At 67.9% G+C, this 53,206-nt stretch carries 61 protein-coding genes and 2 riboswitches (1 of these 63 cut by a window edge); of the genes, 41 read left to right on the top strand and 20 right to left on the bottom strand.

Annotated elements, in window-relative coordinates:
* The 3 genes in view from flgB to ACTIEW_RS06255 are tightly spaced (at most 14 nt apart) and all read left to right on the top strand, a layout consistent with a single transcriptional unit that may run on beyond the window.
* On the top strand, positions 1–352 hold the 3' portion of the coding sequence (flgB, locus tag ACTIEW_RS06265; protein WP_439477049.1) for a flagellar basal body rod protein FlgB. The gene continues 56 nt to the left of window position 1, outside the view; 352 of the gene's 408 nt are visible here — the last part of the coding sequence; its start codon lies off the left edge, out of view; the stop codon is at positions 350–352.
* Positions 353–366: 14 nt separating this feature from the next.
* On the top strand, positions 367–786 hold the full coding sequence (gene flgC / locus ACTIEW_RS06260) for a flagellar basal body rod protein FlgC (RefSeq protein WP_439477048.1): 420 nt from the start codon (positions 367–369) through the stop codon (positions 784–786).
* A gap of 10 nt (positions 787–796) precedes the next feature.
* A complete protein-coding gene (locus ACTIEW_RS06255) occupies positions 797–1,096 on the top strand; it encodes a flagellar hook-basal body complex protein FliE (RefSeq protein WP_439477047.1) in 300 nt (99 codons plus the stop codon).
* A 21-nt stretch (positions 1,097–1,117) separates the two neighbouring features.
* On the opposite strand, the gene ACTIEW_RS06250 is transcribed toward ACTIEW_RS06255, so the two are convergent.
* The 3 genes from ACTIEW_RS06250 to ACTIEW_RS06240 all read right to left on the bottom strand — a co-directional run bounded on the left by ACTIEW_RS06250 (position 1,118) and on the right by ACTIEW_RS06240 (position 3,930).
* The gene (locus ACTIEW_RS06250) at positions 1,118–1,957 is read right to left on the bottom strand and encodes a prolyl hydroxylase family protein (protein WP_439477288.1); all 840 of its coding nucleotides are present in this window, start codon (positions 1,955–1,957) and stop codon (positions 1,118–1,120) included.
* A 62-nt stretch (positions 1,958–2,019) separates the two neighbouring features.
* Positions 2,020–3,171, bottom strand: coding sequence for an acyltransferase family protein (locus tag ACTIEW_RS06245; RefSeq protein ID WP_439477046.1), 1,152 nt, complete (start codon positions 3,169–3,171; stop codon positions 2,020–2,022).
* 57 nt (positions 3,172–3,228) lie between these two features.
* Positions 3,229–3,930 carry a hypothetical protein gene (locus ACTIEW_RS06240; protein WP_439477045.1) on the bottom strand — a complete coding sequence of 234 codons (702 nt, stop codon included), beginning with the start codon at positions 3,928–3,930 and terminating at the stop codon, positions 3,229–3,231.
* 207 nt (positions 3,931–4,137) lie between these two features.
* On the opposite strand from ACTIEW_RS06240, the gene ACTIEW_RS06235 reads away from it, so the two are divergent.
* The 5 genes from ACTIEW_RS06235 to ACTIEW_RS06215 are packed head-to-tail and all read left to right on the top strand — an operon-like array spanning position 4,138 to position 7,950.
* Positions 4,138–4,506: a GntR family transcriptional regulator gene (locus tag ACTIEW_RS06235; protein WP_439477044.1), complete on the top strand. Its 369-nt coding sequence runs from the start codon at positions 4,138–4,140 to the stop codon at positions 4,504–4,506.
* 4 nt (positions 4,507–4,510) lie between these two features.
* Positions 4,511–5,380, top strand: a complete 870-nt coding sequence (locus ACTIEW_RS06230; protein ID WP_439477043.1) for an ABC transporter ATP-binding protein — start codon at positions 4,511–4,513, stop codon at positions 5,378–5,380.
* The gene (locus ACTIEW_RS06225; protein WP_439477042.1) at positions 5,377–6,300 is read left to right on the top strand and encodes a hypothetical protein; all 924 of its coding nucleotides are present in this window, start codon (positions 5,377–5,379) and stop codon (positions 6,298–6,300) included. Before ACTIEW_RS06230 ends, ACTIEW_RS06225 begins: the two co-directional genes overlap by 4 nt.
* Before the next feature lie 28 nt (positions 6,301–6,328).
* Entirely contained in the window at positions 6,329–7,189 is an 861-nt protein-coding gene (locus ACTIEW_RS06220) for a DUF2306 domain-containing protein (RefSeq protein WP_439477041.1), read from the top strand.
* Positions 7,190–7,230: 41 nt separating this feature from the next.
* On the top strand, positions 7,231–7,950 hold the full coding sequence (locus ACTIEW_RS06215; RefSeq protein ID WP_439477040.1) for a hypothetical protein: 720 nt from the start codon (positions 7,231–7,233) through the stop codon (positions 7,948–7,950).
* Here the strand turns inward: ACTIEW_RS06215 and folE are convergent.
* Positions 7,947–8,522 (bottom strand): GTP cyclohydrolase I FolE, encoded by a 576-nt coding sequence (folE, locus tag ACTIEW_RS06210; protein ID WP_439477039.1) that lies wholly within the window; start codon positions 8,520–8,522, stop codon positions 7,947–7,949. The genes ACTIEW_RS06215 and folE overlap by 4 nt on opposite strands.
* A gap of 110 nt (positions 8,523–8,632) precedes the next feature.
* On the opposite strand from folE, the gene fliQ reads away from it, so the two are divergent.
* The 10 genes from fliQ (at position 8,633) to flhA (ending at position 19,004) form a co-directional block, all read left to right on the top strand.
* The gene (gene fliQ, locus ACTIEW_RS06205; RefSeq protein ID WP_439477038.1) at positions 8,633–8,896 is read left to right on the top strand and encodes a flagellar biosynthesis protein FliQ; all 264 of its coding nucleotides are present in this window, start codon (positions 8,633–8,635) and stop codon (positions 8,894–8,896) included.
* Between the two features lie 20 nt (positions 8,897–8,916).
* Positions 8,917–9,687, top strand: a complete 771-nt coding sequence (gene fliR / locus ACTIEW_RS06200; protein WP_439477037.1) for a flagellar biosynthetic protein FliR — start codon at positions 8,917–8,919, stop codon at positions 9,685–9,687.
* Complete coding sequence (gene flhB / locus ACTIEW_RS06195; protein ID WP_439477036.1) at positions 9,680–10,756, top strand: flagellar biosynthesis protein FlhB; 1,077 nt, start codon at positions 9,680–9,682, stop codon at positions 10,754–10,756. Before fliR ends, flhB begins: the two co-directional genes overlap by 8 nt.
* Positions 10,757–10,851: 95 nt before the next feature.
* Entirely contained in the window at positions 10,852–12,507 is a 1,656-nt protein-coding gene (fliF, locus tag ACTIEW_RS06190; RefSeq protein ID WP_439477035.1) for a flagellar basal-body MS-ring/collar protein FliF, read from the top strand.
* A gap of 11 nt (positions 12,508–12,518) precedes the next feature.
* Positions 12,519–13,541, top strand: a complete 1,023-nt coding sequence (gene fliG / locus ACTIEW_RS06185) for a flagellar motor switch protein FliG (protein WP_439477287.1) — start codon at positions 12,519–12,521, stop codon at positions 13,539–13,541.
* Position 13,542: 1 nt separating this feature from the next.
* Positions 13,543–14,214, top strand: coding sequence for a flagellar assembly protein FlbE (locus ACTIEW_RS06180; RefSeq protein WP_439477034.1), 672 nt, complete (start codon positions 13,543–13,545; stop codon positions 14,212–14,214).
* A 14-nt stretch (positions 14,215–14,228) separates the two neighbouring features.
* The gene (fliN, locus tag ACTIEW_RS06175) at positions 14,229–14,546 is read left to right on the top strand and encodes a flagellar motor switch protein FliN (protein WP_439477286.1); all 318 of its coding nucleotides are present in this window, start codon (positions 14,229–14,231) and stop codon (positions 14,544–14,546) included.
* A 41-nt stretch (positions 14,547–14,587) separates the two neighbouring features.
* Positions 14,588–15,982, top strand: a complete 1,395-nt coding sequence (gene flbD / locus ACTIEW_RS06170; RefSeq protein WP_439477033.1) for a sigma-54-dependent transcriptional regulator FlbD — start codon at positions 14,588–14,590, stop codon at positions 15,980–15,982.
* 2 nt (positions 15,983–15,984) lie between these two features.
* Positions 15,985–16,890 carry a class A beta-lactamase gene (gene bla, locus ACTIEW_RS06165; protein ID WP_439477032.1) on the top strand — a complete coding sequence of 302 codons (906 nt, stop codon included), beginning with the start codon at positions 15,985–15,987 and terminating at the stop codon, positions 16,888–16,890.
* Positions 16,891–16,910: 20 nt separating this feature from the next.
* Positions 16,911–19,004, top strand: coding sequence for a flagellar biosynthesis protein FlhA (gene flhA / locus ACTIEW_RS06160; RefSeq protein WP_439477285.1), 2,094 nt, complete (start codon positions 16,911–16,913; stop codon positions 19,002–19,004).
* Between the two features lie 32 nt (positions 19,005–19,036).
* On the opposite strand, the gene ACTIEW_RS06155 is transcribed toward flhA, so the two are convergent.
* On the bottom strand, positions 19,037–19,747 hold the full coding sequence (locus ACTIEW_RS06155) for a hypothetical protein (protein WP_439477031.1): 711 nt from the start codon (positions 19,745–19,747) through the stop codon (positions 19,037–19,039).
* 117 nt (positions 19,748–19,864) lie between these two features.
* On the opposite strand from ACTIEW_RS06155, the gene ACTIEW_RS06150 reads away from it, so the two are divergent.
* The 3 genes from ACTIEW_RS06150 (at position 19,865) to ACTIEW_RS06140 (ending at position 21,965) form a co-directional block, all read left to right on the top strand.
* Complete coding sequence (locus tag ACTIEW_RS06150) at positions 19,865–21,235, top strand: sensor histidine kinase (RefSeq protein WP_439477030.1); 1,371 nt, start codon at positions 19,865–19,867, stop codon at positions 21,233–21,235.
* Between the two features lie 2 nt (positions 21,236–21,237).
* Entirely contained in the window at positions 21,238–21,690 is a 453-nt protein-coding gene (locus ACTIEW_RS06145; RefSeq protein ID WP_439477029.1) for an NUDIX domain-containing protein, read from the top strand.
* A gap of 89 nt (positions 21,691–21,779) precedes the next feature.
* The gene (locus ACTIEW_RS06140) at positions 21,780–21,965 is read left to right on the top strand and encodes a CsbD family protein (protein WP_439477028.1); all 186 of its coding nucleotides are present in this window, start codon (positions 21,780–21,782) and stop codon (positions 21,963–21,965) included.
* A gap of 66 nt (positions 21,966–22,031) precedes the next feature.
* Here the strand turns inward: ACTIEW_RS06140 and ACTIEW_RS06135 are convergent, their stop codons facing one another.
* From ACTIEW_RS06135 to ACTIEW_RS06125, 3 genes are read right to left on the bottom strand one after another with little or no spacing between them, the layout of a single operon-like run.
* Positions 22,032–22,556 carry a hypothetical protein gene (locus ACTIEW_RS06135; protein ID WP_439477027.1) on the bottom strand — a complete coding sequence of 175 codons (525 nt, stop codon included), beginning with the start codon at positions 22,554–22,556 and terminating at the stop codon, positions 22,032–22,034.
* A gap of 34 nt (positions 22,557–22,590) precedes the next feature.
* The gene (locus ACTIEW_RS06130; protein WP_439477026.1) at positions 22,591–23,781 is read right to left on the bottom strand and encodes a vWA domain-containing protein; all 1,191 of its coding nucleotides are present in this window, start codon (positions 23,779–23,781) and stop codon (positions 22,591–22,593) included.
* Positions 23,782–23,801: 20 nt separating this feature from the next.
* Positions 23,802–24,329 carry a GNAT family N-acetyltransferase gene (locus ACTIEW_RS06125; protein ID WP_439477025.1) on the bottom strand — a complete coding sequence of 176 codons (528 nt, stop codon included), beginning with the start codon at positions 24,327–24,329 and terminating at the stop codon, positions 23,802–23,804.
* Between the two features lie 216 nt (positions 24,330–24,545).
* Between ACTIEW_RS06125 and ACTIEW_RS06120 the strand changes: the two genes are divergently transcribed.
* From ACTIEW_RS06120 to ACTIEW_RS06060, 13 genes are all read left to right on the top strand, one after another.
* A complete protein-coding gene (locus ACTIEW_RS06120) occupies positions 24,546–25,466 on the top strand; it encodes a histone deacetylase family protein (RefSeq protein WP_439477024.1) in 921 nt (306 codons plus the stop codon).
* 61 nt (positions 25,467–25,527) lie between these two features.
* Complete coding sequence (locus tag ACTIEW_RS06115) at positions 25,528–26,190, top strand: histidine phosphatase family protein (RefSeq protein ID WP_439477023.1); 663 nt, start codon at positions 25,528–25,530, stop codon at positions 26,188–26,190.
* Between the two features lie 16 nt (positions 26,191–26,206).
* Positions 26,207–26,824: a peptidylprolyl isomerase gene (locus ACTIEW_RS06110; protein WP_439477022.1), complete on the top strand. Its 618-nt coding sequence runs from the start codon at positions 26,207–26,209 to the stop codon at positions 26,822–26,824.
* 58 nt (positions 26,825–26,882) lie between these two features.
* Positions 26,883–27,131, top strand: coding sequence for an exodeoxyribonuclease VII small subunit (locus tag ACTIEW_RS06105; protein ID WP_439477021.1), 249 nt, complete (start codon positions 26,883–26,885; stop codon positions 27,129–27,131).
* Positions 27,131–27,481, top strand: coding sequence for a tRNA-binding protein (locus tag ACTIEW_RS06100; protein WP_439477020.1), 351 nt, complete (start codon positions 27,131–27,133; stop codon positions 27,479–27,481). Before ACTIEW_RS06105 ends, ACTIEW_RS06100 begins: the two co-directional genes overlap by 1 nt.
* 38 nt (positions 27,482–27,519) lie before the next feature.
* Positions 27,520–28,389, top strand: coding sequence for a polyprenyl synthetase family protein (locus tag ACTIEW_RS06095; RefSeq protein ID WP_439477284.1), 870 nt, complete (start codon positions 27,520–27,522; stop codon positions 28,387–28,389).
* A 68-nt stretch (positions 28,390–28,457) separates the two neighbouring features.
* Positions 28,458–30,365 carry a 1-deoxy-D-xylulose-5-phosphate synthase gene (dxs, locus tag ACTIEW_RS06090; protein ID WP_439477019.1) on the top strand — a complete coding sequence of 636 codons (1,908 nt, stop codon included), beginning with the start codon at positions 28,458–28,460 and terminating at the stop codon, positions 30,363–30,365.
* A 215-nt stretch (positions 30,366–30,580) separates the two neighbouring features.
* Positions 30,581–31,039 (top strand): hypothetical protein, encoded by a 459-nt coding sequence (locus ACTIEW_RS06085; RefSeq protein ID WP_439477018.1) that lies wholly within the window; start codon positions 30,581–30,583, stop codon positions 31,037–31,039.
* A gap of 1,056 nt (positions 31,040–32,095) precedes the next feature.
* Complete coding sequence (locus ACTIEW_RS06080) at positions 32,096–32,458, top strand: AtpZ/AtpI family protein (protein WP_292062580.1); 363 nt, start codon at positions 32,096–32,098, stop codon at positions 32,456–32,458.
* A gap of 7 nt (positions 32,459–32,465) precedes the next feature.
* Positions 32,466–33,257 (top strand): F0F1 ATP synthase subunit A, encoded by a 792-nt coding sequence (locus tag ACTIEW_RS06075; protein ID WP_439477017.1) that lies wholly within the window; start codon positions 32,466–32,468, stop codon positions 33,255–33,257.
* 45 nt (positions 33,258–33,302) lie between these two features.
* Positions 33,303–33,569: a F0F1 ATP synthase subunit C gene (locus ACTIEW_RS06070; protein ID WP_298098723.1), complete on the top strand. Its 267-nt coding sequence runs from the start codon at positions 33,303–33,305 to the stop codon at positions 33,567–33,569.
* A 95-nt stretch (positions 33,570–33,664) separates the two neighbouring features.
* A complete protein-coding gene (locus tag ACTIEW_RS06065; protein WP_439477016.1) occupies positions 33,665–34,252 on the top strand; it encodes a F0F1 ATP synthase subunit B family protein in 588 nt (195 codons plus the stop codon).
* Positions 34,252–34,764: a F0F1 ATP synthase subunit B gene (locus tag ACTIEW_RS06060; RefSeq protein ID WP_439477015.1), complete on the top strand. Its 513-nt coding sequence runs from the start codon at positions 34,252–34,254 to the stop codon at positions 34,762–34,764. Before ACTIEW_RS06065 ends, ACTIEW_RS06060 begins: the two co-directional genes overlap by 1 nt.
* Positions 34,765–34,827: 63 nt before the next feature.
* Here ACTIEW_RS06060 and ACTIEW_RS06055 read toward each other — a convergent pair whose 3' ends face one another.
* The 8 genes from ACTIEW_RS06055 to ACTIEW_RS06020 form a co-directional block, all read right to left on the bottom strand.
* Positions 34,828–35,322, bottom strand: a complete 495-nt coding sequence (locus ACTIEW_RS06055; protein ID WP_439477014.1) for a DUF6789 family protein — start codon at positions 35,320–35,322, stop codon at positions 34,828–34,830.
* A 104-nt stretch (positions 35,323–35,426) separates the two neighbouring features.
* Positions 35,427–36,998, bottom strand: a complete 1,572-nt coding sequence (gene gcvPB / locus ACTIEW_RS06050) for an aminomethyl-transferring glycine dehydrogenase subunit GcvPB (protein WP_439477013.1) — start codon at positions 36,996–36,998, stop codon at positions 35,427–35,429.
* 12 nt (positions 36,999–37,010) lie between these two features.
* Positions 37,011–38,354: an aminomethyl-transferring glycine dehydrogenase subunit GcvPA gene (gene gcvPA, locus ACTIEW_RS06045; protein WP_439477012.1), complete on the bottom strand. Its 1,344-nt coding sequence runs from the start codon at positions 38,352–38,354 to the stop codon at positions 37,011–37,013.
* Between the two features lie 27 nt (positions 38,355–38,381).
* On the bottom strand, positions 38,382–38,744 hold the full coding sequence (gene gcvH / locus ACTIEW_RS06040; protein ID WP_439477011.1) for a glycine cleavage system protein GcvH: 363 nt from the start codon (positions 38,742–38,744) through the stop codon (positions 38,382–38,384).
* 11 nt (positions 38,745–38,755) lie between these two features.
* Positions 38,756–39,871 carry a glycine cleavage system aminomethyltransferase GcvT gene (gene gcvT, locus ACTIEW_RS06035; protein WP_439477010.1) on the bottom strand — a complete coding sequence of 372 codons (1,116 nt, stop codon included), beginning with the start codon at positions 39,869–39,871 and terminating at the stop codon, positions 38,756–38,758.
* Between the two features lie 56 nt (positions 39,872–39,927).
* Positions 39,928–40,027, bottom strand: a riboswitch (glycine riboswitch).
* A gap of 4 nt (positions 40,028–40,031) precedes the next feature.
* Positions 40,032–40,129, bottom strand: a riboswitch (glycine riboswitch).
* Positions 40,130–40,158: 29 nt separating this feature from the next.
* Positions 40,159–41,172, bottom strand: coding sequence for an adenosine deaminase (locus tag ACTIEW_RS06030; RefSeq protein ID WP_439477009.1), 1,014 nt, complete (start codon positions 41,170–41,172; stop codon positions 40,159–40,161).
* Positions 41,173–41,204: 32 nt separating this feature from the next.
* Positions 41,205–43,007, bottom strand: coding sequence for an arginine--tRNA ligase (argS, locus tag ACTIEW_RS06025; RefSeq protein ID WP_439477008.1), 1,803 nt, complete (start codon positions 43,005–43,007; stop codon positions 41,205–41,207).
* Positions 43,008–43,706, bottom strand: a complete 699-nt coding sequence (locus ACTIEW_RS06020) for a Tat pathway signal sequence domain protein (RefSeq protein ID WP_439477007.1) — start codon at positions 43,704–43,706, stop codon at positions 43,008–43,010.
* Positions 43,707–43,855: 149 nt separating this feature from the next.
* On the opposite strand from ACTIEW_RS06020, the gene ispH reads away from it, so the two are divergent.
* The 5 genes from ispH (at position 43,856) to ACTIEW_RS05995 (ending at position 48,574) form a co-directional block, all read left to right on the top strand.
* Entirely contained in the window at positions 43,856–44,827 is a 972-nt protein-coding gene (gene ispH / locus ACTIEW_RS06015; protein ID WP_439477006.1) for a 4-hydroxy-3-methylbut-2-enyl diphosphate reductase, read from the top strand.
* Between the two features lie 71 nt (positions 44,828–44,898).
* The gene (locus tag ACTIEW_RS06010) at positions 44,899–45,819 is read left to right on the top strand and encodes a DUF4232 domain-containing protein (protein ID WP_439477005.1); all 921 of its coding nucleotides are present in this window, start codon (positions 44,899–44,901) and stop codon (positions 45,817–45,819) included.
* 46 nt (positions 45,820–45,865) lie between these two features.
* Complete coding sequence (locus ACTIEW_RS06005; protein ID WP_439477004.1) at positions 45,866–47,056, top strand: glycine C-acetyltransferase; 1,191 nt, start codon at positions 45,866–45,868, stop codon at positions 47,054–47,056.
* Positions 47,056–48,108 carry an L-threonine 3-dehydrogenase gene (gene tdh / locus ACTIEW_RS06000; protein ID WP_439477003.1) on the top strand — a complete coding sequence of 351 codons (1,053 nt, stop codon included), beginning with the start codon at positions 47,056–47,058 and terminating at the stop codon, positions 48,106–48,108. Before ACTIEW_RS06005 ends, tdh begins: the two co-directional genes overlap by 1 nt.
* Positions 48,109–48,121: 13 nt before the next feature.
* Positions 48,122–48,574 (top strand): opioid growth factor receptor-related protein, encoded by a 453-nt coding sequence (locus ACTIEW_RS05995; protein ID WP_439477002.1) that lies wholly within the window; start codon positions 48,122–48,124, stop codon positions 48,572–48,574.
* A 4-nt stretch (positions 48,575–48,578) separates the two neighbouring features.
* Here the strand turns inward: ACTIEW_RS05995 and ACTIEW_RS05990 are convergent, their stop codons facing one another.
* Both ACTIEW_RS05990 and ACTIEW_RS05985 read right to left on the bottom strand, forming a co-directional pair.
* On the bottom strand, positions 48,579–48,965 hold the full coding sequence (locus ACTIEW_RS05990) for a hypothetical protein (protein ID WP_439477001.1): 387 nt from the start codon (positions 48,963–48,965) through the stop codon (positions 48,579–48,581).
* Positions 48,966–49,075: 110 nt separating this feature from the next.
* On the bottom strand, positions 49,076–50,095 hold the full coding sequence (locus tag ACTIEW_RS05985) for a DNA topoisomerase IB (protein ID WP_439477000.1): 1,020 nt from the start codon (positions 50,093–50,095) through the stop codon (positions 49,076–49,078).
* A 124-nt stretch (positions 50,096–50,219) separates the two neighbouring features.
* Between ACTIEW_RS05985 and rlmJ the strand changes: the two genes are divergently transcribed.
* Positions 50,220–51,041 carry a 23S rRNA (adenine(2030)-N(6))-methyltransferase RlmJ gene (gene rlmJ / locus ACTIEW_RS05980; protein WP_439476999.1) on the top strand — a complete coding sequence of 274 codons (822 nt, stop codon included), beginning with the start codon at positions 50,220–50,222 and terminating at the stop codon, positions 51,039–51,041.
* A 4-nt stretch (positions 51,042–51,045) separates the two neighbouring features.
* On the opposite strand, the gene ACTIEW_RS05975 is transcribed toward rlmJ, so the two are convergent.
* On the bottom strand, positions 51,046–51,354 hold the full coding sequence (locus ACTIEW_RS05975) for an antibiotic biosynthesis monooxygenase family protein (RefSeq protein WP_439476998.1): 309 nt from the start codon (positions 51,352–51,354) through the stop codon (positions 51,046–51,048).
* A gap of 73 nt (positions 51,355–51,427) precedes the next feature.
* Between ACTIEW_RS05975 and ACTIEW_RS05970 the strand changes: the two genes are divergently transcribed.
* Positions 51,428–52,144, top strand: a complete 717-nt coding sequence (locus tag ACTIEW_RS05970) for a glutamine amidotransferase-related protein (protein WP_439476997.1) — start codon at positions 51,428–51,430, stop codon at positions 52,142–52,144.
* Here ACTIEW_RS05970 and hemF read toward each other — a convergent pair.
* Positions 52,110–52,964, bottom strand: a complete 855-nt coding sequence (hemF, locus tag ACTIEW_RS05965; protein WP_439477283.1) for an oxygen-dependent coproporphyrinogen oxidase — start codon at positions 52,962–52,964, stop codon at positions 52,110–52,112. The two genes, ACTIEW_RS05970 and hemF, sit on opposite strands and share 35 nt — an antisense overlap.
* Positions 52,965–53,206 lie beyond the last annotated feature (242 nt).

The following is a 53,206-nucleotide window of genomic DNA, read 5'->3' as shown; positions in this document are numbered from 1 at the left end:
GGACGAGCGCCAGCGCGTCATCGCCCAGAACGTCGCCAATACCGACACGCCCGGCTACGTCAGCCGCGACCTGAACCAGCCAACTGATTTCGCCCGTGCGCTCGCCGAGGGCGGCGGCGGGGTCCGCATGGTCCGCACCAGCGCCATGCATATCGCCCCGGCCGGCGCGACCGCCCGGTTCGAGAGTCGGGCCGCGCCCGATTCGGAGACCACGCTCGACGGCAATTCCGTCGTGGTCGAGGAACAGATGCTCAAGATGGCCGAGAGCCGCATGGCCTATGACGCGGCCATCGGCTTCTACCAGAAGTCCATGCAGATGCTGCGAATGGCCGCCCGCCCGCCCGGCCGATGATCGAGGAATAGCCGATGCCCGACCCGATCCCGCCCCGCAACTCGGCCATGGCCGTGGCCGCCAGCGCGCTGCAGGCGCAGCAGTCGCGCATGCGGATCATCGCCGAGAACATCGCCAACGCCCAGTCGACCTCGCCGGTCGCCGGCGGCCAGCCCTATCGCCGCCAGATCCCCGTCTTCCAGGCGCGCGAGATCAACGGCGCCACGGGCGTCGCCCTGGCCGAGGTCCGCGTCGATCAGGGCGACTTCCGCTCGGAATACGATCCCAGCCATCCGGCGGCCAACGGCGAGGGCTATGTGCTGCGGCCCAATGTCGACACCCTGGTCGAGGCCATGGACATGCGCGAGGCCCAGCGCGCCTACGAGGCCAACCTCAATGTCATCGAGACGGCGCGGGCCATGGACGCCCGCATCCTCGACCTGCTGAAGAAATAGGGACTGACCGATGAACCCCTTGGCCGCAGCGCGCGCCTATTCGGCGATCCAGGGCACGGAGATGCCGGCCTCGCCCGTCGGCGGCGCCCAGCCCTCGGGCTTCGCCGACATGCTGACCAGCGTCATGGGCGACATGACCGCCAGCTCGCGCGCCGCCGAAACCCAGATGGCGTCCGCCGTCCAGGGGCAGGGCAGTCTGATCGACGTCGTCACCGCCGTTTCCTCGGCCGAGGCCTCGCTGGAAACCGTCATGGCCGTGCGCGACCAGGTCATCTCCGCCTATCAGGAGATCATGCGGATGCCGATCTGACGCCTGTCAGACCCCGGACCTTCAGCCGATTGGCGCCCGCCCGCGCAGCCACTGCGACAGCACCCATTTCTCGCCGGTCGTCGGCGGCAGGCCCGCATGGCGTGTGCGCCGGTCAATGGATCCGTCAGGCAGGGTGTTGGCCCACAGCAGGGCGTCGCCCTTGCGGCCGCGATGCCTCAGGCTGCCGGCCTCGAACGCCGTCTCCCCGCCCTCGAAATCGTCATTGAGAAACACCAGACAGGTGGCGATCCGCTGCCCGCGCGCGGCGAGGTCGGCGGCGTAGCCGGGCAGGGCGGGGTCCAGCCAGTCGACGTGCCAGTCGAACGTCTGACCGACCGCATAGTGCAGCACCTGCGTCCATTCGAGGCCGGGAACGGGCAGGCCCGCCGCCCGCGCGATCCGCTCGCGCACCACGGCCAGAACCACATCCATTCGCTCCAGAGCGAACTGCGCCGCGGCGTTGGTCCGTACGCTTTCGCGCCGCCCCTCGCCCGTTTCGGGGTCATAGACCAGCGCCGGCTCGGCCATGCCTTCGGCCCGGTCCTTCAACCAGTCGCAGATCGTGCCCGCCAGGAAGCCCTCGATGGCGAGGATGGCCGGTCCCTGGCTCAGCATCCGGGGCGCGGGCGGGTTCAGCCAGGCGGCCATGTCGATTCCGGCGCCACCCGACAGCAGGGCCAGTTGCCTCCCTGCCGTGGCGTGTCCCAGCTCCGCCGCATGCGTCAACCGCTCCAGGGCCGCGCGCCAGTCCTGCGGCAGACCCAGCCCTATGGCGGTCAGCACGGCCAGCCGATGCGCGGCGTCCGCGTCGCCGGCGTCGGCCGCCACGGCGAGGGCGTGGGGATCGTGGGGGTCAGGCATGCTCACCCGGTTGTTCTAGCCCAATTCGTGCCCGGCGCGATCCGGTCCGACGTCGGTCAGCCTCAGCCTTCCAGCGACACGACCGGTTGGGCCACGACCATGGGATGCGACCTCGACCGGCCCTTGAGCCAGACGCGGATGCGGTCCTGGATCGGCGTGTCGATCAGCATATGGAAGAGGATGGCGAAGACGAAGGCCGCCATCACGCCCATCCCCCACAGCGCCCACTGGGCGGCGACGGGCAGGGCGTATTTGGCGATCAGGACATTGACCACGCCGAACCAGGCGATCCGCACCACCTCATTGGTGATGAACATCGAGAACGAGACCTGCGCCGCCTTCTCCACCCATTTCGAGGGCCGCGGCGTCGGCACGGCGCCGGCCGCCAGAATGATGGTCGAGATACAGACCAGCGAGATCAGGGCGTGTTTGTCGAAATACTGCACGAAGGCCAGCATCAGGGCGGCGCCGATCCCGGCCCAGCCGGCCAGTTTCGGCGCGATCCAGACCTTCTGGGCGAACCAGGCCAGGGCCATGCCGAGGAAGAACAGTGGCAGGGCGCGGATGAAGCCGAAGCCCATCGGCATCTGATAGACGGGATAGCCGAACAGGCTCCAGGTGAGCTGGTTGGCGACCAGATAGCCGCCGACGCCCAGCGCCAGCACGCTCCACGGCCCTAGCCGCACCAGACCCTTCAGGATCCACGGGAAGGCGAGATAGCAGCCGATCAGGGCCGAGATCGACCAGCTGGGCGCGTTCCACCCGTAGCCGCCGGGAATGCCGAACGCCTGCACCAGACCCAGCTGGGCCGGCAGCTGGCTCCAGTCGAACCATTCCGGCGCCCGGGGCCCGACGCCGGCCGCGGTCCCCCCGACCACGAGAACGACCAGGGTGAGTCCCATAAGAATGTGCGCGGGCCAGACCCGCAGGAACCGCTTGGCGAAGAAGTCGCCGGCCGACATCCGGCCTCCCGCGAGCGAGCCGCCATAGACCCGCATCAGCACATAGCCGCTGTCGATGATGAAGAAGTTGGTGAGCAGGAACCCGCCCCGCTCGAACACCGGATGCAGTCCCTCGGCCAGGGCGATCGGCCCCGCGCCCTGGAAGTGATGCAGGATGATTAGGGCGGCCACAATGAACCGCAGGGCGTCCAGCCACCCGCCGCGCACGATGGGCGGTGTCTCATTTCGGGTCGATATCGCCGTCCAGGCCATGGAAAACACCTCTTCTGAGGCGAATTCCGCAAGGACCGGGCCGTCAATGCGGCGTCTTCAGGCCCGGTCGCAGACGTAGATGGTGCAGCTCGATGCGCCGCCGGTCAGGGGGTTGTCGAAGGTCACAACCTCGGCGCGGACGTTGGCGAAGACAGCCCCGAGCACGGCGATGAAGGCTGCGTCCGGTCCCTCGTCGGACCACATGGCGAAAACTCCGCCCTCGGTGATCCCTTTGCGGAGGCTCCGCAGCCCCTCTTCGGCATAGAAGCGTGCGTGATCCGGGTGGAGCAGATTGCGGGGCGAATGGTCGATGTCGAGCAGAACGACGTCGTAACGCTCCGCCGGCGCCCGCGGCGTATCGAACCAGCCGAAGAAGTCGCCCAATTTGAGATGACAGCGCGGTTCCTGCCCCAGGCTTTCCCCGAGCGGCACAAGCCCGGCCTCATGCCATTCGATCACCGGGGCCAGAGCGTCGACGACGTCGACCGATGTGACCCGATCGTCTGCCAGCGCCGCGCGGGCCGTGTAGCCCAGCCCCAGACCGCCCACGAGAACGCGCAACGACGCGCCCTTCGCGGCCGCCAGACCCCGGACGGCCAGTTCAGTCTCGCCGACCGTGAACAGGCTGGACATCAGATGTTCGTCGCCGAGGATGACCTCGACGACATCACCGTCGATGGCCGCCACCCAGCGCCGCCGCAGGATCAGCGGCCCCATGGCGGTCACGCGATAGTCCAGTTCCTCGATCAGCCGGCCCATGTCGCGTGCTCTCCCCGGTCGGTGATCCCGTCCGAGCCTCCAGGGTAGCGCATTCCGCCACGGAATTGCGCCTCCGGGCGTGGCGACCACAGGGCCGGCGAGAGCCTCCACGAAAAGCGCTTGCGTTCCCTAAGTGTTATAGTCATGTATAACACCAGTTCGGTACTGTATCGAACCAATGTTGCGAGGGGGCGTCCGGAAGGGACGATGGATTCAGAGTGGGACGACGGTCAGCCGATCTATCGCCAGATACGCGATCGCGTGGTCGCCATGATCCTCGACGGACTCCTCAGCGAGGGCGACCCGCTGCCCTCGGTTCGCAACGTCGCGACCGGGAGCCGGGTCAATCCGCTGACAGTGCTCAAGGCGTATCAGCAGCTGGTCGACGAGCAGCTGGTGGAGAAGCGGCGCGGGGTCGGCATGTTCATCAACGCCGGCGCGCGGGAGCTGCTGCTGCGGGCAGAACGCCAGCGGTTCCTGACCGATCAGTGGCCCGAAATTCGCGCGACCATCCAGCGGCTGGGCCTGACGCAGGACCTGCTGGGCGCGGTCCCGCCCAGGCCGGCGGAGGACTGAGCCGATGAGCTGCATCCGCGCCCGTGGCCTGCGCAAGGCCTTCGGCTCCACCATCGCCCTGGACGGGGTCGATCTGACCGTCGAAGCGGGTCGTATCGTCGGCCTGATCGGCCCCAACGGCGCCGGCAAGAGCACCGCATTCCACGCCATCGTCGGCCTCGCCGCCTGTGAGGGAGAGCTCGAAGTTCTGGGCCGTCATCCATGGGCCCAACGCGGCGACCTGATGCACGACGTCTGCTTCATCGCCGACGTGGCCGTCATGCCGCGCTGGATGCGGGTCGGACAGGCGCTGGATTTCATGGCCGGCGTTCATCCCCGCTTCGATCGCGCCCGGGCCGAGGGCTTCCTGGCCCGCACCACGATCGGGCGCGCCAGCAAGATCCGCGACCTTTCCAAGGGCATGGTCACCCAGCTGCACCTCGCCCTGATCATGGCGGTGGATGTGAAGCTGCTGGTGCTGGACGAGCCCACGCTGGGCCTCGACATCCTGTACCGGAAGCAGTTCTACGACTCGCTGCTGAACGACTATTTCGACGGGGATCGCACCATCCTCGTCTCGACCCACGATGTCGCCGAGGTGGAGCACATCCTGACCGACGTGGTCTTCCTTGACCGCGGCCGCGTCGTGCTCGACTCCTCGATGGAGGACGTGGAGGCCCGCTATCTGGAGCTGGTCGTCGGACCCGACCGTCTCGCCGCCGCGCGCGCCTTGCGGCCCCTCCATGAGCGTACGCTGCTGGGCCGCAGCATCCTGCTGTTCGACGGCGTCGCCCGCGACCAACTCGCCACCCTCGGCGAGGTGCGCTCGCCCGGCCTGGCCGATGTCTTCGTCGCCCTGATGGGCGGGACCCAGACGGCGCGGGAGGCCGCATGACCTCCGAAACCGAGCACCTGTCCGACGCCCCCGCGGTCGTCGCCTCGCCCTGGCGCACTCATGCCCGGACCTTCTACTGGCTGCTGCGGCGCGAGCTGTGGGAGCATCGCGTGCTCTACATCGCCCCGGCCGTCGTCGCCGGCCTCGGCATCCTCGGCACGCTGGCCGGCTCTCTTCACCTGTCGAACGTCGAGCGCGCCGACCGGCTCGCCGATCCCGCCTCGACCTACGATTACATGGAGCCCTACGGCTTCGTCGCGGGGACGGTGTTCCTCAGCGGCGTGGTCGTCTCCATCCTCTACAGTCTCGCCGCCCTGCACGGCGAGCGGCGCGACCGCAGCATCCTGTTCTGGAAATCCCTGCCGGTGTCGGATTTGATGACGGTGCTGTCCAAGGCGGCGGTCCCGGCCCTCATGATGCCGGTGATCGTCTTCGCCCTCGTGGTCGTGGCCCAGCTGGTCATCGTGGCCCTGACGTCGCTCATCTGGCTGGCGAACGGCTTCGACCCCAGGCTGATGTGGGTCGAGCTCGACCTTCCGTTCCTGTGGACCGTGCTGTCCTACGGCCTGACCTTCATGACGCTGTGGCACGCGCCGGTCTTCGCCTGGTTGCTGCTGGTCTCGGCCTGGGCGCGCCGTGTGCCATTCCTCTGGGCCGCGGCCCCGTTCGTGGCGATCGCCATCATTGAATACCTGGCCTTCGGCGCGGCGGGCGGGCCCAACCCGTTGCAGCACCGCATCCTGGGCGGCTTCAGCGGCCCCTTCACCGTGGGCAGCCGCGGCGACGCGCCCGTCAGCACGCTGGCCGACCTCGATCCCGTGCGCCTGTTCGGTCAGCCGGGCGTGTGGATCGGCCTGCTGGTCGCCGCCGCCTTCCTGTTCGCCGCCATTCGCCTGCGCCGTTCGCGCGGCCCGATCTGATCCTTGCGTCTGTGAAAGGAGCCGGCTCATGCGAGCGACATCCGACGCCATCAGCACCCAAAACGCGACATCCGGATCCGGCGGGGCGGACGGCGTTCTGGGCGCCGCCGCGGCGTTCTGGCTGCTGACGGCGCTGATCGGGCAGTGGCTGTTCTTCTACTACATCGCCAGTTTCTACGGCCCCGCGATGGCGTCCGGAAACTATGAAGCCTGGAGCGTGCTCAGCACGATGGGGGCCAAGGGCTACGTCGAGGGCGACACCGCGGGCAATATGACCTTCGGCGCCCATGCTCTGGCGGCCGGGATCATAGCCTTCGGCGGAGCGCTTCAGCTCGTGCCGCAGATCCGGGCCAGAGCGCCGGTCTTCCATCGCTGGAACGGGCGGCTGTTCCTGCTGACGGTGGTGGGGCTGAGCCTGACCGGCTTCTATCTGGTCTGGGGCCGGGGCTCGCCGCCGGACTCGCTGGGCGAGATGTCCACCACGCTGAATGGCGTGCTCATCCTCGCCTTCGCCGGCCTGGCCGGGCGCTACGCGATGGCGCGGCGGATCACCATCCATCGCCGATGGGCCATGCGCCTCTATCTGGTCTCAAACGCCCAGTGGTTCCTGCGCATCGGCGTGTTCGCCTGGTTCGTCGGCAACATGGCGCTGGGAAGGGAGGTCTCGATGAGCGACCCCTTCTTCAGCATCTGGGCCTTTAGCTGCTACCTCGTGCCCATTGCGGTTCTGGAGCTTTACCTGCGCGCCAGGGACCGTGGCGGGCCGATAGCACGAACCGCGGTCGCGAGCCTGCTGGTCTTGCTCACCCTGCTGATGGGCCTCGGCATCTTCGCCTTCTTCATGTTCTCCCAGAAAATCCTGTCCGGCGCTCCGCTGTCGCTCGGCTGACCGAAGCGACATCGACCGCTCTCCCAGAGAAGAGTTTTCCCATGCAAGGCTCAGACAACCTTCTGGTGGCTCCCGCGGACGCACCGGCGATCCTTCATTTCGCGGCGGATGTGCTGCTGTTCCTGCACATCGCGGGCGCTTCCGTGGCCATGATCGCGGGTTTCGTGGCCGTGATCGCGCGCAAGGGCGACACCGTGCACCGGGCGGCCGGGAACGTTTTCTTTGTCTCAATGCTGGTGATGGCCGGGGTGGCGGGCGGGGTCTCGCCTTTCGTGCCGGAGATCGTGCCGGTTAATATCGCGGCCAGCGTCATGACCTTGTATCTGGTGACCACCGGCTGGATGACAGTGAAACGGCCGGAGGGCGCGGTTGGCGGATTCGAGACCGGCGCCATGCTGTTCGCCGTCGGTCTGGCCCCGATCTCGGCCGTGTTCGGCCGGATCACCGGCGACCCGACCCTGTATTTCTTCGCCGGGATCGCCACCCTGGCGGCGCTGGCCGACTTTACCATGCTGCGCCGCCGCGGCCTGACCGGCGTGCCGCGGATCGCACGCCATCTCTGGCGGATGTGCGCGGCCTTCTTCATCGCCACCGGCTCGTTCTTCTTCGGACAGGCGGACGAGATACCCGCCGTGCTGCGCGGCCCGCTGACGACGGTGCTCGGCCTGGCGCCGCTCGGCTTCCTGCTATTCTGGATCGTGTGGGTCCGGATCAGCCGGGCGTTCAAGTCCGCGCCGATCGCCGTGGCGAGCGGGCCCTAGCCTCGCACCAGGCGCAGGAACTCTTCCCGCGTCCGGGCGTCGTCCCGCACCACGCCCAGGAGGGCGCTGGTGGTCAGGCTGGCGCCGGGCGCGTCGACCCCACGCATCGTCATACAGCTGTGCTCGGCCTCGATGACCACGCCGACGCCTTGGGGCCGCAGCACCTCATCGATCGCGGTGGCGATTTCGGAGGTCATCTTCTCCTGGATCTGTAACCGGCGCGCATAGCCGCGCACCACTCGCGCCAGTTTGGAGATGCCCACCACCCGGTCGGTCGGCAGATAGCCGACATGGGCCACGCCCACGACCGGCAGCATATGATGTTCGCAGAAACTGACGAAGCGGATGTCCTTCAGCACCACCAACTGGTTATACCCGCCGACCTCCTCGAAGGTCCGCTCCAGATAGGCGCGCGGCTCGACCTCATAGCCGGCGAACAACTCGCGATAGCTGCGGGCAACCCTCGCCGGCGTGTCAAGCAGCCCTTCCCGGTCGGGGTCGTCACCCGCCCATTCGATCAGGGTGCGTACAGCGGCTTCGGCGTCGGACTGGGAGACGGGGGGCTTGGTCATGCTTCGCTTTACGCCGGGCGAGGCGGTTTGATCCAGTCGGGTCCGTCCTAACCGCTCGTTAACCACGCTCCCGGCATTTTCTGCCCGGTATTTGGTGGAGCGTGATTTCAATGAACGGCGCTGAAGTGATGGATGTGGGGCGTGACGCCCTGTGGCTGACGATCCAGCTGTGTGCGCCTGTTCTGCTGGTCGGCCTGGTCGTCGGCGTGGCCATCGGCCTGTTCCAGGCCCTGACCCAGATCCAGGAACAGACCCTGATCTACGCCCCCAAGATCATCGCCATCTTCGTCAGTCTGCTGCTGTTCCTGCCGCTGATGGGAGCGCTGCTGGGCGGCTTCATGCGGACGATCGCGGCGCGCATCGCCGGCATGTGATCGCCATGGGACGTCAATAGGTGGAGCCCTGGGCGACATCGGACCAGGTCTGGCAGGGCGCGCTGATCTTCTCGCGGATCGGCGCCGTGCTGCTGATGCTGCCGGGCGTCGGCGAAAGCTATGTGTCGCCGCGCATCCGCCTGTCGCTGGCCCTGGTCGTCAGCCTCGCCCTGTGGCCAGTGATCGCCGGCACCCTGCCGGCCTTGCCCGCGACGGTGGGCGGCATGGCGGGATGGATCATCCGCGAGGTCATCGTCGGCCTGATGATCGGCGCCCTTCTGCGGTCCTTCCTGACCGCCCTGGCCACGGCCGGCGAGATCGTCGCCCTGCAGACCACCCTGGCCTTCGCCCAGACCGCCAATCCGATGCAGGTCCAGCCCGGCTCGACCATCAGCGCCTTCCTGATGCTGCTGGGCACGACCATGATCTTCGCCACCAACACCCATCACCTGTTCATCGCCGGTCTGGTGGGATCCTATGAGCTGATCCGGCCGGCCGGGCCGCTGCTGACCGGCGACTTCGCCACCCTGGCCATCCGCACCGTGGGCGACGCCTTCATGCTGGGGGTGCAGCTGTCCGCGCCCCTGCTGGTCTTCGCCCTGATCTTCAACCTCGCCTCAGGCCTCGTTGGCCGGGTGATGCCATCTTTCCAGGTCTTCTTCGCCGCCGCCCCGCTCAGCATCCTGCTGGGCCTGTCGGTCTTCGCCCTCAGCCTCGGCGTGATCGGGACGGCTTTCATCGACCGCTACCGCGCCCTGGCCAATGTCTTCGTCGGAGGCGCCGGTGGCTGATGCGCCGGATCCCGACTCGAAGACAGAAGAGGCCTCCCCACGAAAACTCGCGGACGCCCGCAAGAAGGGCGATGTCGCCAAGTCTCCGGACGTCGCCGCAGCCCTGTCCCTGGCCGGCGCGGCCGCCGTGGTGCTGATTTCCGGCGGCTGGTTCGCCACCTCCATGGCCGAACAATTTCTGCCCTTCATCGCCGCGCCTCACACCATGATGGGGGGGCTCGACGCCGGGGCCGGGGTCGAGATCGGGAGCATGGCCCTTTGGGCCATGGCGCCCTTCCTCGGCGTGGTCATGCTGGCCACCATCCTCGGCGGCGTCGGCGGCAATGTGGCCCAGTCCGGCCTGCTCTTCACGGCCGAAAAGCTGAAGCCCGACTGGTCCAAGGTCAATCCGCTGAAGGGGTTCAAACGCATCTTCGGCCCTGATGGCCTGGTCCAGTTCATCAAGACCTTTCTCAAGCTGCTGGCGGTGGGGGTGATCTGCTGGCTCGTCCTGAGGCCGCACCTGCGCGAGCTTGAGGTGATGGCGGCCATGCCCCCGGCGATGATCCTGCCCATGGCGCGCGATCTGGCCATCGCCCTGATGATGTCGACGATCATCTTCCTGGGCTTCACCGCCGGGGCCGACTTCCTCTGGCAGAAATACCGCTTCGCCGAGCGGATGAAGATGACGAAGGAAGAGACCAAGGAGGACTACAAACAGTCCGAGGGCGACCCGCACATCAAGGCCAGGCTGAGGCAGATCCGGAACCGGCGCAGCCGTCAGCGGATGATGCAGAACGTCCCGAAAGCCACGGTCATTGTCGTCAACCCGACCCACTATTCCGTCGCCCTGCGCTACGAGCCCGGCGAGGGTGATCCCGCGCCGATCTGTGTGGCCAAGGGGGTTGACGCGGTGGCGCTGCGCATCCGTGAGGTGGGCCGCGAACACGACGTTCCGATCGTCGAGAACGTGCCTCTGGCCCGCGCCCTCTACGCCGCTGTCGATATCGACGAGACCATCCCTCGCGAACATTTCGAAGCCGCCGCCAAAGTCATCGGCTTCGTCATGCAGAAACGCAAAAAACACTGATCGTCCAAAGGTCTTAACCCCGCATTTACCACGAAGGCGGCAGTTTCTGCCTAGCGGGCGTCTGTAAGGACCCGTGAGTATTCGGGGCAGGACGCGTGGGCGGCTTCACAGCGGCGTTGCAGAGATTCGGGATCGGTCGGCTGACCGTGGTGCTGGGCGTCGCCGCCGGCGTTGCGGCCGTGCTGGTCGCCGTCATGCTCCGCATCGGCCAGGCCCCGGACGCCCTGCTGTATTCCAATCTCGACCTGCAGGAAGCGTCTGAGGTCACCACGGCGCTGGACAGCGCCGGCATCAAATACTCCTCGAAGGGCGACGGCTCGACCATCTTCGTCAGCCGTGACGAGGTCGGCGAGGCACGCATGCTGGTCGCCGGCAAGGGGCTCGTGACCTCCGGCTCGGTCGGCTACGAGATCTTCGACAACCAGTCGGTGCTGGGCCAGACCGAGTTCCAGCAGAACCTCAATGAAAAGCGCGCCCTCGAGGGCGAACTGGCCCGCACCATCCTGACCATGCGCGGCATCAATTCCGCCCGCGTCATGATCGCCCTGCCGCGCCGGGAACTGTTCCAGTCCGACGCCGCCGACCCCACCGCCGCCGTGGTCGTGGGCGTCACCGGCGGCCAGCTGTCGGGCGCCCAGGTCCAGGCCATCCGGAACGTCGTCGCCTCCTCGGTGCCCAATCTGAAGCCCGAGAAGGTCACCCTGACCGACACCTCCAACCGCACACTGGCCGCCGGCTCGGACTCCGAGGGCTTCAGCGCCGCCTCGGCCCAGGACGCGCAGGAGACCACCGAGGCCCGGTTGCAGGCCCGGATCATGGATATCGTCGAGGGCGTCGTTGGCGTCGGCGGCGCGCGCGTCCAGGTCACCGCCGACATCGACCACAGTCGCTCCACCACACAAGAGCAGCGTTACGATCCGGACGGTCAGGTGGTGCGCTCCACCTCGACCAACGGCTCGGAGAGTTCCGACGCCACGGGCGTCAGCGATGGCGGCGCGACGGCGACCAACAACATCCCGGGCGGCGAAGCGCCCGCCACGACCCCGACCGGTTCGACCACGACCGACTCCACCGAGACCACCGAGACCACCAACTACGAGATATCAAACACTACCACGACCACGGTGAAGGAGGCCGGCGAGATCAAGCGGCTGGCCGTTTCGGTCGCGGTGGACGGCAGATGGACCCCCGCAGCCAACGGCGGGGCCCCGACCTACGCCGCGCGCACGCCGGCGGAAATCGAGCAGATCAAGGCGCTGGTCGCCGCGGCCGTCGGCATCGACGCGACGCGCGGTGATCGGATCGAGGTGCTGAACGCCCGCTTCAACCGCGACCTGGCCGTGGTCGGCGGGGAGGAGGCGGCGTCGTCGTTGTTCAACTTCACCAAGAACGACATCATGCGCGGCGTGGAGTTGCTGGTGCTGTTGATCACCGGCCTGCTGCTAATCTTCTTCGTGCTGCGCCCGCTGCTGAAATCGGCCGGCGGCGGCGTGGGCGGCGGTCCGTTGCAGCTCGCGGCCGCCGGTGCGGGCGGCGGTGGCGCGGTGACCTCGCTGCAGACCACCATCATGGGCGGCGCCGGCGGGGTCATGCCCCAGCTGGCCGGTCCCTCGGAGATGGACCAGCGGCTCGATATCGCCCGCATCGAGGGCCAGGTGAAGGCTTCCTCGGTCAAGAAGGTCGCGGATTTTGTCGAGAAGCATCCTGATGAATCCGCCACCATCCTGCGCAGCTGGGTGCACGAGGGCTGATGGCGCGCGCTATCAACAAGAAGCCGGCTGTCGAGGACGTCAGGAAGCTGACGGGGCCTGAGAAGGCCGCCGTCATTCTGCTGTCGCTGGGTGAGGACCATACGCGTCTGTGGCAGAGCCTTGACGAGGACGAGATCAAGGAAATCTCCCAGGCGATGGCGTCGCTGGGCACCGTTGGCGCCAACGTCGTTGAGGAGCTGCTGGTCGAGTTCGTCTCGGGCATGAGCGGCTCCGGCGCTGTCATGGGCAGCTTTGAACAGACCCAGCGTCTGCTCGCCTCCTTCATGCCGAGCGACCGGGTCGAAGGCCTGATGGAGGAGATCCGCGGTCCCGCCGGCCGCACCATGTGGGACAAGCTCGGTAATGTGAACGAGGCCGTCCTCGCCAACTATCTGAAGAACGAATACCCCCAGACCGTCGCCGTGGTCCTGTCCAAGGTGAAGCCGGACCACGCCGCCCGCGTCCTGACCAGCCTGCCCGAGGACTTCGCCCTCGAATGCGTCCAGCGCATGCTGCGGATGGAGCCGGTGCAGCGCGAAATCCTCGACAAGATCGAGCAGACCCTGCGCACGGAATTCATGTCGAACCTGGCGCGCACGTCCAAGCGCGACAGCCACGAGATGATGGCCGACATCTTCAACAGCTTCGACCGTCAGACCGAGGCCCGTTTCATCGGCGCGCTGGAAGAGCGCAACCGCGAGGCGGCCGAGCGTATCCGCGCCCTTATGTTCGTGTTCGAGGATCTGGCCAAGCTGGACCCCGGCGGCATCCAGACCCTGCTGCGCGCGGTCGAGAAAGATTCCCTCGGCCTGGCCCTGAAGGGCTCGTCGGAAGCCCTGCGCGAACTGTTCTTCTCCAACATGTCCGAACGCGCCGCCAAGATCATGCGCGAGGACATGGAGTCCATGGGCCCGGTCCGTCTCAAGGACGTCGATCAGGCCCAGATGGCCATGGTCCAGGTCGCCAAGGATCTCGCCGCCAAGGGCGAGATCATGCTGGTCGGCCAGGGCGGCGACGACGAGTTGATCTACTGACATGACCCACCAGCCTCTCAGCACCCGCTTCTCCTTCGACACCGAGTTCGACGCCGCCGGCGTGGTCGTGAGCGCCGCCGCCGCCTTCCGCCCGATCAAGCGCGCCTATGGCCCGGCCGAGGTCGACGCCCTGGTCGCCCAGGCCCGGCTGAACGCCCGCAACGAGGCCCTGGCCGAGGTCGAGAGCATCCAGACCATGGCCCTGTCCGCTATCGGCCAGGCCCTGGCGTCCGCCGCCCCCGCTCTGGCCCAGGTCGCCCAGCTGCATCGTCAGCAGGCCGCCGAACTGGCCCTCACCGCCGCCCGCGTGGTGTCCGCCTCCGCCCTCGACCGCCACCCCGAGGCGCCCCTGCAGGCCGCGCTGGAAGCGCTGGGGCAGGAGATCGACGCCTCGCCGCGTCTGGTCATCCGCACCGGCGACCTGACCGAGGCGACCCATGCGCGCCTCCAGCAGCTGTGCGCCGACGCCGGCTTCTCCGGCATCGTCGCTTTCCGCACCGAACCCGCCATGGCGCCGGCCGCCTTCCAGCTGGAATGGGCCGACGGCCGCGCCGCCTTTGATCCCGAGGAAGCCTTCGCCCGCATGAGCGAAGCCCTGAACTCCGCCCTGGCCGCCGAGGCCGGGCATGCCGAAAACCTCACCCCTGAAACCTCGATGGAAGGGAGGCCGTAATGGCGTCCGACACCATGGCCCTGGAGGAGTTCCCGGACTCCGTTGCAATCACTGTCAGCGAGGACCCGTCCGACAAGACGGCGCACGACCTCACGCCGGTCTTTGACGTGCCGGTCAACATTTCGGCCGTGCTGGGCAAGGCCCACATGTCCGTGGCCCAGCTGCTCAAGCTGAACCGCGGCAGCGTGCTGGAGCTCGACCGCAAGGTCGGCGAGGCCATCGATATCTTCGTCAACAACCGTCTGGTCGCCCGCGGGGAGGTCGTCGTCGTCGAGGACCGCCTGGGCGTGACCATGACGGAAATCATCAAGACCGAGGACTCCGGCGCCTGATCGGCGGCCGGACGGTGCGTAGAGATTAGAGGAGAAGACCGATGCGGCTTCTGGTGGTTGGCAGGCTCAGCGGACAGCTGGCGACGGCGGTGAAAATGGCCATGGCGCACGGCGCCAAGGTCAGTCACGTCGAGCGCGGCGATCAGGCGACGGAACAACTTCGTCGAGGGCAGGGCGCCGACCTGCTTATGGTCGACTATCGCATCGACATCGCCGGCCTGATCGCGGCCAACGAGGCCGAGCGGATCCATGTTCCGGTCGTGGCCTGCGGCGTCGACGCCGACGCCAGCGACGCGGCCGCCGCCATCCGCGCCGGGGCCAAGGAGTTCATCCCCCTGCCCCCCGAGGCCGATCTGATCGCCGCGGTCCTGGCCGCCGTCGCCGATGACGACCGTCCGCTGATCTCCGCCGATCCGTCGATGAAGGCGGTCATCATGCTGGCTGATCAGGTCGCCCGCTCGGAAGCCTCGATCCTGATTACCGGCGAGAGCGGCGTCGGCAAGGAGGTGATGGCCCGTTACCTCCACGCCGGCTCCAAGCGCGCCGACCGCCCCTTTATCAGCGTCAACTGCGCCGCCATTCCCGACAATCTGCTGGAATCGGAACTGTTCGGCCACGAGAAGGGCTCGTTCACCGGCGCCATGGCCCGCCGCATCGGCAAGTTCGAGGAGGCTGACGGCGGCACACTGCTGCTGGACGAAATCTCCGAGATGGACGTCCGCCTTCAAGCCAAGCTGCTGCGCGCCATCCAGGAGCGGGTCATCGACCGCGTCGGCGGAACCAGGCCGGTGCCGGTCAACATCCGCATCATCGCCACGTCCAACCGCGACCTGGCCCGCTCGGTCTCGGAGGGCACGTTCCGGGAAGACCTGCTCTACCGCCTGAACGTCGTGAACCTGCGCCTGCCGGCCCTGCGCGAACGACCGGGCGACATCTCCGTACTCGCCGATCATTTCGTCAAGAAATACGCCGCCGCCAACGGCGTGCCGGTGCGGCCAATCTCGGCCGACGCGCGCCGCGCCCTGGTCTCGCACCGCTGGAACGGCAACGTCCGCGAGCTGGAAAACGCCATGCACCGCGCCGTGCTGCTGGCGGTCGGGTCCGAGATCGACGTCGAGGCCATTCGCCTGCCCGACGGCCAGCCGCTGAGCGCCGGATCCCACGGCGCCGCCGGCTATGACAACCCCGCCGCCCGCGCCGCCCAGACCGCCGACGCCATCACCCGCGCCCACGTGGGCCAGACGGTGGCGCAGATGGAGAAGACACTGATCCTCGACACCCTGTCGCACTGCCTCGGCAACCGCACCCATGCGGCCAACATTCTGGGCATCTCGATCCGCACCCTGCGCAACAAGCTGAACGAATACGCCGACGAGGGCGTCCAGATCATCGCCCCGCAGAGCGGCGTCGCCGCCGTCGGCTACGCGGCCGCCTGATCATGACCCGGGGGGCCGACCGCAGGACTGTCCTGACCGGCCTCGCCGCGCTCGGCGTGGCGGGTTGTTCGCGCCCGGCCGCCGAGGCTGGGGCGACGGGCCCGTCGCCGGCTCCGATCGCGTTCGACCTGTCCGCCCTCGAAACCCGGCATGACGGCCGCCTCGGCTTCGTCGCCCATGACGTCGGCGCCGATGCCCGCGTCGCCTGGCGCAGCGATGAGCGGTTCGTCTATTGCTCGACTTTCAAGATGTACCTCGCCGCCGCGACCCTGCTGCGGGTCCAGGCGGGTGAAGAGCGTCTCGACCGCGCCATCCCGGTGACCGCCGCCGACATGGTCAACCATGCGCCCGTCACCGAACCCGCCGTCGGCGAGACCCTGATGATCGAGCGGTTGATGGAAGCGACCGTCGGGCTCAGCGACAATCCGGCGGCCAATATCCTGATCCGCGAACTGGGCGGCCTGGAGCGGTTGCGCGCCTTCTATCGCGGCATTGGAGATACTGACACGCGGGTCGATCGGCTTGAGCCGGAGATGAACCGGCTGGACGGCGACAAGGACACCATTACGGCGAGCCAGTCCGCGCGGAACATCCAGCGGCTGTTCGTGCGCCGGGACACCCCTCTGACAGCGGCCTCCCGAACCCTGCTGCTGGGCTGGATGTTCGCCACGCCCACGGGTCCGAACCGCCTGAAGGCGGGCCTGCCCGCCGACTGGCGGCTGGCGCACAAGACAGGCACCGGCGGCTATGGCCCGACAAACGACATCGGTCTGGCCTGGCCTCCGTCAGGCGAGCCCCTGATCATCACCGCCTATTTCCACGGCTCGCGGACCTCGACCGAACAGCAACGTGAGGCGGCCATCGCCGACGCGACCCGCATCGCCCTTGCCGCGCTCGGCCGCGCATGACGGACATCCCCGCCTCGACCATGATGAGCGACGGCATGGCGCGCCCCACGGGCCGCGACATGATGGGCTGGGTCGTGCGCGGCGAGGTGGCCATGGCCATCGGCGTCATCGGCGTGATCCTGCTGCTGATCCTGCCAATCCCGACCTTCCTGCTGGATATCCTGCTGGCGCTCTCGCTGGTTTCCAGCGTGCTGATCCTGATGACCGCCGTGATGATGAAGAAGCCGCTGGACTTCGCCATCTTCCCGACGGTCCTTCTGGTCACCACCCTGTTCCGGCTGGGCCTGAACCTGGCCTCGACGCGGCTGGTGCTCAGTCACGGTCACGAGGGTTCCGGCGGCGCCGGTCAGGTCATCGAGGCCTTCGGCGCCCTGATGATGGGCGGCAGTTTCATCATCGGCATCATCATCTTCGCCATCATCCTGGTGGTGAATTTCGTGGTCATCACCAAGGGCTCGACCCGCATCGCGGAAGTGTCGGCCCGTTTCACCCTGGACTCCATGCCGGGCAAGCAGATGGCCATCGACGCCGACCTGTCGTCCGGCCTGATCGACGAGGAAACCGCCAAACGCCGCCGCAAGGAACTGGAACAGGAATCGACCTTCTTCGGCGCCATGGACGGCGCCTCGAAATTCGTTCGCGGCGACGCCGTCGCCGGTCTGATCATCGTCTTTATCAACGCCATCGGCGGCATCCTGATCGGCACCGTCCAGCACGGCATGAGCATCGGCGACGCCGCCAACTCCTACGTCGCCCTGACCATCGGCGACGGTCTGGTGACCCAGGTCCCCGCCATCGTCATTTCCATCGCCGCCGGCTTTCTGGTCTCCAAGGCCGGCGTCGAAGGCACAGCCGACAAGGCCCTCGTCGCCCAGCTGGCGACCAATCCCGTCAGCCTTGGCGTCGTCTCGGCCGCCTCCGGCCTGATCGGCCTGATCCCCGGCATGCCATTGCTGCCGTTCGCGGCCCTGTCCCTCGGCACGGGCTTCATGGCCTGGCGCCTGGGCCGGCAGCGGCTCAAGCCCAGACCGACCGAGGCCGAGATGGCCGCCACCGCCCTGGGGCCCAAGGAGGACGTCGAGGAGCCGATCGGCACCGCCCTGACCATCGACGAGGTCAAGATCGAGCTCGGCTATTCCCTGCTGTCGCTGATCAACGATCTGGAAGGCCGCCGCCTGACCGATCAGGTCCGCGCCCTGCGCCGCTCGCTGGCCCAGGAATATGGCTTCGTCATGCCGTCGGTGCGCATTCTGGACAACATGCGCCTCGGCACCCAGGGCTACGCCATCCGCATCAAGGAGATGGAGGCCGGACAGGGCGAGGTCCGCCTCGGCTCGCTGATGGCCATGGATCCCGCCGGGCGACAGGTCGAGCTGCCGGGCGAACACACCAAGGAGCCCGCCTTCGGCCTGCCCGCGACCTGGATCGACGAAAGCCTGCGCGAGGAGGCCACCTTCCGCGGCTACACCATCGTCGACCCTTCGACCGTGCTGACCACCCACCTCACCGAAATCCTCAAGGAGAATATGGCCGACCTGCTCTCCTACGCCGAGGTGCAGAAGCTGCTGAAGGAGCTGGGGACCGAAGAGAAGAAGCTGGTCGACGAACTGATCCCCTCGGTCATCACCGTCACCACCCTGCAGCGGGTGCTGCAGACCCTGCTGCGCGAGAAAGTCTCGATCCGCGATCTCGGCGCCATTCTGGAAGGTCTGGCCGAGGCCGCTCCGCACACCAGTTCGGTCACCACCCTGGTCGAGCATGTGCGCGGCCGCCTGGCCCGTCAGCTGTGCTGGCAGCACAAGGGTGAAGACGGCGCCCTGCCAATCGTCACCCTGTCCCCGGAATGGGAGGCGGCCTTCGCCGACGCCCTCGTCGGCCAGGGCGAGGAGCGTCAGCTGGCCATGGCCCCGTCACGGCTGCAGGACTTCATCCGAGCCGTCCGCGATGTCTTTGAACGCGCGGCCATGGCCGGCGAGACCGCCGTCTTGCTGACCGGCCCGCAGATCCGCCCCTATGTCCGCTCGATCATCGAGCGATTCCGCGGCCAGACGGTGGTGATGAGCCAGAATGAGGTCCATCCCCGCGCCCGCCTGCGGACGATCGGCACGGTTTAAAACCGTCCTTCTCCCCTTGCGGAAGAAGGAAGTTACTCCACCTCCGTCCAGCCTCCCGCCGAGGCCGCGCGCGCCGCGTCGTTGGCGGGGCGGGCCACCAGTCCGGACTGGGTGATCCAGACCTCGTATTTGGCGCCGTCGGCCATCGGCATATAGGCGCCGCCGCCGTACAGGGTGTCGACCGCATCGACGTATTTCCGGTATTTCCGCGCCGCGTCCCAGGCGCTGATCCGCCAAGGCAGCCAGTCCGGCCCCGCGTCACCGCCGGCCAACGGATGCACGCTGCGCGTCGCATTGATCTCCTGTTCGGTCGATTGATACCGGCCTGACAGCCGGTCCAGCCGGTACTGGGCGTCCAGCCCCAGCACATTGGCCCAGGGCTTCCACTTCAGCACCTGCGCCTCGATGCGCCATTCGTCGCCGTGAAGCGGATACAGGTTGCTGACCCCAGGCGCGTTCTCGCCCATGCCGGGCTGCATCAGCGTGGCCTCGAAATACTGCGGTCCCAGCTGCCGGGTCTGGATCGTCGCAACCGGCCGCTCATAGGTCAGCCGGCCATAGGTCTGGACGTCCAGCGCCAGCAGGGCGGCGATCGCGGCTGCGGCCATGAAGCCCGCGCCGCCTGCCCCGACCAGCAGGCCGCTGAACACCCGACCCTGAAACAGGGCCATCAGGCCGCGGATCAGCAGAACAACGCCGATCAGACCAACGACCGCCGGAGCGATCCACCACCACCACACCATGTCAAACTCCCCCGATCCTGACGGGGTGCAATCATTACCCTAAATCCTCGGATCAGCGAGGGTTTCTCCTGTTACGCGACTGGACAGGGCCAAACGCCCCGCTAATGCTCCCCCACGATGATCTCGGCTCTCCGCCCCACGCTCCTCGCCTTCAGTCAATTTGTCCGTACGCCGACGCTCGGACGGCGCGTCGCCGGCCTGCTGGCGCTGGCGATCGTGCTGATGCTGGTGCTGAACCTGGCGGTCTACGTCCTTATCCAGCGCACCGTCGCGTTCAACGACACTGTCGAGGAGGCCCAGCAGGTCCGTCTGGTTTCACGCGAGGTGCTGACCCGGCTCGTCGATGCCGAGACCGGACAGCGCGGCTTCCTGCTGACCGCCCGGCCCGAGTATCTGTCCATTCACGATGAGGCGATCCAGCAGCTCCCGGACCTGTTGCGGGATCTGGGCGGCCTTACGGCCGGGGATCCAGACCTCGGACCGCGGGTCGAGCGCGTAAGAGAGCTTTCGGATCAGCGACGGGCTGTAACGGAGTGGAGCCTCGACCTGGCCCGCACCGGTCGCCTCGACGAGGCGGTGTCCGTGCTCCGCAGAGGCGAGGGCAAGGTCCTGATGGACGCCATGCGGACCGAAATCGCCGCCATCGACGAGATCCAGGCCACCCGCCTGCAGTTCCGGACCCGCCAGTCCGAATGGGCAGGCAATATCACCGTCATCGCCAACGCCCTGGGCGGCGCCCTGATACTGGTCCTCGCTGGAATAAGCGCGTGGTTGATCCGCCGCTATATCTTCGAGGTGCAGGGCGCGCGTGACGCCCTCGATCGCCTGAACGCGGGTCTGGAGCATCAGGTGCTCGACCGCACCTTCGAACTGACCCTCGCCCGCGACCGTGCCGAGGCCATGCTGCGCGAGGTCAACCATCGCGTCGGCAACTCCCTGCAGCTGGTCTCCAGCTTCATGTCGCTGCAACTGCGCCATCTGGTCGATGAGGGCGCCCGCGCCGCGCTCAAGGAATCCCAGGCGCGGATCGAGGCCGTCGCTCACGTCCACCGCCGACTCTACACCTCGGGCGATATGTCCTCGGTGGCCATGGACGAATATCTCGAGGGTCTGATCAGCGAACTGTCGCAATCCCTTTGCCCGGACAAGGATGGCTGCTCCATCCATCTGGACGCCGTGCCGATGCGGGTCTCGACCGATCAGGCCGTGTCGCTCGGCGTGGTGGTCACTGAATTGGTCACCAATGCGGTGAAATACGCCTATGAGCCGGGCAAGCCGGGTCAGATCCGCGTCAGCCTGGGCCAGGGTCCGAACGGACGCGCCATACTGACGGTCGAGGACGACGGTCCCGGCATGGGCGACGGCGGCGTCAAGGGCACCGGTCTGGGCGGCAAGATCGTCTCCGCCATGGCCTCCGGCCTGCGGTCGGCGGTCGAGTTCGACAAGGCTCACAAGGGCGTGCGAGCCCGCCTCACGTTCGACCTCTGACCATGTCCGCCAACCTTCAATTCGGAACCGCCGAGCCCGGCCTCGGCTACCGCCTGCGGCCCACCGCCTTCGGCCTGGTGCTCCAGGACGGCAGACTGGCCTGCGTCCGTGTCGTTCGCGGCGAGGACAGCTATTTCGACCTGCCCGGCGGCGCCGTCGACGGCGACGAGACCGGGGAACAGGCCGTGGTCCGCGAATTCCTCGAAGAGACCGGCATGACGGTGCGCCCGCTCACCCGCATCGCCGAAGCGTCCCAGTATTTCCGCAAGTCGGACGGCGAGCCGATCAACAACAGCGGCGGCTTCTGGATCGCCGAACAGCTGTCGCTGGACCCCTCCGCCAAGGTCGAGGCCGATCACGATCTGGTCTGGCTCGACCCGCATCAGGCCCTCGCCCAACTCCGCCACGACGCCCACGCCTGGGCGGTCACGGTCTGGCTACGGCGCTGCGTCTAGCTGCACAGTACGGAACGCGGGCCGCGATCGTTCGCTCTTCTGGTCCACGCATCGTCAGCCCCGGCGGTGTGTCAATCAGGAGATTGCCCATGCCCGATCATGATCGAGTCGAAGGCGCCGCCAAAAATCTGGGCGGCAACATCAAGGAAGCCGCCGGCAAGCTGACCGGCGATGAAAAACTCAAGGCCGAAGGCCGCGCCGAACAGGTCGAGGGCAAGGTCCAGAACGCCGTCGGCGGACTGAAGGACACCCTGCGCGAAGACAAGCGCAACTAGGTCATTCCACAAATCGATTCGACGCCGCGTCCGGACCCCGGGCGCGGCGTCGTCATGTTCGGATGCCTAGTCCTTGCCGCCCAGCCGGACCCTCAGGCCCTCATCTTCCTCGCGAACGCCGCTGGCGGGACGGCATTCCTCGGTCCAGGCCACGCCGCCCTGCGGCTGGACGCGGGGGCGAGTCTCGCAGCTTCGTTCCTCCAGCACCGCCGTCGGCCGGGCGGCGCGGGCCGGGGCGCCGCACTGAAGGGCGTAGCGATCGCCAGCGGCTTCCTGCCTGCATTCGTCGGGCGCGTCCGCAGGGGCCAGGCCGTCGGGCAGGGCGGCGCCCAGGTGGGCGGCCAGTATCACCCGGACCCGAGCCTGGCAGGCCTCCAGCGATTCCTGGCTTGAGCGGATCAGCGGGCTGCATTCGGCCCGTTCATAGCCATAGGGATCAGCGCGGGCGGAGTCAGGGATCGCGGGGATGTCGACGGCTGCGACGGCCTCGGCGGGTTCAACGGGCGCCGGCGTCTCCCACACCACCTGACCCGCCGCGGCGGGGAGGGGGACGGTCTGTTGCAGCATGACGGCGAGGACGACGGCGAGCATGGCGGACCCTCCAGAATGGTCCCCGAACCCTAGCCTATTTGGCCAGCGCCCGCATCGCCTTCTCCAGCCCCTCCAGCGTCAGCGGATACATCCGCTCGTCCACCAGTTCGCGCACCATTCCGACCGAGGCCGAATAGCTCCAGTACCGCTCCGGCGACGGGTTCAGCCAGGCGACCTTGTCCCACTGCTGCGTCGCCCGCTTCATCCAGACGGCGCCGGCCTCTTCGTTCCAGTGCTCGACCGAGCCGCCGGGCATGGTCACCTCATAGGGGCTCATGGTGGCGTCGCCGACGAAGATGGCGCGCCAGTCGGCGGGGTATTTGTTCAGCACCTCCCACGTCGGGATCTTCTGCTCATGGCGACGCCGGTTGTCCTTCCACACCCCCTCGTAGAGGCAGTTGTGAAAGTAGAAGAATTCCAGATGCTTGAACTCGGTCTTGGCGGCCGAAAACAGCTCCTCGCACATCTTCACATGGGCATCCATCGAGCCGCCGATGTCGAGGAACAGCAGCACCTTGATCGTGTTGCGCCGCTCGGGCCGCATGTGGATGTCCAGCCAGCCCTGACGCGCCGTGCCGTCAATGGTGGCGTCCATGTCCAGCTCGTCCAGCGCGCCCTGCCGGGCGAACCGGCGCAGGCGGCGGAGGGCGACCTTGATGTTGCGCGTGCCCAGTTCGACCTCGTCGTCCAGATTCCGGTATTCCCGCTTCTCCCAGACCTTGACCGCGCGGCCATGCTTGCCCGGCCCGCCGACACGCACCCCCTCGGGATTATAGCCGCCGTGGCCGAACGGACTGGTCCCGCCGGTGCCGATCCACTTGTTGCCGCCCTCGTGCCGCCCCTGCTGCTCCTCGAGACGCGCTTTCAGCGTCTCCATCAGCTTGTCGAACCCGCCCAGCGCCTCGATCTGCGCCTTCTCCTCGTCGGTCAGATATTTCTCGTTGAGCAGCTTCAGCCAGTCCTCGGGCACGTCCAGCGCCGGCTCATCGCCCGCGCCGACGGTCTCGATCCCGGCGAACATCTTGCCGAACACCTGGTCGAACCGGTCGTAATGCTTCTCGTCCTTGACCAGCACCGCCCGCGACAGGTGGTAGAAGTCGTCGACCTTCCGCCCCGGCCCAGAGCCAATAACGTCCTTGTCCATGGCCTCCATCAGATGCAGCCATTCCTTCATCGACACGGGCACCTTGGCGTCGCGCAGGGCGGTGAAGAAGGGCAGGAGCATGGGTCTAACCTGAGCGTGGCTCAGCCCCGCCGCAAGATGAACTCGTCATCCAGCCACGCCCCGACCGGATACTGATACTCGCCCACCTTCGCGAACCCGTAGGCTGCATACAGCTTCTGCGCCTTCAGATTCCCGCTCCAGACGCCGATCCACAGCGGGCCGTCGGTATTGGCTTCCATCCAGTCCAGCGCCACGGCCAGCAGCTTCGTGCCCAGCCCCAGTCCCTGCGCCGACTTCGACACATACAACCGCCGCAGCTCGGCATGGCTCGGCCGCGCGTCGGGATGGGGCAGGGTGTTCGGCCCGGTGTTGGCGAAGGCCAGCAACTCGCCCTCATGCTCGGCGACCCACCAGGCCGCGCCCGGCTCCTTCAGCTTCACCCGGATCGTGTCGGCGCTGAAGCTGGCGTCCAGAAACGCCTTCAGGTCGTCGGCCGGATAGGGGATGGCGAACCCGTCCACGAAGGTGTCGATGAAAGTCTGCCGCCCCAGTTCGCCGAGGGCGGCGGCATCGGCTTGCGTGGCGGGACGGATCAGGGGCTCGTTCATGGTCCCGCTTTCACCCGGTGAAGCGCGGGACTCAACCCCTCAATTCCGCTCATCCCGGCGAAAGCCGGGACCCAGTCCTGTCCAGCTTGACGCTGGCGCCTCAGGACAACCGGGCGCGGACCACCGGACCCGCTGCATCACCCAAAGCTCTGGGTCCCGGCTTTCGCCGGGATGAGCGGGTATTTTTTGCAGGCCCATCCCCCTATCCTCTCTCCAATGAGCGTCGCCCTCTTCACCCATCCCGACATGCTGAGGCACCGCCCCGGCGTCGGCCATCCGGAAAGCCCCGAACGGCTTCAGGCCGTGCTCGACGCCCTCGACGCCGCGGACCCCGGCCTGAACCGCCGCGCCGCGACCGAGGCTGCCGTCGCTGACCTCGAGCGGCTGCACCCCGCTGCCCATGTCGCCCGCCTGCTTGCCGCCGCGCCGGTCAGCGGTTTTCGCCAGCTCGACGCCGACACCGTCCTGTCTCCCGGCAGCGTCCGCGCCGCCCGCCTCGCCGCCGGAGCCGTGATCGACGCCGTCCGCGCCGTCGCCCGCGGCGAGACGGCTCGCGCCTTCGCCGCAGTCCGGCCGCCCGGTCATCACGCGGAACCCGACCAGAGCATGGGCTTCTGCCTGTTCTCCAACGTCGCCGTCGCCGCCCGCGTGGCGCAGTCGGAAGGCATGGCTCGCGTCGCTGTCATCGATTTCGACGTCCACCACGGCAATGGCACCCAGGCGGCGTTCGAGGCCGACGACAGCCTGTTCCTCGGCTCCATCCATCAGTCGCCCCTCTATCCCGGCACGGGCGCCGCGTCCGAGACCGGCGTCGGCAATATCGTCAACGTCCCGGTCCCGCCCCATGCGGCCCGCGAGGCCTGGCGCGGCGCCTTCGCCGGCGGCCTGATGCCGGCGCTGGAAGCCTTCGCCCCCGACCTGATCCTGATCTCCGCGGGGTTCGACGCCCACCGCCGCGATCCGCTGGCCCATCAGTCTCTGGAGGCGGAGGATTTCGCCTGGGCGACGCGCGCCGTGCTCGAGGTCGCGAGATCGTGCTGTGGGGGCAAGGTTGTGTCCTCGCTCGAGGGCGGTTACGACCTAGAGGGGCTGGGCCGTTCCGCGGTCGCCCACGTTCAGGCCTTGGGGGAGGAATAAAGGACGGTTGGCCAATCGCTTACCGCCGCACATCATGCCCGCCCCCGCCAGAGACTCACTGATGGCCAACCCGCCAGAGCCCGTGAAGCCGGCGCTCTCGAAGCCGGCGCCCGCGCCGTCGTCGCCGCCGCGCGCCGCCCTGGTCTCGGTGCGGCCCGGCGCCATCGTCCTGGCCCGCCACGGTGAGCCCGCCCTGTCGCGCAAATGCTATCTCACCTCCGACCAGTACCGGGACTGGTGGGCCAAATACGAGGTCGGCGGCCTGCGCGCCGGCCAGACCCCGCCGCCCGAACTGCTGGCCACGGCCGAGGGCGCCGGCGCCATCTACGCCTCGACCCGGCCCCGCGCCCAGGAAACCGCCGCCGCCATCTGCGCCGGGCGCGAGGTCATGTCGGACGCCCTGTTCATCGAGGCGCCGCTTCCACCGCCCCGCTTCCCGACATGGTTCAGGCTGCCGCCGAAATACTGGGGCGTGGTCGCCCGCATCTGGTGGCACGCCTTCAACCATCACGAGGGCCAGGAGACCCGCCGCCAGGCCGAGGCGCGCGCCGAAAAGGCCGCCCGGTCCCTGATCGCCCGTGCCGAGAGCGGTCAGGACGTGCTGGTTCTCGCCCACGGCTATTTCAACCACATGGTCGGTCGCCGCCTTCGCGCCGACGGTTGGAACCTGGTCCACAATCAGGGCTTCAAATACTGGTCCCAGCGTCGCTACGAAAAGCGCTGACAGACGGGAGAGGGCGATGATCCGACGGTCTCTGCTCGCCTTCGCCCTTTGCCTCGCCGCCCTGTCGGCCCCGGTCTACGCCCAGGACGCCCCGCCGGCGCCCGCGGTGGCTGTCCGGGTGATCCTGGAAACCAGCGCCGGCGCCATCCTCGTCGAGACCGACCCCCGCGCCCCGATCACCGCCGCCAACTTCCTGCGGTATGTCGATGAGGGCCGCTTCAACGGGACCGACTTCTACCGCGGCATGGAACTGGGCGCCGGGACCGGCGTGGTCCAGGGCGGGACCGCCAATGCGCCGGACCGCATCCTCCCGCCCATCGCCCACGAACCGACCAGCCAGACGGGCCTGCGCCACGTCGACGGCGCCCTGTCCATGGCGCGCTTCGACCCCGGCACGGCCGACGGCGACTTCTTCATCATCGTCGGCAATCTGCCCGGCTTCGACGCCGGACGGGCCGCCCCGGGCGATCCCGGCTTCGCGGTCTTCGGCCGGGTGGTCGAGGGTATGGACGTGGTCCGCGCCATCCTCGCCGCTCCCAAATCCCCCACCGAGGGCGAAGGCTTCATGCGCGGCCAGATGCTGGACCCCCGCGTCCGCATCGTCTCGGCCCGCCGCGTCCCGTCCGCCGGATAACAGTTGCGAGCCGGTCTCTGCTTGAGGCCCGCCTCCGCCCCCTCTAGGGTCGCCCGCGATGACCGACACAGCCTCCATCCCCGCCGACCTCAGCTTCGAGGACGCGCTCCAGCGTCTCGAGGCCATCGTCTCCAAACTCGAGTCCGGCCAGGCCCCGCTCGAGGAATCCATCGCCCTGTATGAGGAGGGCGCGCGGCTCAAGGCCCATTGCGAGACCCGGCTCAAGGCGGCCCAGCTTCGCGTCGAGAAGATCGTGGTCGGCCCCGACGGCCAGGCGAAGGGCGTCGAACCGGCCGAGTTCAGCTGATGCCGGCGCCCGCCGGACAGATCGCCTTCGATGACTTCATGAAGGTCGATGTCCGCGTGGGTCAGGTTCTTGCCGTCGATCCCTTCCCGGAGGCCCGCAAACCGGCCTGGAAGCTGACCATCGACTTCGGGCCCGACCTCGGGGTGAAGAAGTCCTCGGCCCAGATCACCACCCACTACAGCCGCGACCAGCTGCTGGGCCGCAAGGTCGCCGCGGTCGTCAACTTCCCGCCGCGCCAGATCGGCCCTTTCATGTCCGAGGTCCTGACCCTCGGCTTCCCCGACGCCGCGGGCGAGGTGGTCCTGGTCGGCGTCGACCGCGACGTCCCCTTGGGCGGGAGGCTGTTCTGACCCCCGCCTTCGCCGCCAACTCGCCGGAACAGGGCGTCATCGACCGGGTGGCCGAGATCGCCGACCTGATCACCGTCGCCCTCGACGAGCTGCTGCCGCGCGCCGACGGCCCCGAATCGCGCCTGACCGAGGCCATGCGCTACGCCGCCCTCGGTCCTGGCAAGCGGCTGCGCCCCTTCTTCGCGCTGGAGGCGGCCAATCTGTTCGACATCGAGGAACGGCCGGTGCTGCGCGCCGCCTGCGCCCTCGAATGCGTCCACGCCTACAGCCTGGTCCACGACGACCTGCCCTGTATGGACGATGACGACGTCCGCCGCGGCCGTCCCACGGTGCACAGGGCCTATGACGAGGCCACCGCCGTCCTCGCCGGCGACGCCCTCCAGACCGCCGCCTTCGACATCCTGCTGCACGAGGACACCCACGAAGATCCCGCCGTGCGCTGCGAGCTGGCCGCCCGGCTTTCGCTGGCCAGCGGCGCGCGCGGCATGGCTGGCGGCCAGATGATCGACCTGCTGGGTGTCCGCGACGACCTCGGCGGCGTGGCCCGCATGCAGCGGCTCAAGACGGGGGCCCTGTTCACCTATGCCTTCGAAATCCCCCTGATCATCGCCGGCGCCCGTGAGGTCCACCGTCAGGCCCTGATCAGCTTCGCCCACGACATCGGCCTGGCCTACCAGATCGTCGACGACCTGCTGGACGTCGAGGGCGACGAGGACATCCTAGGCAAGGCGGCCAACAAGGACGCGGCGCGCGGCAAGACCAATTTCGTCACCCTGCTGGGCGTTGAGGCGGCGCGACATCGCGTCTCGCACCTGGCCGATCAGGCCCGCGCCCACCTCGACGTCTTCGGCCCCGACGCCGAAATCCTGAAGGCCAGTGTGGACTTCGTGCTAAAGCGCCGGTCCTGACCGCTTCGCCTCCTTGTAATGACGCGGTAATAGTGGATCAAAGAGACCTCACGCGACTTAGAGTTTTCATGCCCGACACCCCGCTGCTCGACCAGGTTCATTTTCCCGCCGACACGCGTGGGTTCGACATTCCCCAGCTGCGCCGGCTGGCCGACGAGCTGCGGGTTGAAACCATCGATGCGGTCTCCACCACCGGGGGGCATCTGGGCGCCGGGCTCGGCGTGGTCGAGCTGACGGTCGCCCTGCATCATGTGTTCAATACGCCGAAAGACATCCTGATCTGGGACGTCGGCCACCAGTGCTATCCGCACAAGATCCTGACCGGCCGCCGCGATCGCATCCGCACCCTGCGCCAGCCCGGCGGCCTCTCGGGCTTCACCAGGCGCAGCGAGAGCGAATACGACCCCTTCGGCGCGGCCCACGCCTCGACCTCGATCAGCGCCGCCCTCGGCTTCTGCGCCGCCCGTGACCAGAAGGGCGAGACCAACAAGGTCGTGGCCGTCATCGGCGACGGCTCCATGTCCGCGGGCATGGCCTATGAGGCCATGAACAACGCCGCCGAGACCACCAAACAGCTGGTTGTCATTCTGAACGACAACGACATGTCGATCGCCCCCCCGGTCGGCGGCATGAGCGCCTATCTGGCCAAACAGGTTTCTGGCGGCGCCTATCGCAATTTCCGCCGTTTCGGAAAGTCGGTCGCCGAACACCTGCCGCGCCCGTTCCGCAATGTCGCCCGCAAGGCCGAGGAATACGCCCGCGGCATGATCGTCGGCGGCACCTTCTTCGAGGAGCTGGGCTTCTACTATGTCGGGCCGGTCGACGGCCACGACATGGACAACCTCGTCCCGATCCTCAGGAACGCCGCCGCCATCACCGACCGTCCGGTGATCGTCCATGTCGTGACGCAAAAGGGGAAGGGCTACGCCCCGGCCGAGAGTAGCGCCGACAAGCTGCACGCCGTTGCGAAATTCGACGTTGTCTCGGGCCAGCAGGCCAAATCCATCTCCAACGCCCCCAGCTACACCAAGGTGTTCGGGACCGAGCTGATCAAGCGCGCGGCGCTGGACCCCTCCATCGTCGCCATCACCGCCGCCATGCCGTCGGGCACCGGTCTGGACCTGTTCGGCCAGGCCTTCCCCGAGCGCACCTATGACGTCGGCATCGCCGAACAGCACGCCGTGACCTTTGCCGCCGGCCTGGCCGCTGACGGGATGAAGCCGGTCTGCGCCATTTATTCGACCTTCCTCCAGCGCGGCTACGATCAGGTCGTCCATGACGTCGCCATCCAGTCCTTGCCCGTGCGTTTCGCCATGGACCGCGCTGGTCTGGTAGGGGCCGACGGGGCCACCCATGCCGGGTCGTTTGACATCGGCTTCATGGGCGCCCTGCCGGGCATGGTGCTGATGGCCGCGGCCGACGAGGCCGATCTGGCCGCCATGATCGCCACCAGCCTTGAGATCGACGACCGACCTTCCGCCTTCCGCTATCCGCGCGGCGACGGCGTCGGGGTCGAGATTCCCGAACTCGCCGCCCCGCTCGAAATCGGCAAGGGCCGCATCGTCCGCGAGGGCACGACCGTCGCCATCCTCAGCCTCGGCACCCGCCTGCAGGAATCGCTCAAGGCCGCCGATGCGCTCGCCGCCCGCGGCGTCTCGGCCACTGTCGCCGACGCCCGCTTCGCCAAGCCGCTGGACGCCGACATGATCCTGCGTCTGGCGCGCGAGCATGAGTGCCTGATCACCGTGGAGGAGGGGGCCATGGGCGGCTTCGGCGCCTTCGTGCTTCAGCTGTTGGCGGAAAAGGGCGCACTCGACGCGGGCCTGAAGATCCGCACCCTCTGCCTGCCCGACATCTTCCAGGACCAGGACAATCCGGCCGCCATGTACGCCACCGCCGGCCTCAACGCCGAACACATCGCCGCCGCCGCCCTGCAAGCGTTGGGCGTCGAGGCGAGCCGAGCCGTCCGGGCCTGACGCTCGACGTTCTCCCTCCCCCGAAGTGGGGAGGGACGTCGGCGCGAAGCGACGACAGGGTGGGGAATTGCAGAGCCGGGCGCCGACGGTGCGGGACTGGCGTGCCCCACCCGGGCTCGGCTGCGCCTCGCCGTCCCTCCCCACTTCGGGGGAGGGAGAACGCAACCGGCGTCCCTCAGAGCCGTTCCTTCGCGGGGCTTTGAGGGTTGAGTGTTATGAAGTCCGTTGCCGTATGCGCCGCCGTCGCCCTGGGTCTGGGCGCTGTTTCACCCGTGTGGGCGCAGGAGGCCGAGGCCCTGCCGTCGGGTCCGATCGAGGTCATCCGCGCGAGCGACACCTCCATGACCTGCGCCGCCGTATCCGAAGAGGCGGCCCAGCTCAGCGAGGCTCTGGGCGGTGAACCGGACGGCGGTCTGTTCGGCCGCCTCGGCGGCGTGGTTCGCGCCGGAGCCACCATGGTGATTCCCGGCGCCGGTCTGGCGATGGCGGGCGCGGACGTCCTGACCGCGCCGGGACGCGAACGCGAGGCGGCCGAGGCCGACGCTGTCCGGCACCGCTGGTACTATCTGAACGGCCTCTATGCGGGGCAGCGCTGTCAGGCCGCCTCCGACGCCGCCGGACCCACCCCGGCTACTCCCGCCGACGCCGACCCGCCGGTCGTGCCGGGGTCGTGAGAACCGTCCCTCTCCCGATGGGAGAGGGCTTGAGCGCACGGCGGCGTAGCCGTCGTTCTTGCGCGAAAGGGTGAGGGTCTACTGTCCCGGCGCGGCTTCGCCGCTCCACCAGCCGACCCTCATCCGGCGCTGCGCGCCACCTTCTCCCATCGGGAGAAGGAATTCCGACGGCTGACCATTTCCCGATTGCCAGCACATCCTGCGCCGCCAACCCACTGATTCTCTGACGTTTCCAGAAAATACAGCGTCCCCAGCCCGCCATAGCTGGCCCCGCCGGCATACTCCCACCGTCCCGTCGCAGGGAGGCTCGCTCGGCCGGCGATCCGAAGCGGCGGCGGGAGCGGATGGAGCGGGATCTCGCTGCGCAAGCGGGGAGGCCGGACCGGAGTGGGGACCTCCTAAGGGTCGCCCGCCCGGGGTGGAGGGCCGGGGGGGATACCCAGGCCGTTCCAGGACTGCCTCGTCGGGCAGCCTGCCCGCCGGAGGCGCTGCGGTAAGGCCCCAACACGGCCACCAGACGCAAGCTTCCGGATAACCGTCCGCGCGGAGCGTCTGTCTTTCGCCGAAACGGTATTCAACTCTCTTCTCCGGGCGAAGGCCCGGGCGTTCCGCCATGCCTCCCATCACCGCCCTGGAAACAGCGCGGCGAAGACGCCTGTTCCCAACCCTCGAATCCATCGGGAGACCGCATGCCCAGAGCCCGCCCGCCCCGTCCCGACCCCGGTCCGGAGATGTCACCTCGCGAACGCGCCTGCATCATCGATGAGCTGGACAGACGGATTCGCGTCCTGCGCCGGGTCTTCATCAAGAAGAAGTGGCAGGCCCGGCAACACGAGCGCGCCCACGGCCGACCCTCGATCGGCCTGCCCCTGATCTGGACGAACGAACATAACGTCACACCCCGGTACGGACGCAACAATCCTTTGAGATATCAAAAGACTAATGAGTCGAGCGACCGCCTTGACCAAACCGGGTCGCGCCTATAGGTTCCGCGCCGAATTCAGACCCTCCTCGACGCCCGTCTTTCGACGTCAGCGGAGAGGCGCTGAGGCCCCTATGTCCCTGCCACCGGAATCGCGCGAAGAGGCGATCGCTCGTCTCAACGAAAGCGCATCCGATCTGGAGGCGCGCACCGCCCGCCAGATCTCTCACGAGGCGGCCGGTCAGGCGGCGGCGGGACAGGCCTGGAAGATACTCGCTGATCTGTTCGGCGGCGTCTTCGTCGGTCTGGCGATCGGCTTCGGGATCGACCGGTTCGCCGGCACGACGCCCTGGGGAATTATCGGCGGCGTCCTTCTGGGCTTCGCCGTTTCGGTGTGGATGGCGTGGCGCACGGCGCAACGTCTGATGGCCGAGGCGAAACAGCATGGGGAGCCTCAGTCGGTTCCCTTCGACGACGACGAAGACCAGGGAGTCTGATCGCCCGATGGCCGATCCGCTACACCAGTTCCAGGTTACCCCCCTGCCGGGTCTCGACTTCGGCGAAGTGTCTCTGCCCGTCGTCGGTACGGTGCATCTGGCCTTCACCAATTCGCATCTGGCGATGACCATCGCCTTCCTCGTGGTCGTCGGCTTCTTCCAGCTGGTCACCTCGGGCGCCAAGGTCGTTCCGGGACGCGGTCAGGCCGTAGGCGAAACCCTGTTCGGCATGATCGACGGCATTGCTGAATCGATCATCGGCCACGACGGCAAGAAATATTTCCCGTTCGTCTTCACCGTCTTCACCTTCATCCTGGCGATGAACCTGCTGGGCCTGTTCCTCAGCTTCACGGCCACCTCGCAGCTGGCCGTCACCGCCACCTTCGGCGTCATCACCTTCCTGCTGGTCGTCATCATCGGCATCAGGAAGAACGGCCTGAAATTCCTCGCCCTGTTCTGGCCCACCGGCGCGCCACTGGTCATGCGCCCGATCGTCGGCCTGATCGAGTTCTTCTCCTTCCTGCTGCGCCCGCTGACCCTCACCCTCCGTCTGTTCGGCAACATGATGGGCGGCCACGTGGCCCTGAAGGTCTTTGCCGGCTTCGTCGTCTCGCTGGGCGCCATGGCCGCCGCGGGCGGCTGGGGCTACCTCGGCCTGCCGGGCGCCGCCCTCTCGCTCAGCCTGGTCACCGCCCTGACCGCGCTGGAATTCCTCGTCGCCTTCCTTCAGGCCTTCGTCTTCGCCGTCCTGACCTGCGTCTATCTGAATGACGTGGTCAATCTGGGCGACCATCACTAACCCACCCGTTTTTCCAACCAACCAACTCTCACAGGACTGAACACCATGGTTGATCCGCAAATCGCCGCCGCCAACGCCGCCGCCATCGTCTCGGCCGGCAACGCCATCGGCGCCGGCCTGGCCATGACCGGCATGATCGGCGCCGGCATCGGCGTGGGCAACATCTTCGGCAACTTCCTGGCGGGCGCCCTGCGCAACCCGTCGGCCGCCGGCTCGCAAATCGGCAACCTGTTCGTCGGCGCGGCCCTGGCCGAAGCCCTGGGCATCCTGTCGTTCGTCATCGGCATCCTGCTCTGGACGTCGGCGAGCTGATTTCGTCCTTCTGATCGATGGGGCGGCCCGGTTCCGGCCGGGTCGCCCCCTCGTTCGCTGACTGACGTATCGACCGCTCAAGCATCAGGCGACAGATGACCGTATCCGCTCACCCCCCAGTGACTCACGACGCGCCCCCTTCGGTCGCCGTCGCGGACACGCACGCCTCGACCGAAGCCGCGCACGGCGAAGGCGGAGGCGGCCTGCCGCAGTTCGAGTTCCAGCACTGGTTCGGTCAGATCGTCTATCTGATCATCCTGTTCGCCCTGCTCTACTGGCTGATGGCCAAGGTCTTCGTGCCCCGCCTGCGCGGTGTCATTGACCAGCGCGCCGCCACCATCGCCGACGCCGTCCAGACCGCCCGTCAGGTCCAGGCCGAGGCCGCCGGCCAGGCCGAAGCCGCCAAGGCCGAGGTCGAGGCCGCCCGCGCCTCGTCGCGTTCAATGGCCGCCGCCGCCAAGGCGCGCGTCACTGAACAGGCCAACGCCCGCGCCGCCGAGGAAGAGGCCGTCGTCAACGCCCGCATCGCCGAGGCCGAGACCGCCATCGGCAAGACCCGCGACGCCGCCATGACCAATGTCGGTTCGATCGCCTCGGACACGGCCGCGGCCATCGTCGAACGCCTGACCGGCAAGGCTCCGACCGCCGCTGAAGCCTCCGCCGCTGTGAAGGGCGCCGCCTGATGGAATTCTTCAACCCGCATCTATACGACCTCGCCAACCCGGAACTCTGGGTCGCCGCCGGCCTGTTCCTGTTCCTCGCCATTTGCGTTTTCGTCGGCGTGCCCAAATTGGTCGCCGGCCAGCTCGACGCCAAGGCCGCCAGGATCCAGTCCGAACTCGACGAGGCCGCCCGCCTGCGCGCGGAGGCCGAGGCCCTGCTGACCCAGATCCGCACCGAAAAGGCCGAGGCCGAGGCCCAAGCCGCCGAGATGCTCGCCGCCGCCGAGGCTGACGCCCGCCTGATGGAAGTCGAGGCCAAGGCCAAGCTGGAAGAGACCCTGGCCCGCCGTCAGGCCCTCGCCGAGCGGCGCATCGCCCAGGCCGAGGTTCAGGCTGTCGCCGAGGTCAAGATGGCCGCCGCCGACCTCGCCGCCCGCGCCGCCGAACAGATCCTCGCCGCCCGTCTGGCCGGCCAGAAAGCCGACCCCCTGCTCGACGCCGCCATCGCCCAGATCGGCACGCGGCTGAACTGAGCGGACGCAGTGGCCCGCCATCCGGGGCGCGACCGCGCCCGGGATGACGGTCTCTGATCGGCGTCAGTGCGCCAGGTGGATGTGGTCCCGCACGGGATGTTCGGGCCGCCATTCACGGCCTACCAGGTGGCCATGGACATTGCCCAGCACGACCCCGAAGACCGCGTGGGTCGCGATCATCCAGGCCAAGGTCCCGAAACCGGCTCGCATGAAGAACAGACCCACCGGCCGCTCGCCGACCATACCGGCCAACGGCGCCACGGTCAGACCAATGACGATGAAGGCGCCGACGGCGAACAGAATGCCCTTTGACTCCGGCGTATCCGTCGGCAACCGCGGACAGATGATTCCGAACAGCGGTCCCAGCACGAAGGTCCCGACCAGTATGTAGGCGGCCCAGCCGACGGCAATCTGGTCGGGCGTCTGCAACATGACCGAAATCAATCGCGGGAAACTGGCCGCCCAGGGACCGAAATACAGATTGGCGGCTTCGAGCGCCGATACCGCGAGTGTCGCGGCCAGACCGGCGATCATCCCCTTTTGTACGCGTGACATCATGACCGCAGCGCCTCCCAACGCTTGTTGTGGCTCAGACTACGCAGGGAGAAGCATACGCCTGCTGGGGCAGGCGGCGTTCACTTTGCCGTGTTACCGGACTGTAACTATTCAGCGGCGATGTTCGAGCCTTCGGGAGCCGTCCAGCGCAGCACGGGCGATCGGGCCGCGCGGGTCTCGTCCAGACGCCTCATCGGCGCATGGAAGGGCGCGCCCTTGAACCGGTCGACGTCGCCGGCTTTCGCCGCCTCGGCCAGCGCCCGCATGGCGTGGATGAAGCGGTCCAGCTCCTGCTTGGACTCCGTCTCGGTCGGCTCGATCAGCATGGCCCCATGGACGACCAGCGGGAAATACATGGTCATCGGATGGAAGCCCTCGTCGATCATCGCCTTGGCGAAGTCGAGCGTGGTGACGTCCGTGCCCTTCAGCCATTCGTCGTCGAACAGGGCCTCGTGCATGCACGGCCCCTCCGGGAAGGCCGGGCTCATCAGGTCCGACAGCCGGGCCTTGATATAATTCGCGTTCAGCACTGCGTCCTCGGCGACCTGACGCAGGCCGTCCGAGCCGTGGCTCATCATGTAACTGAGGGCCCGGGTGTACATGCCCATCTGGCCCTGGAAGGCGCACAGCCGGCCGAAGGCCTGTTCGGCCTCGTCTTCCTCGCGTTCGATCAGGCGGTAACCGTCGGCGTCATGCACCACCCATGGGGCCGGAGCGAAGGGGGCGAGGGCTTCTGACAGCACCACGGGACCCGCGCCCGGCCCGCCGCCGCCGTGGGGCGTCGAGAAGGTCTTGTGCAGATTGATGTGCATGGCGTCGACGCCCAGATCGCCCGGCCGCACCCGGCCGACGATGGCGTTGAAGTTCGCGCCGTCGCAGTAGAAATAGGCGCCGGCCTCGTGGGTCAGGCGGCTGATCTCGAGGATGTCGCGCTCGAACAGGCCGCAGGTGTTCGGATTGGTCACCATGATGGCGGCCACGTCGTCACCCAGCTTGGCGGCGAGGTCAGCCACATCGACGCGGCCGTCCTCGGTCTGGGCCACTTCCACGACGGTGTAGCCGACGAAGGCGGCGGTGGCCGGGTTGGTCCCGTGGGCCGACGTCGGCACCAGCACCTTACGGCGCTTCTCATGCTCGCCCGAGGCCTCGTGGGCGGCGCGGATGGCCATCAGGCCGCACAGCTCGCCATGGGCGCCGGCCTTGGGCGACAGAGCCACGGCGGGCATGCCGGTCAGGGTCTTGAGCCAATGCGCCAGCGTATCCATCAGCTCCAGCGCGCCCTGCACGGTGGACGTCGGCTGCAGCGGGTGGATATCCGAGAAGCCCGGCAGACGGGCGATCTTTTCGTTGAGACGCGGGTTGTGCTTCATCGTGCACGACCCCAGCGGATAGATGGCCAGGTCGATGGCGTGGTTTTTCTGCGACAGCCGCACATAGTGGCGCATCGCCTCGGGTTCGGAGAGGCCCGGCAGGCCGATCGGATCCTTGCGAACCAGGTCGCCGAGGTCGGACCCGTTCGTCTTCGGCTCCGGCAGGTCGACCCCGGTCTTGCCCCAGCCGTCGCTCTCGAAGATCAGGTGCTCGTCCTGGAGCAGGCCCCGGCCGCCGGTCAGGGTGGCGGGCTTGCTCTCGATGCGGTTCGGCGTGGTCGGGCGGCCGACGGTGTTCATGGTGCTCATGATCCGGGCTCCTTACGCGCAGACCTTGGCGAGCGCGCTCGCCAGGATTTTGATATCGGCGTCCATGGTCATCTCGGTCGCCGCGACCAGCAGGACGTCGTCCATGCCGGCTCCAGGGGCGAGGCGGCTGTAGGGCACACCAGCGAGGATGCGGTGCTGGGCCAGCTGTTCGACCACTTCGGCCGCGGGCTTCGGCAGGCGAACCGCGAACTCGTTGAAGAAGCGCGGGGTCAGCACCTCGACGCCCGGAATGGCCCCCAAGGCATCGCGCGTCGCCAGCGCCTTCTCGTGGTTCAGCAGGGCCATCTTGCGCAGCCCCGTCTCGCCCAGCAGGCTCATGTGGATGGTGAAGGCGAGGGTGCAGAGGCCCGAGTTGGTGCAGATGTTCGACGTCGCCTTGTCGCGGCGGATGTGCTGTTCGCGCGTCGACAGGGTCAGGACGAAGCCGCGCTTTCCCTCGGCGTCGATGGTCTCGCCGGTCAGGCGGCCCGGCATCTGACGCACCAGCTTTTCGCGGCAGGCGAACAGACCGACGTAGGGGCCGCCGTAGTTCAGGGCGTTGCCGATCGACTGGCCTTCGGCGGCGACGATATCGGCGCCCATCTCGCCGGGCGACTTGAGCAGCCCCATCGACACGGCCTCGGTGACGACGACGATCAGCAGGGCGCCGGCGGCGTGGGCCGCTTCGGCGATCTTCGTCACGTCGGTGGCGGTTCCGAACACGTTCGGGGTCTGGACCACGACGCAGGCGGTGTCCGGCCCGATCTGGGCGATGACATCGGCTTCCGCGTCCACGGCTGCCGGCAAGGCGTGGGTCTCGACGCCGACGGCGTGGACCACGGTCTCGGTGGCCTGGACATAGTGCGGATGCACCCCGCCCGAGATCACCGCCTTGTTGCGGCGGGTCACGCGGGTCGCCATCAGCACGCCCTCGGCCATGGCGGTCGAGCCGTCATAGAGGCTGGCGTTGGCCACCGGCATGCCGGTCAGGTTCGCGACCTGAGTTTGGAACTCGTACAGATACTGCAGCGTGCCCTGTGCGATTTCCGGCTGGTAGGGCGTGTAGCTGGTCAGGAACTCCGACCGCTGGATCACATGGTCCACCGTCGCCGGCACGTGGTGCTTGTAAGCACCGGCCCCGCAGAAGAAGGGGACCGTCCCCGCCGAGGCGTTCTTCGCCGCCATGGCTCCAAGAGCCCGCTCGACCTCCAGCTCACCCGCCACGCGAGGCAGGTCGACAAAGCCGTCGCGCCGCGCAGCATCAGGCACGTCCACGAACAGGTCGTCGATGGATTTGGCCCCGATGGCCGTCAGCATGGCGGAGCGGTCGTCGGGCGTCAGCGGGAGGTAGCGCATGGCGGGGAGGTCCGTGCGTGAAAGGGCTTAGAGGGTGGCCAGAAAGGCGTCGTAGGCGGCGCGGTCCATCAGGCCGTCGGTCGAGGCGTCCGACACCTTGATCTTCGCGAACCAGCCTTCGCCTTCGGGATCGGCGTTGACGGTTTCCGGGGCGGAGGCGAGGGCGGCGTTGCCTTCGATCACCTCGCCCGAGACGGGGGCGTAGACGTCCGAAGCCGCCTTGACGCTCTCGACGACGGCGAAGCTGTCGCCCTTGGAAACCGACTTGCCGGCGTCCGGCGTCTCGACGAACACCACGTCGCCGAGTGCATCAGCGGCATGTTTGGAAATTCCGACGGTGGCGACGTCGCCATCGAAGCGAACCCACTCGTGATCCTTGGAGAAATGCATCGGTCCGATCCTCAGGCTTTCGGTTTGCGATAATAGCGTTGGGCGACGAAGGGGGTGGCGACGACCTCGGCGGCGGCGGGCTTGCCGCGCACGATGACCTTCAGCTCCGTTCCCAGTTCGGCGAATTTCGGCGGGACATAGCCCATGGCGATGTTGCGGCCCAGCGTCGGCGACGGGCCGCCCGAGGTGACCGTGCCGATCACGTTTCCGTCCATGTCGGCGATCTCGGCGCCTTCGCGGGCCGGGGCGCCTTCCTTGACGCTCAGGCCGACGCGGACCCGCGGCGGGCCCTCGGCCAGCTCCTTCAGGATGCGGTCAGCGCCGTTGAAGTCGGCGCGCTCCTTGCGCGACTTCGACAGGGCGAAGGTGAGCGCGCCCTCGACCGGGCTGGTCGTGGCATCAATGTCGTGGCCGTGCAGCGGCAGGCCCGCTTCGAGACGCAGGCTGTCGCGGGCGCCCAGGCCGATCGGCTTGACGCGGGCGTCCTTGAGAATGGTGTTCCAGATGCGTTCGGCGTCTGCGTTCGGCACGGAAATTTCGTAGCCGTCCTCGCCGGTGTAGCCCGAGCGGGAGACGAAGCAGTCGACCCCGAACAGCACAAGCCGGGCGCAGTCCATGAAGCCGAACTCGGCCAGCACAGGTTCGTGGGCGAACATGACCTCGGCGGCCTCGGGCCCCTGGATGGCGATCAGGGCGCGGCCGGACAGGATGGTCAGTTCCGCATCGCCGGCCAGGTTGGCCTGCAGGAAGGCGAAGTCGGCGTCCTTGTTGCCGGCGTTGACCACGACATAGAGGCCGTCGTGGTCGGGACGGCCGGCCATCAAGTCGTCCAGGATGCCGCCTTCGGCGTTCAGCAGCAGGCTGTATTTCTGCCGGCCGGCCTTCAGGATCGCATAGTCGCCGGGGACGAACCGCTCGAACTGGGCAGTGGCGTCCTCGCCGGTGATCCTGCACTGGCCCATGTGCGAGACGTCGAACAGGCCGGCGTGTTCGCGGGTCCAGCGGTGCTCGGCCAGCACGCCGTCGTACTGCACCGGCATGTCATAGCCGCCGAAGCCCACCATGCGGGCGCCGAGGGCGCGGTGCGCGGCGTTGAGCGGCGTGGTCTTGAGGATTTCGTCGGTCATGCCCAGTCTTTCACGGTCGCGTCTTGGGGCGGAAAGCTCCGCCGTCCTCGCGCCCCCGCTGTCCTGAAGCCTGAGAGATTCCGGCGTCCGCCAGGGACCGTAGCCCTTCGCGGCGTCTTGCTCCGTCGGCGCGCTCCAGAGAGCGACTTTCCAGCGTCCGTATGTCCTCGCGGTCCGTTTGCCTGAGCGTTTCCGGGGCGGTTGCGCCTTCGGCTCCGGACCCCCCGAAAGGGCTCCGATCTCTCCCGCGAGAGCGTCGCGACCTAGGCCCCGACTCCGGGGCGAAGTCAAGCAGGACGGGCGGCCCAGGCCTCGACTTCCGCGATCCGTGCCGCCTTGTCGGCGTCGCCCAGGAACGAGCCCTCGAAACTGTTGCGCGCCAGCAGGGTGAGCTGGTCCCGCGTAAGCCCGACGGCCCGGGCCAGCTGGCGGTAGTTCTCGTTCACATAGCCGCCGAAATAGGCAGGATCGTCCGAGTTCAGGGTGACATGCAGGCCGCGCCGCAGCATCTCGGGCACGGGATGATCCTTGAGGTCCTTGACCACGCAGAGCTTCAGGTTCGACAGCGGGCAAACGGTCAGCGTCATCTGCGACGCTGCGAGCCGCTGTATCAGCGCCTCGTCCTCCATAGACCGATTGCCATGGTCCATCCGGTCGATGTGCAGCAGGTCCAGCGCCTCGCGCACATAGGCCGGAGGACCTTCCTCGCCGGCGTGAGCGCAGAGCTTCAGGCCCAGTTCGCCGGCGGCGGCGAAGACCCTTTCAAACTTGGACGGCGGGTGACCGACCTCCGACGAATCCAGTCCGACGCCGAGGAAATGGCGCAGCCAGGGCGTGGCGGCCTCGAGGGTGGTGAACGCCTCCTCTTCGCTCAGGTGGCGCAGGAAGCTGAGGATCAGGCCGGAGGTGACGCCGAGTTCGGTCTTCGCCCGGTTCATGCCGGCGATCAGTCCCTCGACCACCACGCCGAACGGCACCCCCCGATCCGTATGGGTCTGCGGGTCGAAGAAGATCTCGGCGTGACGCACATTGTCAGCCGCCGCGCGCTGGAAATAGGCAAAGGCCAGATCCTCGAAGTCGCGGCGCGTCAGCAGCACATTCGCTCCCGCGTAATAGATGTCGAGGAAGTCCTGCAGGTTGGAAAAATCGTAAGCCGCCCTGACGGCCTCGACGCTGTCGAAGGGAATGGCCACGCCGTTGCGCCGGGCCAGTTCGAACATCAGTTCGGGCTCGAGGCTGCCCTCGATATGCAGGTGCAACTCCGCCTTGGGCAGGCCGGCGATATAGGCGTCGAGTGACATGGGCGGATCCGGAAACGAGCCTTCAGTCTAGCCTACATCCGCTCCGGCGTGTCGATTCCCAGCAGGGTCAGGGCGGTTTCCAGCTGATCCAGCGCCGCCTTCGACAGGGTCAGGCGGGAGCCCCGGGTCGCGGCGTCCGGGGCGATCAGCACCGGGCAGGCGGCGTAGAATTTTGAGAAGCTCTGCGCCAGCCGGTAGGCGTGCTCCGCGATGACGTGCGGCATCCGCTTGTCATAGGCCTCGGCGACGGCCTGCGAGAAGGCGTCCAGCGTCAGGGCCAGATCGCGCTCGGCGGCCTCGGCCACGACGATCGGACCGGGCGATGCGCCCTGATCAGCGCCCTTGCGCAGCAAGGATTTGATCCGCACGGCCTGGTACAGCAGATACGGCCCGGTCTTGCCCTCGAAGCTTATGAAGCGGTCGAGGTCGAAGACGTAGCTGGTCGTCCGGCTGTTGGACAGGTCGGCGAATTTCAAGGCGGCGACGGCCACCTTGTGGGCGATGGCCTCGAACTCGGCCTCGGTCAGGTCTTCGCCCAGATGCGCCTCGTGCAACCGGTCGCGCGCCTTCTCCACCGCCATGGTGATCAGGTCGTGCAGCTTCAGGACGCCGCCCGCGCGGGTCTTGAAGGGCTTGCCATCCGGGCCGTTCATGGTGCCGAATCCGAGGTGGTCCAGCGACCCCTCGGCGGCGTAACCGGCCAGATAGGCCGCACGGAACACCTGCTCGAAATGCTCGGCCTGCCGCTCGTCGACGACGTAAAGGATCAGGTCCGGGTCGATGGCCTTGCGGCGGTCCAGGATCGTGGCGAGGTCGGTCGTGCCGTACATGGCCGAGCCTTCGGACGAGATGACCAACAATGGCGGCGGGCTGGGCGTCTCGATGACAGAGCCGTCAGCCAGCTTGCGCTTGCGCGTCTCGCCGGGTCTGGCGACGTGCACCACCCGGGCGCCGTCGTCCTCGACCAGCAGGCCGGTCGCCTCGAGATGGGCGATCATCTCGGCCATGACCGGATCGGCGTCGCTCTCGCCGTTCCACAGGTCGAAAGTCACACCCAGGGCGCCGAACTCGCGCTCCAGCGCCGTGCGGCTGACGGCGACGAAATGTGCCCAGAGCGCGCGGTAGCCCGGACGTCCGCCCTGCAGCTCCGCCGTCGCCTTGCGGGCGCGATCGCGGAAGCCGGCGTCTTCCTTGGCCATGGCGGCGGCGGCAGGATAGAGGCGCTCGAGATCCTCAAGCGAAACCGGGCTCTCGGCCGGGAAGGGGCCGTCGCCTTCCACGAGGAAGCCATCGGCCTTGCCCTCGTCGCCGACGGCGACGATCAGCAGGCCCATCTGGAAGCCCCAGTCGCCGAAATGGGCGTCGCCCCAGACCGCATCGCCGCGGAAGCGGAAGATGCGCTTCAGGCTTTCGCCGATGATCGAGCTGCGCAGATGGCCGACATGCATCGGCTTGGCCACGTTCGGGCCGGCGAAGTCGATGACGACCTTCCGAGGCGATTCGACCAGCGAAGCGCCGGCGTGCCAGGTGTCGATGGCGACCTCTGCGGCGCGGGCCGACAGGGCGCCGTCGGCCAGCTTCAGATTGATGAACCCAGGTCCGGCCACCTCGACCGAGGACAGGCGAGGGTCATCCTTCAGGCGTTCGGCGACGCGGTTCGCGAGTTCGCGTGGATTGGCTTTCAGCGCCTTGGCGGCGGCCAGCGCCCCGTTGGACTGGAAATCGGCAAGATCTGGACGGTCCGACGTGGTGACCCGGGCAAGCGCGGGGTCCACGCCTTCGGCGGCGAAGGCGGCTCCGACCGCTTCGCCCAGAACAGTCCTGAGATCGGTCATTTACTGCGCCGGCGGCTGGGCGGCGCCGGTCCCGGCGTTGGCGCGGAAGCGGTTGCCGTTGCGGTTGAACTCGGCCATCGCAGGCGTGACGTCGAAACCGACCAGCACTTCAAAATGGTCGCCGCTGGTGGTCGCCTCGGCGCGCGGGATGACGATGATCTGGTCCTGGGTGACGGTCGCGGTGGTCGCCCCGTCGAAATTCACCGGCAGGTCGAAATATTCCTTGGCCAGAACCGCGCGGTTCCGCTCGGTCACGGCAATCCAGTAGCGGTAGGTGCGGCCATCGCCCTGCGCCTGCGGGCCGCGGCCGAGGTTGAACTGGACGCGCGTATGAACCGTGATCGGCTGGTCCGACTGGTACGCGCAATCGGAGACCAGACCCTCGATCTCGCCGGTGAAGCCGACGTTGGCCATGGTCACCCGGTCTCCGGTCAGTTCGACATAGCGGGCGGCGTCGTACAGCACCTTCACATAGGGGCAGGGGCCGGCGGCGGCGCTGCGGCGCAGGGGCGCGATCCGGGGCGGGCGCGGACGGTCCTCCGTCGAGCCGTCTTCCTGTTCCCGCTGCCCGGGGCTCTGGCCGGGTCGGCCCTGCTGGCCTTGCGGATACTGGGCGCTGGCGGCGGTGGGCAGGACCATGACCGAAACGGCTGCGGCGGCGAGGGCCGAGGCCAGGGAAACCTTGAGGACGCGACGCATCGAATATTCTTCCGGAAACGAGGAGGTGCGGCGACAGCCCGACGCGGGGCGCACGCTGGTTGCTGATAGCGGCTAAACCGAGGCGCGGCAAACCCGCGCGAGCCTAAAGCGTGGTGGCGAGGATGGCCTAGAACGACTAGGTTCCGCCCATGACCGTCCACGCGCCTGTCCGGCCGCCCGAGAAGCCCCCCCTGACCGTCCGTCTGGCCACCCCGCGGGGGTTCTGCGCCGGAGTCGATCGGGCCATCCAGATCGTCGAACGGGCGATCGAGAAATATGGCGCCCCCGTCTATGTGCGACACGAGATCGTGCACAATCGGCATGTGGTCGAGCGCCTGAAGGCCATGGGCGCCGTTTTCGTCAAGGAGCTGGACGACTGCCCCGACGACCGGCCGGTGGTCTTTTCGGCCCATGGGGTGCCCAAGTCGGTGCCGGCGACGGCGCGGGCGCGCGAGATGCTGTATCTCGACGCCACCTGCCCGCTGGTTTCCAAGGTCCATGTCGAGGCCGAACGGCACCACGCCGCCGGCCGCCACATCATTCTGATCGGCCACGCCGGCCACCCCGAGGTCGTCGGCACGATGGGCCAGCTTCCGGCGGGCGCCATCAGCCTGATCGAGACGGTCGCTGACGCCGAGGCCTTCCAGCGTCCCGGCGAGGCGCCCTTGGCCTACGCCACCCAGACCACGCTGTCGGTCGATGACACCGCGGAAATCCTTGCCACGCTGAAGCGCCGCTTCCCCGAGCTGCCCGACCCCCACAAGGAAGACATCTGCTACGCCACCACCAACCGCCAGGAGGCGGTCAAGCGGCTGGGTCAGGGCTGCGATCTGGTGCTGGTGGTCGGATCGAAGAATTCGTCGAACTCCGTGAGGCTGGTCGAGGTGGCGATGCGCGCCGGGGCTCGCGACGCCCGGCTGGTGGATGACGCCGACCAGGTCGACTGGTCGTGGATGGAGGACGTCTCGACACTCGGGATCACCGCCGGCGCCTCCGCTCCGGAACGGCTGATCGAGGAGCTGGTCGAGGCGGTGCGGGTCCGCTTCGACGCCGAGGTGATCGAGGACGCGGGCGAGCGCGAAACCGTGACCTTCAAACTGCCCCGGGTCCTCACGGCCTGAACCGCAGGGCTTGCACAAGCGGAGCCTTTGCCGTTCGCTGGCGTTGAAGCTGCTCACCACGGGACTTCTCCATGCGCCGCACTCGCACAGCCTCTGCCGCCGTTTCGGCCCTCGCCCTGTTCGCGGCGGCGGCCTGCTCCCCTGAGGCGGAGACATCGCCGGCGCCCGTCACGCCGTCGCCAGCGAGCGGAACGCAAGCGCCGCCGGTCAGCTATGCCTGCGAAAGCGGTCAGTCGGTCACCGTCGCCTACCCGGATACGGCGACCGCACTGCTGACCTACAAGGGCCAGAGCTACACACTGCGCACGGTCCAGTCGGCGTCCGGCGCCCGTTATGCCGGATCGGGTCTGGAGTGGTGGAGCGCCACCCGGGACGGTTCGGAGAGCGCCACACTCAGCCGGCTCGGCCCCAATGAGGATGTCGGCGTGGCGGTGCTGGAACGCTGCAGCCGTCCGTCCTCGGGACCAGTCGCGCCCAGCCCGGTTCCCGGACCCCAGCCCGCGCCGGGCGGGGTGCTGCCAGCCTCCGCCCCCTGCCGGGGACCGCAGTTGAAACTGTCCGCGGACGGCGGCGACGCCGGAGCCGGCAATCGGGTCTCGATCCTCGGCGTGCAGAACGTCGGCGCCCAGGCCTGCAGTCTGACCGGCTATCCGACCGTGGTGCTTCAGGACCGGCAGGGCCGCAACCTGACGGCTATTCGCGCCGACCGGACGCTGGGCAGCTATTTCCGTCAGGGGCAGGCCCCGACGCCGGTAGAACTGGCGCCGCAGGGCAAGGCCTTCTTCGACATCGCCTGGAATGTCGTGCCGAATGAAGGAAACGGCGAGACGACCTGCCCGTCCGCCACGCGGGTGCGCATGACGGCGCCCGGCGACACCTCGCCCGTTTCCTTCAATCAGACCCTTACCGCCTGCGGCGGACGCATCCGTGTCAGCCCGTTCCGCCCGGTGGCGGAGCCGGTTCCGGAGCCGGCTCCCGCGGCCACGACTTAGCTCCGGGGGGTTCAAACCCGGGCGGAAACGGCGTAGCGGAGCGCGCATGACAGCCAGTTTTCATGACCGCGTCCGCGCGGAACTCGCCGATATCGACGCACAGGGCCTGACCAAGCCGGAGCGGATCATCGCTTCCCGGCAGGGGCCGGTGATCAAGGTCGGCGGGCGCGACGTGCTGAATTTCTGCGCCAACAACTATCTCGGCCTCGCCGGCGACGAACGGGTGACCCAGGCCGGGATCGCCGCGCAGCAGCGATGGGGCGCAGGCACGGCTTCGGTCCGCTTCATCTGCGGCACGCTGGAGATCCACAAGGAGCTGGAGCGTGCCGTCGCCGACTATCTCGGCTTCGAGGACACAATCTTGTTCGCCGCCGCCTTCGACGCCAACGGCGGCATATTCGAGCCCCTGTTCGGGGCCGAGGACGCCATCGTCTCCGACAGCCTGAACCACGCCTCGATCATCGACGGTGTGCGGCTGTGCAAGGCCAAACGCTACCGCTTCGCCAACTCCGACATGGACGACCTCGAGACCCAGCTGAAACAGGCCCGGGCTGACGGCGCGCGGGGGATCGTCATCGCCACCGACGGCGCCTTCTCGATGGACGGCTATATCGCCCGGCTGAAGGACATCCGGGCGCTGGCCGACAAATACGACGCCCTGATCATGGTCGACGACTGTCACGCCACCGGCTTCCTCGGGCCGCAGGGGCGAGGCTCCTACGCCCACCACGGGGTCGAGATCGACTTCCTGACCGGCACCTTCGGCAAGGCGTTGGGCGGGGCCATGGGCGGCTTCATCTGCGCGACGTCCGAAGTGGTGGCCCTGCTGAAGCAGCGGGCCCGACCCTATCTGTTCTCCAACGCCTTGGCCCCCGCCGTCTGTGGGTCCAGCATGGAAGCCATCCGCATCGCCGGCGGCGAGGAGGGCGATGCCCTGCGCACCCGGCTCTTCGCCAACGCCGTCCGCTATCGCACCGCCATGACCGAGGCCGGCTTCACCCTGCTGCCGGGCGAGCACCCGATCATCCCGGTCATGCTGGGTGACGCGAAACTGGCCCAGGACTTCGCCGCCCGCGCGTTGGAGCTCGGGGTCTATGTGATCGGCTTTTCGTTCCCCGTGGTGCCGCGCGGTCAGGCCCGCATCCGCACCCAGATGTCGGCGGCGCACACCTTCGAACAGATTGATCAAACGGTCGCGGCGTTCACGACGGCCGGCAAGGAATTGGGAGTTATCTGATGGCTGACACCATGAAGGCCCTCGCCAAGACGAAGCCGGGCATCGGCCTCGAACTGATCGACGCGCCGATCCCCGTCGCGGGCGACGAGGATGTGCTGATCAAGGTGCACCGCACCGCCGTCTGCGGCACCGACATCCATATCTGGAACTGGGATGAGTGGAGCCAGAAGAACGTTCCCGTGCCGATGATCACCGGCCATGAGTTCTCGGGCGAGATCGTGGCCATCGGCAAGGATGTCGACCGTCGCCTCAGGATCGGCCAGCGGGTCTCGGCCGAGGGCCATGTCATCAACCTGAACTCGGAAGCGGCCCGCGCCGGCCATTTCCACCTCGACCCCGACACCCGCGGCATCGGTGTGAACCGCCAGGGAGCCTTCGCCGAATTCGTCGTTGCCCCCGCCTTCAACGTCATCGAGCTGCCCGACGACGTGCCTTATGAGATCGGCTCGATCCTCGATCCGTTTGGCAACGCCGTGCACACGGCGCAGCAGTTCGACCTGCTGGGCGAGGACGTGCTGGTCACCGGGGCCGGTCCCATCGGCATGATGGCCGCCGCCGTCGCCCGCCACGCCGGCGCCCGCACCGTCGTCCTGACCGACATCAACGACTTCCGCCTCGAGCTGGCGCAGAAGGTCGCGCCCGGCGTGCGGACCGTGAACACGACCCGCGAGGATCTGAAGGACGTCATGCACGAGCTCGGCCTGAAGGTCGGCTTCGACGTGGCGCTGGAGATGTCGGGTTCGCCGATCGCCTTCAAACAATGCGTCGACACCCTGATCATGGGCGGCGGCATGGCCATGCTGGGCATTCCGTCGAAGCCGATGGAGACCGACTGGGGCGCGATCATCCTCAAGGCACTGACCATCAAGGGCGTCTATGGGCGCGAGATGTTCACCACCTGGCGCAAGATGCTGGGGCTGCTCAAGGCCGGGCTCGACCTGACCCCGTTGATCACCCACCAGATGGGCTATGAGCGCTTCGAGGAGGGCTTCGAGGCGATGCGCTCCGGCCAGTCGGGCAAGGTCGTGCTCAACTGGGACAAGGCGGCCTGAGGGGACGACCGCAATGGTCGCCCGTCCCATCGTGATGTTTCTGGAAGGCGAGGGGACGGACGCTCGCGGCCGCACCGTGTTCGAGATCCTCGCGATGAACGATGTAGCCCTGGAGCAGACGCACGACTTCATCCAGTGGCTGTTCCCTTTGCCGGAGCCGTCGGCCGCCGTGCCCGGCTCGCCGGTGCTGGCGCCGGGCGATATTCAGGCCATCCGCGTATCCGAACTGGCGCCGATCGCCCTCGCCGGCGCGACCGACCGCATGATCGCCTTCTACCAGACGACTCACGACTGGCTGATGCCCAACGACCACAATCACCGCCGCATCACCCGGATCATCCGCTCGCTGCGCCTGCTGCAGGGCGACGAAGCGGCCGACGCTTTCCGGGACGCGATTCTGGAGCGGATCGAGGCGACGCGAGCGCCGGTCAGCGCCCGCAGCCGTGGCTACTGGGCGACTGCTTGACCCATCAGGCGCTTTCGTCCTTCGCCATGGTCGCCTTGAATATGATGACGACGAACAGCGCCATCGACGCCACCAGCATGATCTCCGACGCGATCATCCCGGGCATGAACAGGGGTTTGCCCAGCAGCATGAGGGTCAGCGACGGCATCAGGATCAGGAACCCGATGACCGAAAGGAAGAAATGCGCCATCGGCAGCCAGCCCCGCCCGGCGGCCGGGAAGGCGCGATAGAACAGGCCGAACAGCATCATCGATGCGAAGCCCAGCAGATTGACGTGGGCGTGCACCGGCCTCAGCACGAAGTCCTGATTGGCCGCCATCCAGACGCCCAGCGACATCCCGACCAGGGCCGACAGCCCGCCCAGGCGCAGGAAATTATTCGATACGAACATTCTGGATCCCTCCGATGAAGGGCGGTCGTAAACCGCCGTTCTCCCCAAGGATCAAGTTACATCCGATTCAGTTTGGGCGCGCAATCCGGGCGCGCGCCGGGTCGGCGCCCTCAGCCCGCGAGGGCCTTGATCAGGGCGCGCTCGAAGCCGTTGGCTTCCGGGCCGGGCAGGACTTCGACCAGTCGGCCGCTTTCGTAGAGGTCGAACACTTTTGGATGAATGTAGGACGACCGGCAAACGGTCGGGGTATTGCCCAGCAGGCCCGCGACCGCCTTGACGGAAACGGTGATCCTGCGTTTCGCGTCGGTGGGCGACGTCGGCGGCTCCGTCTCCCGCAGGGCTCGCGCCGCAGACACCGTTCCGGCCCAGGTGCGAAAATCCTTGGCCGAAAAACCGTCGCCCATGGCCTCGCGGATATAGGCGTTCACGTCGTCGGAGGTCACCGCGCACAGCGCACCGGCAGCGTCGCGGTATTTGAACAGCTGCTGACCCGGTAGCTCCCGCAGCGACCGGACCACGGTCGCCAGCCGGCGGTCCCGCACGCGGACCTCGTGCTCGACCCCGCTCTTGCCCTTGAAGGCGAAGGTCAGGGCGGTCCCGGTCAGATCGAGATGGCGCTTGTTGAGCGTGGTCAGGCCGTAGGACCGGTTCTGCTTCGCATACTCGGCGTTGCCGACGCGGATCAGGGTCAGCTCCAGCAACCGCACCGCCGTGGCGAGAACCTTGTCGCGCGATACGCCCCGCCGGTTGAGATCGGCCTCAACCCGTTTGCGCAGCCTCGGCAGGGCGCGGGCGAAGACCGGCATGCGTTCGAATTTGCTCTCCGAGGCGTGGCGGCTCCAGCCGTCGTGATAGCGGTACTGTTTGCGGCCCTTCACATCCCGGCCCGTGGCCTGGATGTGGCCTGTGGCGCGCGGGCAGATCCAGACCCCGGTCCAGGCCGGGGGGATGGCGAGGGCGCTGATGCGGTGCAGAACCTTGACGTCGCGGATCAGACCGCCGCCGGCGTCGTGATAGGCGAAGCCCCGGCCCGAAGGCGTCCGTCGGAGCCCCGGGTGTTCATCGCTGCCGTATGTCAGGCCATCGGGCACTTCGGCCCGCACAGCCACCTCGAGGGAGCCGTGGGCCATCAGCGACGCCCGTCCGGTGATGTCGTCGCCATCTCAACCTCCTGCGGATTTGCGCAGCGCCAACGTGGTTCGAGGGGCGCCGGTTCCCCTTGACCCGGGGGCCGGGCCGCGAGAGGGCAGGGCGATGAACTATCGCCACAGCTTCCACGCCGGAAATTTCGCCGACATCGTCAAACACGCCCTGCTGCTCTGGCTGCTGGAGCGGCGGCAGGCGCAGGGGGCGGTCAGCGTGATCGACACCCACGCCGGGGCCGGCCTGTACGACCTGACCGGAGACGCCGCGCGCTCGAAGGAGGCCGAGGCCGGAATCGCCCGACTGATGGCCGCCGCCGACCGGCCGCCGCTGATCGAGGCCCTGGCGGCCGAGGTGGCGCGGCTCAATCCCGATGGCGGCGCGCGCCTCTATCCGGGGTCGCCCCTGTTGATAGCCGGACGGCTGGGAGAGGATGACCGCTATGTCGGGTTCGAGCTGCATGGGCCGGTGCTGGACCTGCTGACCGAGGCGCTGGAGGCGTTTCCGCAGGCCATGGCGCAGGGCGGCGACGGCTATGACCAGGCGCGGACCTGGGCGGCGGAGGCGACGGGGGCCTTCGTGCTGATCGATCCGCCGTTCGAACAGGCGGACGACTATCATCGCGCCGCCGACACGGCCGCCGCCATCGCCCGGGCCGATCCGCGGGCGACGGTGGCGATCTGGACGCCGCTGAAGGACATGGAGACGTTCGACGGCTTCCTGCGCCGGCTGGATCAGGCCGGGATCAAGCGGGCGCTGGTGGCCGAAGCGCGGCTGCGGCCGTTGACCGATCCGATGCGGATGAACGGCTGCGCGGTGGTGGTGCTGAACCCGCCGCCGGGGGCCGAGGCGGCCGCGAACGAGGTCTGCGGCTGGGTCGCCTCGGCTCTGGGGGGCGACGGGGCCCGGTCCGAGGTGTGGATGACGGGCTGACCCGCTATTCGATGACCTCACCCGCCTCATAGAGGTGCGGCTCGAAGGTGGCGATGGCCATGATCGGCTCCATCGCCGCATTGACGGCGGGACTGCGCGCCATGGCCTTCCAGTCCTCGCGCGAGCGCCAGACGGCGTGGACGGCCGCCACCTTGCCGTTCAGGCCGCGATGCAGGGTGGCGGAGATGAAACCCTCGGCCCCGCGCTGGGCCCGGACCATCACCCCGAGCCGTTCCATCAGCGTGTCCAACCGCTCGGGCTGGCAGCGGTAGACGTTGATCAGGACGACGGGATCGGAAGCGGCTTGGGTCATGACGCACCCCATAGCGAATCACCCTTCCGCCGTCTCGCGCGATCCCCCATATCGGTCGGGCGAGGAGCCCTGAATGACCCGAATTGCGATCCTGGAGACCGGCGCGCCGCCGCCGACGCTGGTCGCTCGCCATGGCGATTATCCGGCGATGTTTCGCGACCTGTTGGGCGGCGAGGGGTTCGAGTTGGAGACGTTTGACGTTCAGGCCGGACAATGGCCGGACGCGGCGGCCTTCGACGCGGCGATCGTCACCGGATCGGCGGCGGGGGTCTATGAGACGGATGCGTGGATCGCCGGGCTGCTGGACTGGATCCGGGCGGCGAAGGGCCGGACGCGACTGGTCGGCGTCTGTTTCGGCCATCAGGCCATGGCGCAGGCGCTGGGTGGACGGGTCGAAAAGTCGGACCGCGGCTGGGGCGTCGGTCTGCACCGCTATCAGGTGGTCTCGCCCGAGCCGTGGATGACCCCGGCCGCGGCCACCGTCGCCATTCCCGCCTCGCATCAGGATCAGGTGGTCGACAAGCCGGCGGAGGCCCGCGTCATCCTGCGCAGCGACTTCACCCCGTTCGCGGGGCTGGCCTGGGATGAGGACGCGATCAGTTTCCAGGCCCATCCGGAATTCACCCCTGCCTTCGCGACCGACCTGACTGCCGGACGGCATGACCGGATCGATCCGGCGTTGGTCGAGCGCGCAGTGGACAGTCTGAAGGCGCCGGACGATCGGCCGATGGTCGGCCGATGGATCAGCGACTTCGTTACGGCCACTTCACCACGGGCGGCATCGAGCTGAGGATCGAGTCGACATTGCCGCCGGTCCTGAGGCCGAACATCGTGCCGCGGTCGTAAAGCAGGTTGAACTCGACATAGCGGCCGCGGCGGATCAGCTGTTCCTCTCGTTCCTCCGCCGTCCATGCCTCGCCCATGCGGCCGCGCACGATCCGCGAATAGACGTCGAGGAACTGCGTTCCGACGTCGCGGGTGAAGGCGAAGTCGCGGGCCCGGTCGCCGCTGTCGTGGTGGTCGTAGAAGATGCCGCCCGTGCCGCGCGGCTCATTGCGGTGGGGCAGCCAGAAATACTCGTCGCACCATTGTTTGAAGCGCGCGTGCCACGCCGGGTCTTGGGCGTCGCAGGCGGACTTCATCGCTGCGTGAAAGGCGACGGTGTCGGGCGCGTCCGGGCGGCGGTCGACGTCCAGCGCCGGCGTCAGGTCGGCCCCGCCGCCGAACCAGCTTTTCGTCGTGGCGATGAAGCGGGTGTTCATATGCACGGCCGGCACGCGCGGGCTGACCGGATGGGCGATCAGGCTGACGCCCGTTGCGAAGAAGCGCGGGTCCTCGGCGGCGCCGGGCACGGTCTTGGCATAGTCGGCCGGGAAGGTCCCGTGCACGGTCGAGACATGGACCCCGACCTTTTCGAACAGCCGGCCGTGCAGCATCCCCATGACCCCGCCGCCGCCTTCGGGACGATCCCAGGGCGTGCGGACGAAGCGGCCGGGTTCCCCGGGGAACAGGTCGGCGGGGGCTTCGGCCTCCAGCGCCTCGAAACCGGCGTGGATGCGGTCGCGCAGGGTCTCGAACCAGGCGCGGGCTTCGGTCTTCTGTTCATCCATGGTGCGTTCTGCGGGGGTGGTCATGGGGCGTCCTGTACTGGGTCTGTCCCCGGGGGAGAAGACATGCGTCACCGCCTTCCCGACCCGTCCCCGGATCGGCCTCGCCCTGAAGGGCTCGTTGTCCAGGGATGACGAAGTCATACGGTCTCGCCCCGCCGCGCAGGCGCGGCAGGTCGAGTGGGGAGGTCGCGGAGCGCGGGCGGTCAGCCCGGAACCGTGATGTGGCCCCCTGCTTTCGCGTT

Origin of the sequence: Brevundimonas sp. (assembly GCF_051860745.1) — a bacterium.
Lineage (GTDB): Bacteria > Pseudomonadota > Alphaproteobacteria > Caulobacterales > Caulobacteraceae > Brevundimonas.
This window is presented reverse-complemented; position numbering and strand designations above follow the sequence as displayed.

Excerpts from the sequence above, each read along its gene's own strand:
- flgC (WP_439477048.1), top strand. The coding sequence starts at position 367 with ATGCCCGACCCGATCCCGCCCCGCAACTCGGCCATGGCCGTGGCCGCC.
- ACTIEW_RS06255 (WP_439477047.1), top strand. The coding sequence starts at position 797 with ATGAACCCCTTGGCCGCAGCGCGCGCCTATTCGGCGATCCAGGGCACG.
- ACTIEW_RS06250 (WP_439477288.1), bottom strand. The coding sequence starts at position 1,957 with ATGCCTGACCCCCACGATCCCCACGCCCTCGCCGTGGCGGCCGACGCC.
- ACTIEW_RS06245 (WP_439477046.1), bottom strand. The coding sequence starts at position 3,171 with ATGGCCTGGACGGCGATATCGACCCGAAATGAGACACCGCCCATCGTG.
- ACTIEW_RS06240 (WP_439477045.1), bottom strand. The coding sequence starts at position 3,930 with ATGGGCCGGCTGATCGAGGAACTGGACTATCGCGTGACCGCCATGGGG.
- ACTIEW_RS06235 (WP_439477044.1), top strand. The coding sequence starts at position 4,138 with ATGGATTCAGAGTGGGACGACGGTCAGCCGATCTATCGCCAGATACGC.
- ACTIEW_RS06230 (WP_439477043.1), top strand. The coding sequence starts at position 4,511 with ATGAGCTGCATCCGCGCCCGTGGCCTGCGCAAGGCCTTCGGCTCCACC.
- ACTIEW_RS06225 (WP_439477042.1), top strand. The coding sequence starts at position 5,377 with ATGACCTCCGAAACCGAGCACCTGTCCGACGCCCCCGCGGTCGTCGCC.
- ACTIEW_RS06220 (WP_439477041.1), top strand. The coding sequence starts at position 6,329 with ATGCGAGCGACATCCGACGCCATCAGCACCCAAAACGCGACATCCGGA.
- ACTIEW_RS06215 (WP_439477040.1), top strand. The coding sequence starts at position 7,231 with ATGCAAGGCTCAGACAACCTTCTGGTGGCTCCCGCGGACGCACCGGCG.
- folE (WP_439477039.1), bottom strand. The coding sequence starts at position 8,522 with ATGACCAAGCCCCCCGTCTCCCAGTCCGACGCCGAAGCCGCTGTACGC.
- fliQ (WP_439477038.1), top strand. The coding sequence starts at position 8,633 with ATGAACGGCGCTGAAGTGATGGATGTGGGGCGTGACGCCCTGTGGCTG.
- ACTIEW_RS06180 (WP_439477034.1), top strand. The coding sequence starts at position 13,543 with ATGACCCACCAGCCTCTCAGCACCCGCTTCTCCTTCGACACCGAGTTC.
- fliN (WP_439477286.1), top strand. The coding sequence starts at position 14,229 with ATGGCCCTGGAGGAGTTCCCGGACTCCGTTGCAATCACTGTCAGCGAG.
- flbD (WP_439477033.1), top strand. The coding sequence starts at position 14,588 with ATGCGGCTTCTGGTGGTTGGCAGGCTCAGCGGACAGCTGGCGACGGCG.
- bla (WP_439477032.1), top strand. The coding sequence starts at position 15,985 with ATGACCCGGGGGGCCGACCGCAGGACTGTCCTGACCGGCCTCGCCGCG.
- flhA (WP_439477285.1), top strand. The coding sequence starts at position 16,911 with ATGATGAGCGACGGCATGGCGCGCCCCACGGGCCGCGACATGATGGGC.
- ACTIEW_RS06155 (WP_439477031.1), bottom strand. The coding sequence starts at position 19,747 with ATGGTGTGGTGGTGGTGGATCGCTCCGGCGGTCGTTGGTCTGATCGGC.
- ACTIEW_RS06150 (WP_439477030.1), top strand. The coding sequence starts at position 19,865 with ATGATCTCGGCTCTCCGCCCCACGCTCCTCGCCTTCAGTCAATTTGTC.
- ACTIEW_RS06145 (WP_439477029.1), top strand. The coding sequence starts at position 21,238 with ATGTCCGCCAACCTTCAATTCGGAACCGCCGAGCCCGGCCTCGGCTAC.
- ACTIEW_RS06140 (WP_439477028.1), top strand. The coding sequence starts at position 21,780 with ATGCCCGATCATGATCGAGTCGAAGGCGCCGCCAAAAATCTGGGCGGC.
- ACTIEW_RS06135 (WP_439477027.1), bottom strand. The coding sequence starts at position 22,556 with ATGCTCGCCGTCGTCCTCGCCGTCATGCTGCAACAGACCGTCCCCCTC.
- ACTIEW_RS06130 (WP_439477026.1), bottom strand. The coding sequence starts at position 23,781 with ATGCTCCTGCCCTTCTTCACCGCCCTGCGCGACGCCAAGGTGCCCGTG.
- ACTIEW_RS06125 (WP_439477025.1), bottom strand. The coding sequence starts at position 24,329 with ATGAACGAGCCCCTGATCCGTCCCGCCACGCAAGCCGATGCCGCCGCC.
- ACTIEW_RS06120 (WP_439477024.1), top strand. The coding sequence starts at position 24,546 with ATGAGCGTCGCCCTCTTCACCCATCCCGACATGCTGAGGCACCGCCCC.
- ACTIEW_RS06115 (WP_439477023.1), top strand. The coding sequence starts at position 25,528 with ATGGCCAACCCGCCAGAGCCCGTGAAGCCGGCGCTCTCGAAGCCGGCG.
- ACTIEW_RS06110 (WP_439477022.1), top strand. The coding sequence starts at position 26,207 with ATGATCCGACGGTCTCTGCTCGCCTTCGCCCTTTGCCTCGCCGCCCTG.
- ACTIEW_RS06105 (WP_439477021.1), top strand. The coding sequence starts at position 26,883 with ATGACCGACACAGCCTCCATCCCCGCCGACCTCAGCTTCGAGGACGCG.
- ACTIEW_RS06100 (WP_439477020.1), top strand. The coding sequence starts at position 27,131 with ATGCCGGCGCCCGCCGGACAGATCGCCTTCGATGACTTCATGAAGGTC.
- dxs (WP_439477019.1), top strand. The coding sequence starts at position 28,458 with ATGCCCGACACCCCGCTGCTCGACCAGGTTCATTTTCCCGCCGACACG.
- ACTIEW_RS06085 (WP_439477018.1), top strand. The coding sequence starts at position 30,581 with ATGAAGTCCGTTGCCGTATGCGCCGCCGTCGCCCTGGGTCTGGGCGCT.
- ACTIEW_RS06080 (WP_292062580.1), top strand. The coding sequence starts at position 32,096 with ATGTCCCTGCCACCGGAATCGCGCGAAGAGGCGATCGCTCGTCTCAAC.
- ACTIEW_RS06075 (WP_439477017.1), top strand. The coding sequence starts at position 32,466 with ATGGCCGATCCGCTACACCAGTTCCAGGTTACCCCCCTGCCGGGTCTC.
- ACTIEW_RS06070 (WP_298098723.1), top strand. The coding sequence starts at position 33,303 with ATGGTTGATCCGCAAATCGCCGCCGCCAACGCCGCCGCCATCGTCTCG.
- ACTIEW_RS06065 (WP_439477016.1), top strand. The coding sequence starts at position 33,665 with ATGACCGTATCCGCTCACCCCCCAGTGACTCACGACGCGCCCCCTTCG.
- ACTIEW_RS06060 (WP_439477015.1), top strand. The coding sequence starts at position 34,252 with ATGGAATTCTTCAACCCGCATCTATACGACCTCGCCAACCCGGAACTC.
- ACTIEW_RS06055 (WP_439477014.1), bottom strand. The coding sequence starts at position 35,322 with ATGATGTCACGCGTACAAAAGGGGATGATCGCCGGTCTGGCCGCGACA.
- gcvPB (WP_439477013.1), bottom strand. The coding sequence starts at position 36,998 with ATGAGCACCATGAACACCGTCGGCCGCCCGACCACGCCGAACCGCATC.
- gcvPA (WP_439477012.1), bottom strand. The coding sequence starts at position 38,354 with ATGCGCTACCTCCCGCTGACGCCCGACGACCGCTCCGCCATGCTGACG.
- gcvH (WP_439477011.1), bottom strand. The coding sequence starts at position 38,744 with ATGCATTTCTCCAAGGATCACGAGTGGGTTCGCTTCGATGGCGACGTC.
- gcvT (WP_439477010.1), bottom strand. The coding sequence starts at position 39,871 with ATGACCGACGAAATCCTCAAGACCACGCCGCTCAACGCCGCGCACCGC.
- ACTIEW_RS06030 (WP_439477009.1), bottom strand. The coding sequence starts at position 41,172 with ATGTCACTCGACGCCTATATCGCCGGCCTGCCCAAGGCGGAGTTGCAC.
- argS (WP_439477008.1), bottom strand. The coding sequence starts at position 43,007 with ATGACCGATCTCAGGACTGTTCTGGGCGAAGCGGTCGGAGCCGCCTTC.
- ACTIEW_RS06020 (WP_439477007.1), bottom strand. The coding sequence starts at position 43,706 with ATGCGTCGCGTCCTCAAGGTTTCCCTGGCCTCGGCCCTCGCCGCCGCA.
- ispH (WP_439477006.1), top strand. The coding sequence starts at position 43,856 with ATGACCGTCCACGCGCCTGTCCGGCCGCCCGAGAAGCCCCCCCTGACC.
- ACTIEW_RS06010 (WP_439477005.1), top strand. The coding sequence starts at position 44,899 with ATGCGCCGCACTCGCACAGCCTCTGCCGCCGTTTCGGCCCTCGCCCTG.
- ACTIEW_RS06005 (WP_439477004.1), top strand. The coding sequence starts at position 45,866 with ATGACAGCCAGTTTTCATGACCGCGTCCGCGCGGAACTCGCCGATATC.
- tdh (WP_439477003.1), top strand. The coding sequence starts at position 47,056 with ATGGCTGACACCATGAAGGCCCTCGCCAAGACGAAGCCGGGCATCGGC.
- ACTIEW_RS05995 (WP_439477002.1), top strand. The coding sequence starts at position 48,122 with ATGGTCGCCCGTCCCATCGTGATGTTTCTGGAAGGCGAGGGGACGGAC.
- ACTIEW_RS05990 (WP_439477001.1), bottom strand. The coding sequence starts at position 48,965 with ATGTTCGTATCGAATAATTTCCTGCGCCTGGGCGGGCTGTCGGCCCTG.
- ACTIEW_RS05985 (WP_439477000.1), bottom strand. The coding sequence starts at position 50,095 with ATGGCCCACGGCTCCCTCGAGGTGGCTGTGCGGGCCGAAGTGCCCGAT.
- rlmJ (WP_439476999.1), top strand. The coding sequence starts at position 50,220 with ATGAACTATCGCCACAGCTTCCACGCCGGAAATTTCGCCGACATCGTC.
- ACTIEW_RS05975 (WP_439476998.1), bottom strand. The coding sequence starts at position 51,354 with ATGACCCAAGCCGCTTCCGATCCCGTCGTCCTGATCAACGTCTACCGC.
- ACTIEW_RS05970 (WP_439476997.1), top strand. The coding sequence starts at position 51,428 with ATGACCCGAATTGCGATCCTGGAGACCGGCGCGCCGCCGCCGACGCTG.
- hemF (WP_439477283.1), bottom strand. The coding sequence starts at position 52,964 with ATGGATGAACAGAAGACCGAAGCCCGCGCCTGGTTCGAGACCCTGCGC.